This is a genomic window from Bradyrhizobium sp. CCBAU 51627 (assembly GCF_028128765.1).
In the GTDB taxonomy this organism is placed as follows: domain Bacteria; phylum Pseudomonadota; class Alphaproteobacteria; order Rhizobiales; family Xanthobacteraceae; genus Bradyrhizobium.
In genome coordinates this window covers 1-56937 of sequence record NZ_LBJG01000018.1, presented here as the reverse complement: position 1 = coordinate 56937, position 56937 = coordinate 1, and the positions used below count along the sequence as shown (strand labels likewise).

The 56937-nt window shown below is 64.1% G+C and carries 53 protein-coding genes and 1 pseudogene (1 of these 54 only partly in view); 17 read left to right on the top strand and 37 right to left on the bottom strand.

The window, feature by feature from the left end; all coding sequences use genetic code 11:
* The 7 genes from XH88_RS09395 to XH88_RS09365 form a co-directional block, all read right to left on the bottom strand.
* Window positions 1–1042 carry the 5' portion of an acetyl-CoA C-acetyltransferase gene (locus tag XH88_RS09395; RefSeq protein WP_271615109.1) on the bottom strand. 242 nt of this gene lie to the left of the window's left edge, so the window shows 1042 of its 1284 coding nt (coding positions 1–1042); its start codon is at window positions 1040–1042; the stop codon falls past the left edge of the window.
* The gene (locus XH88_RS09390; RefSeq protein WP_271615108.1) at window positions 1042–3309 is read right to left on the bottom strand and encodes an acyl-CoA dehydrogenase; all 2268 of its coding nucleotides are present in this window, start codon (window positions 3307–3309) and stop codon (window positions 1042–1044) included. Before XH88_RS09390 ends, XH88_RS09395 begins: the two co-directional genes overlap by 1 nt.
* A gap of 229 nt (window positions 3310–3538) precedes the next feature.
* A complete protein-coding gene (locus XH88_RS09385) occupies window positions 3539–4162 on the bottom strand; it encodes a flavin reductase family protein (RefSeq protein ID WP_271615107.1) in 624 nt (207 codons plus the stop codon).
* Between the two features lie 181 nt (window positions 4163–4343).
* Entirely contained in the window at window positions 4344–4943 is a 600-nt protein-coding gene (locus XH88_RS09380; RefSeq protein ID WP_271615106.1) for a TetR/AcrR family transcriptional regulator, read from the bottom strand.
* Between the two features lie 34 nt (window positions 4944–4977).
* On the bottom strand, window positions 4978–8115 hold the full coding sequence (locus XH88_RS09375) for an efflux RND transporter permease subunit (RefSeq protein ID WP_271615105.1): 3138 nt from the start codon (window positions 8113–8115) through the stop codon (window positions 4978–4980).
* A 175-nt stretch (window positions 8116–8290) separates the two neighbouring features.
* Entirely contained in the window at window positions 8291–9397 is a 1107-nt protein-coding gene (locus XH88_RS09370; RefSeq protein WP_271615104.1) for an efflux RND transporter periplasmic adaptor subunit, read from the bottom strand.
* Between the two features lie 216 nt (window positions 9398–9613).
* Entirely contained in the window at window positions 9614–10942 is a 1329-nt protein-coding gene (locus tag XH88_RS09365) for an MFS transporter (protein WP_271615103.1), read from the bottom strand.
* 76 nt (window positions 10943–11018) lie between these two features.
* On the opposite strand from XH88_RS09365, the gene XH88_RS09360 reads away from it, so the two are divergent.
* The gene (locus XH88_RS09360; RefSeq protein WP_271615102.1) at window positions 11019–11498 is read left to right on the top strand and encodes a ribosomal maturation YjgA family protein; all 480 of its coding nucleotides are present in this window, start codon (window positions 11019–11021) and stop codon (window positions 11496–11498) included.
* Here the strand turns inward: XH88_RS09360 and XH88_RS09355 are convergent.
* Together XH88_RS09355 and XH88_RS09350 are read right to left on the bottom strand one after the other, a co-directional pair.
* On the bottom strand, window positions 11440–12600 hold the full coding sequence (locus XH88_RS09355) for a winged helix-turn-helix domain-containing protein (RefSeq protein ID WP_271615101.1): 1161 nt from the start codon (window positions 12598–12600) through the stop codon (window positions 11440–11442). The two genes, XH88_RS09360 and XH88_RS09355, sit on opposite strands and share 59 nt — an antisense overlap.
* 112 nt (window positions 12601–12712) lie before the next feature.
* A complete protein-coding gene (locus XH88_RS09350) occupies window positions 12713–12961 on the bottom strand; it encodes a hypothetical protein (protein ID WP_271615100.1) in 249 nt (82 codons plus the stop codon).
* Window positions 12962–13212: 251 nt separating this feature from the next.
* On the opposite strand from XH88_RS09350, the gene XH88_RS09345 reads away from it, so the two are divergent.
* Together XH88_RS09345 and XH88_RS09340 are read left to right on the top strand one after the other, a co-directional pair.
* Window positions 13213–13680: a MarR family winged helix-turn-helix transcriptional regulator gene (locus tag XH88_RS09345; RefSeq protein ID WP_271615099.1), complete on the top strand. Its 468-nt coding sequence runs from the start codon at window positions 13213–13215 to the stop codon at window positions 13678–13680.
* Between the two features lie 46 nt (window positions 13681–13726).
* Window positions 13727–15436 (top strand): FAD-dependent oxidoreductase, encoded by a 1710-nt coding sequence (locus tag XH88_RS09340; RefSeq protein WP_442868429.1) that lies wholly within the window; start codon window positions 13727–13729, stop codon window positions 15434–15436.
* Between the two features lie 45 nt (window positions 15437–15481).
* Here the strand turns inward: XH88_RS09340 and XH88_RS09335 are convergent, their stop codons facing one another.
* Window positions 15482–15727, bottom strand: a complete 246-nt coding sequence (locus XH88_RS09335) for a hypothetical protein (RefSeq protein ID WP_271615190.1) — start codon at window positions 15725–15727, stop codon at window positions 15482–15484.
* A gap of 379 nt (window positions 15728–16106) precedes the next feature.
* Here XH88_RS09335 and XH88_RS09330 point away from each other — a divergent pair, with 379 nt between their 5' ends.
* Window positions 16107–16748 (top strand): OmpA family protein, encoded by a 642-nt coding sequence (locus XH88_RS09330; RefSeq protein WP_271615098.1) that lies wholly within the window; start codon window positions 16107–16109, stop codon window positions 16746–16748.
* 52 nt (window positions 16749–16800) lie between these two features.
* Here XH88_RS09330 and XH88_RS09325 read toward each other — a convergent pair whose 3' ends face one another.
* Entirely contained in the window at window positions 16801–18063 is a 1263-nt protein-coding gene (locus XH88_RS09325; RefSeq protein WP_271615097.1) for a phospholipid carrier-dependent glycosyltransferase, read from the bottom strand.
* A gap of 205 nt (window positions 18064–18268) precedes the next feature.
* Here XH88_RS09325 and XH88_RS09320 point away from each other — a divergent pair, with 205 nt between their 5' ends.
* Entirely contained in the window at window positions 18269–18970 is a 702-nt protein-coding gene (locus XH88_RS09320; RefSeq protein WP_271615096.1) for a FecR family protein, read from the top strand.
* Between the two features lie 2 nt (window positions 18971–18972).
* Entirely contained in the window at window positions 18973–20091 is a 1119-nt protein-coding gene (locus tag XH88_RS09315; protein ID WP_271615095.1) for a hypothetical protein, read from the top strand.
* A gap of 235 nt (window positions 20092–20326) precedes the next feature.
* On the opposite strand, the gene XH88_RS09310 is transcribed toward XH88_RS09315, so the two are convergent.
* The 3 genes and pseudogenes from XH88_RS09310 to XH88_RS09300 form a co-directional block, all read right to left on the bottom strand.
* The gene (locus XH88_RS09310) at window positions 20327–20815 is read right to left on the bottom strand and encodes a VOC family protein (protein WP_271615094.1); all 489 of its coding nucleotides are present in this window, start codon (window positions 20813–20815) and stop codon (window positions 20327–20329) included.
* Window positions 20816–20841: 26 nt separating this feature from the next.
* Window positions 20842–21270: pseudogene (locus tag XH88_RS09305) on the bottom strand (VOC family protein).
* Between the two features lie 125 nt (window positions 21271–21395).
* Window positions 21396–21908: a cupin domain-containing protein gene (locus XH88_RS09300; RefSeq protein ID WP_106951232.1), complete on the bottom strand. Its 513-nt coding sequence runs from the start codon at window positions 21906–21908 to the stop codon at window positions 21396–21398.
* Between the two features lie 133 nt (window positions 21909–22041).
* Between XH88_RS09300 and XH88_RS09295 the strand changes: the two genes are divergently transcribed.
* On the top strand, window positions 22042–22260 hold the full coding sequence (locus XH88_RS09295; RefSeq protein ID WP_271615093.1) for a CsbD family protein: 219 nt from the start codon (window positions 22042–22044) through the stop codon (window positions 22258–22260).
* Between the two features lie 58 nt (window positions 22261–22318).
* On the opposite strand, the gene XH88_RS09290 is transcribed toward XH88_RS09295, so the two are convergent.
* From XH88_RS09290 to ggt, 5 genes are all read right to left on the bottom strand, one after another.
* Entirely contained in the window at window positions 22319–22783 is a 465-nt protein-coding gene (locus tag XH88_RS09290) for an FKBP-type peptidyl-prolyl cis-trans isomerase (RefSeq protein ID WP_271615092.1), read from the bottom strand.
* 62 nt (window positions 22784–22845) lie between these two features.
* Window positions 22846–25137, bottom strand: coding sequence for a xanthine dehydrogenase family protein molybdopterin-binding subunit (locus XH88_RS09285; protein ID WP_271615091.1), 2292 nt, complete (start codon window positions 25135–25137; stop codon window positions 22846–22848).
* A 2-nt stretch (window positions 25138–25139) separates the two neighbouring features.
* Window positions 25140–26156: an FAD binding domain-containing protein gene (locus XH88_RS09280; RefSeq protein ID WP_271615090.1), complete on the bottom strand. Its 1017-nt coding sequence runs from the start codon at window positions 26154–26156 to the stop codon at window positions 25140–25142.
* Window positions 26157–26160: 4 nt separating this feature from the next.
* On the bottom strand, window positions 26161–26775 hold the full coding sequence (locus tag XH88_RS09275) for a (2Fe-2S)-binding protein (protein WP_271615089.1): 615 nt from the start codon (window positions 26773–26775) through the stop codon (window positions 26161–26163).
* A 165-nt stretch (window positions 26776–26940) separates the two neighbouring features.
* The gene (gene ggt / locus XH88_RS09270) at window positions 26941–28527 is read right to left on the bottom strand and encodes a gamma-glutamyltransferase (protein ID WP_271615088.1); all 1587 of its coding nucleotides are present in this window, start codon (window positions 28525–28527) and stop codon (window positions 26941–26943) included.
* Between the two features lie 177 nt (window positions 28528–28704).
* Between ggt and trhO the strand changes: the two genes are divergently transcribed.
* Together trhO and XH88_RS09260 are read left to right on the top strand one after the other, a co-directional pair.
* Entirely contained in the window at window positions 28705–29457 is a 753-nt protein-coding gene (gene trhO / locus XH88_RS09265; RefSeq protein ID WP_271615087.1) for an oxygen-dependent tRNA uridine(34) hydroxylase TrhO, read from the top strand.
* Window positions 29447–29665 carry a SlyX family protein gene (locus XH88_RS09260; protein ID WP_271615086.1) on the top strand — a complete coding sequence of 73 codons (219 nt, stop codon included), beginning with the start codon at window positions 29447–29449 and terminating at the stop codon, window positions 29663–29665. The genes trhO and XH88_RS09260 overlap by 11 nt, the downstream gene beginning before the upstream one ends.
* Window positions 29666–29668: 3 nt before the next feature.
* Here XH88_RS09260 and XH88_RS09255 read toward each other — a convergent pair whose 3' ends face one another.
* Both XH88_RS09255 and XH88_RS09250 read right to left on the bottom strand, forming a co-directional pair.
* Window positions 29669–31570 carry a diguanylate cyclase gene (locus tag XH88_RS09255; RefSeq protein ID WP_271615085.1) on the bottom strand — a complete coding sequence of 634 codons (1902 nt, stop codon included), beginning with the start codon at window positions 31568–31570 and terminating at the stop codon, window positions 29669–29671.
* A gap of 174 nt (window positions 31571–31744) precedes the next feature.
* Complete coding sequence (locus XH88_RS09250) at window positions 31745–31960, bottom strand: hypothetical protein (protein WP_271615084.1); 216 nt, start codon at window positions 31958–31960, stop codon at window positions 31745–31747.
* A gap of 111 nt (window positions 31961–32071) precedes the next feature.
* Here XH88_RS09250 and hemE point away from each other — a divergent pair, with 111 nt between their 5' ends.
* Complete coding sequence (hemE, locus tag XH88_RS09245; protein WP_271615083.1) at window positions 32072–33106, top strand: uroporphyrinogen decarboxylase; 1035 nt, start codon at window positions 32072–32074, stop codon at window positions 33104–33106.
* Window positions 33107–33340: 234 nt separating this feature from the next.
* On the opposite strand, the gene ccoG is transcribed toward hemE, so the two are convergent.
* From ccoG to XH88_RS09220, 5 genes are all read right to left on the bottom strand, one after another.
* Window positions 33341–34765, bottom strand: coding sequence for a cytochrome c oxidase accessory protein CcoG (gene ccoG / locus XH88_RS09240; protein WP_271615082.1), 1425 nt, complete (start codon window positions 34763–34765; stop codon window positions 33341–33343).
* Between the two features lie 9 nt (window positions 34766–34774).
* Window positions 34775–35089 (bottom strand): metal-sulfur cluster assembly factor, encoded by a 315-nt coding sequence (locus XH88_RS09235; protein WP_271615081.1) that lies wholly within the window; start codon window positions 35087–35089, stop codon window positions 34775–34777.
* Window positions 35086–35595, bottom strand: a complete 510-nt coding sequence (locus XH88_RS09230; protein ID WP_271615080.1) for a DUF2249 domain-containing protein — start codon at window positions 35593–35595, stop codon at window positions 35086–35088. The genes XH88_RS09235 and XH88_RS09230 overlap by 4 nt, the downstream gene beginning before the upstream one ends.
* 10 nt (window positions 35596–35605) lie before the next feature.
* The gene (locus XH88_RS09225; RefSeq protein WP_271615079.1) at window positions 35606–36943 is read right to left on the bottom strand and encodes a hypothetical protein; all 1338 of its coding nucleotides are present in this window, start codon (window positions 36941–36943) and stop codon (window positions 35606–35608) included.
* A gap of 304 nt (window positions 36944–37247) precedes the next feature.
* A complete protein-coding gene (locus XH88_RS09220; protein ID WP_271615078.1) occupies window positions 37248–38009 on the bottom strand; it encodes an FCD domain-containing protein in 762 nt (253 codons plus the stop codon).
* Window positions 38010–38232: 223 nt separating this feature from the next.
* Between XH88_RS09220 and XH88_RS09215 the strand changes: the two genes are divergently transcribed.
* Both XH88_RS09215 and XH88_RS09210 read left to right on the top strand, forming a co-directional pair.
* A complete protein-coding gene (locus XH88_RS09215) occupies window positions 38233–39879 on the top strand; it encodes an L-lactate permease (protein WP_271615077.1) in 1647 nt (548 codons plus the stop codon).
* A 13-nt stretch (window positions 39880–39892) separates the two neighbouring features.
* Window positions 39893–41047 (top strand): alpha-hydroxy acid oxidase, encoded by a 1155-nt coding sequence (locus XH88_RS09210; RefSeq protein WP_271615076.1) that lies wholly within the window; start codon window positions 39893–39895, stop codon window positions 41045–41047.
* A 97-nt stretch (window positions 41048–41144) separates the two neighbouring features.
* On the opposite strand, the gene hemC is transcribed toward XH88_RS09210, so the two are convergent.
* From hemC to XH88_RS09195, 3 genes are read right to left on the bottom strand one after another with little or no spacing between them, the layout of a single operon-like run.
* Window positions 41145–42125 carry a hydroxymethylbilane synthase gene (gene hemC, locus XH88_RS09205; RefSeq protein ID WP_271615075.1) on the bottom strand — a complete coding sequence of 327 codons (981 nt, stop codon included), beginning with the start codon at window positions 42123–42125 and terminating at the stop codon, window positions 41145–41147.
* A 25-nt stretch (window positions 42126–42150) separates the two neighbouring features.
* The gene (locus XH88_RS09200) at window positions 42151–43776 is read right to left on the bottom strand and encodes a GMC family oxidoreductase (protein WP_271615074.1); all 1626 of its coding nucleotides are present in this window, start codon (window positions 43774–43776) and stop codon (window positions 42151–42153) included.
* 45 nt (window positions 43777–43821) lie between these two features.
* Window positions 43822–44412, bottom strand: coding sequence for a TetR/AcrR family transcriptional regulator (locus XH88_RS09195; RefSeq protein WP_271615073.1), 591 nt, complete (start codon window positions 44410–44412; stop codon window positions 43822–43824).
* 99 nt (window positions 44413–44511) lie between these two features.
* Here XH88_RS09195 and XH88_RS09190 point away from each other — a divergent pair, with 99 nt between their 5' ends.
* A complete protein-coding gene (locus XH88_RS09190) occupies window positions 44512–44877 on the top strand; it encodes a nuclear transport factor 2 family protein (protein WP_271615072.1) in 366 nt (121 codons plus the stop codon).
* Between the two features lie 6 nt (window positions 44878–44883).
* Here XH88_RS09190 and XH88_RS09185 read toward each other — a convergent pair whose 3' ends face one another.
* Together XH88_RS09185 and XH88_RS09180 are read right to left on the bottom strand one after the other, a co-directional pair.
* A complete protein-coding gene (locus tag XH88_RS09185; RefSeq protein ID WP_271615071.1) occupies window positions 44884–45123 on the bottom strand; it encodes a hypothetical protein in 240 nt (79 codons plus the stop codon).
* The gene (locus tag XH88_RS09180; protein WP_271615070.1) at window positions 45117–45434 is read right to left on the bottom strand and encodes a hypothetical protein; all 318 of its coding nucleotides are present in this window, start codon (window positions 45432–45434) and stop codon (window positions 45117–45119) included. Before XH88_RS09180 ends, XH88_RS09185 begins: the two co-directional genes overlap by 7 nt.
* Window positions 45435–45709: 275 nt before the next feature.
* Here XH88_RS09180 and XH88_RS09175 point away from each other — a divergent pair, with 275 nt between their 5' ends.
* Window positions 45710–47671 carry a putative bifunctional diguanylate cyclase/phosphodiesterase gene (locus XH88_RS09175; RefSeq protein ID WP_271615069.1) on the top strand — a complete coding sequence of 654 codons (1962 nt, stop codon included), beginning with the start codon at window positions 45710–45712 and terminating at the stop codon, window positions 47669–47671.
* A gap of 13 nt (window positions 47672–47684) precedes the next feature.
* On the opposite strand, the gene XH88_RS09170 is transcribed toward XH88_RS09175, so the two are convergent.
* The 4 genes from XH88_RS09170 to pgm form a co-directional block, all read right to left on the bottom strand.
* Window positions 47685–48665, bottom strand: coding sequence for a PDR/VanB family oxidoreductase (locus tag XH88_RS09170; RefSeq protein ID WP_271615068.1), 981 nt, complete (start codon window positions 48663–48665; stop codon window positions 47685–47687).
* 10 nt (window positions 48666–48675) lie between these two features.
* Window positions 48676–49428 carry a GntR family transcriptional regulator gene (locus XH88_RS09165; RefSeq protein WP_271615067.1) on the bottom strand — a complete coding sequence of 251 codons (753 nt, stop codon included), beginning with the start codon at window positions 49426–49428 and terminating at the stop codon, window positions 48676–48678.
* 3 nt (window positions 49429–49431) lie between these two features.
* Entirely contained in the window at window positions 49432–50481 is a 1050-nt protein-coding gene (locus XH88_RS09160) for an aromatic ring-hydroxylating dioxygenase subunit alpha (protein WP_271615066.1), read from the bottom strand.
* 292 nt (window positions 50482–50773) lie between these two features.
* Entirely contained in the window at window positions 50774–52420 is a 1647-nt protein-coding gene (pgm, locus tag XH88_RS09155; protein WP_271615065.1) for a phosphoglucomutase (alpha-D-glucose-1,6-bisphosphate-dependent), read from the bottom strand.
* A gap of 277 nt (window positions 52421–52697) precedes the next feature.
* Between pgm and XH88_RS09150 the strand changes: the two genes are divergently transcribed.
* The 3 genes from XH88_RS09150 to XH88_RS09140 all read left to right on the top strand — a co-directional run bounded on the left by XH88_RS09150 (window position 52698) and on the right by XH88_RS09140 (window position 55384).
* A complete protein-coding gene (locus tag XH88_RS09150) occupies window positions 52698–53084 on the top strand; it encodes a c-type cytochrome (RefSeq protein ID WP_271615064.1) in 387 nt (128 codons plus the stop codon).
* 200 nt (window positions 53085–53284) lie between these two features.
* Window positions 53285–54442, top strand: a complete 1158-nt coding sequence (locus XH88_RS09145; protein ID WP_271615063.1) for an acyltransferase family protein — start codon at window positions 53285–53287, stop codon at window positions 54440–54442.
* 93 nt (window positions 54443–54535) lie between these two features.
* Complete coding sequence (locus XH88_RS09140) at window positions 54536–55384, top strand: MBL fold metallo-hydrolase (RefSeq protein ID WP_271615062.1); 849 nt, start codon at window positions 54536–54538, stop codon at window positions 55382–55384.
* Between the two features lie 13 nt (window positions 55385–55397).
* On the opposite strand, the gene XH88_RS09135 is transcribed toward XH88_RS09140, so the two are convergent.
* Window positions 55398–56288 carry an aldose 1-epimerase family protein gene (locus tag XH88_RS09135; RefSeq protein ID WP_271615061.1) on the bottom strand — a complete coding sequence of 297 codons (891 nt, stop codon included), beginning with the start codon at window positions 56286–56288 and terminating at the stop codon, window positions 55398–55400.
* Between the two features lie 102 nt (window positions 56289–56390).
* On the bottom strand, window positions 56391–56937 hold a 547-nt coding region (locus XH88_RS09130), incomplete at its 5' end, for a UDP binding domain-containing protein (RefSeq protein ID WP_271615060.1).

The window sequence follows — 56937 nt, the reverse complement described above, 5'->3', positions numbered from 1 at the left end:
AGGCGGCGAGGCAGCCAAGCACCTGGGTGGCAAAGGCCTCGTTCAGCTCCCAGGTCTCGACGTCCCTAATGGTGAGGTCGTTGCGCCGAAGCAGCGGCGTGACTGACATCACGGGGCCGAGCCCCATGATGCTGGGATCGAGCGCAGCCCAATTGCTGTCGACGATCGCGGCCTTCGGCGTCAACCTGTGCTTTGCCACCGCGGCATCGGAGGCGAGGATCACCCAGGAGGCACCGTCGGTGATCTGCGATGAATTGCCGGCCGTGACCTGGCCCCAGGGGCGCTCGAACACCGGCCGGAGTTTTGCCAGCGACTCGGCTGTCGAGTCCGGCCGTACGCCGTCGTCATGGTCGAAGAATTTTCCTTGGCGGGAGAACGCCGTTTCGACCTCGCCTTTCAGAAAGCCCTCGGCTTGCGCGTGCGCGAGCCTGCGATGGCTCTCGGCGGCGTAAGCGTCCGATTGCGCGCGGGTGATGCCGAAGAGATGGCCGACCACCTCGGCGGTCTGGCCCATGTTCAATTCAGTGACGGGATCGGTTAGACCGCGCTCGAGGCCTATGATCGGCTTGAGATCGCGCGGCCGCAGCCTGAACGCAGCGGCGAGCCTCGCGGCTACGCCCTTGGCGGTGGCGAGGCCGGCGAACCAGCGCACGCCGGAATTGGGCCAGACCAGCGGCGCGTGGCTCAGCGCCTCGGTGCCACCGGCCAGGATCATGTCGGCATGGCCCTCGCGGATGTAGCGATAGGCGGTGTCGATCGACTGCATGCCGGAGCCGCAATTGATCTGCACGGTGAAGGCGACCATGTCCTCGCCCATGCCGAGCCGGAGCGCGGCGACGCGGGCCGGGTTCATCTCGTCGGCGATGACATTGACGCAGCCGAGGATGACCTGGTCGAAATCTGCAGGCGAAAATGGCTGACGCGCCAGCAGCGGCCGTCCGCACTGCACCGCTAGATCGACGGGCGTGAACGGCCCCGGCCCGGAGCGCGCCTTCAGAAACGGCGTTCGGCTGCCGTCGACGATGAAAACCGGTCGTGCCATCAGCTCGCCGCCCTCTGCCCACCGAGTTCCTGGAAGAACTGATGCACATCGCCGGCTTTCTTGTAAATCGGCGACAGCGCTTCCGGCGGAAAAACGTCGACCTCGATGACCTGCGCGACGGCTTCGTGGGCGGCTGCCAGCTGCTCACCTTCGGCCTGGGTAATCACGCCCTTGATGACGGCGTCCTTCCAATTGCGAATATGTGCGGCACGCATGCGCTTGGCGATGGCGTCGGTCGCGGCGACCAGCTTGAACGCGCGCTCCAGCCGGGCGAAGCCGCTATCGTCATCGACATAGGCAAGATCCGGCGTCAGGCGCTCGCGCGCTGCCGATGGCTCGAGCACAAGGCTTGCGCATTGGTGCACCACGCGGTCGGACGGGCCGAGCACGCGCGCGCCGAAGGGTTGGACCACGAGCTTGAGGAAGCCGGCAACAAATCGATTGGTCAGATTGGCGAGGATTTCAGCCAGTCGATTCTCGATGGTTTTGAATCCGGTCGCCATGCACCATTCCAGCGCGGCAAAATCCTCCTTCTGCCGCCCCTCGTCCTGCCAGCGCTTCAGCGCGGCAGAGAGCAAATACAGTTCGGAGAGGATATCGCCGAAGCGCGCCGACAGCATCTCCTTGCGCTTGAGCGCGCCGCCGAGCGTCAGCAGCGCCATGTCGGCGCAGAGCGCAAACGCCGCGGAATAGCGCGACAGCTGGCGATAGAATGGCGTGGCATCGCCCGCCTCAGGCGCCGGCGCGAAGGCGCCAAAGGTCCAGCTCCGGCCGAAGGCCCGGAACAAGGTCCGGAAGCTATGGCCGACATGCTTCCAGAATGCCTTGTCGAAGGCGGAGAGCCCGCGCTCGCGGTCGGTATCCGCCAGCGCATTCATCTCGTCGAGCAGATAGGGGTGGGCGCGGATCGCGCCCTGCCCGAACACGATGAGGTTGCGGGTCAGGATGTTGGCGCCCTCGACCGTGATGCCGACCGGCACGGCGCGGTGCAGATTGCCGAGATAGTTTTGCGGACCGTCGATCACGGCCTTGCCGCCATGGATATCCATGGCGTCGTCAACCGCGATGCGCATCCGCTCGGTCGCTTGCAGCTTCATGATGCCGGAGATCACAGCCGGATGAACGCCGGCGTTGAGCGCCCCGCAGGTCAACCTTCGGGCGGCGTCGAGCTGATAGGCGGTAGCGACGATGCGCGCGAGCGGCTCCTCGACGCCCTCGAATTTCGAGATCGAGATGCCGAACTGCTCGCGGATGCGGGCATAGGCGCCGGTGGTGCGCGCGGCATAGGCGGCACCGGCCGCGGAGAGCGATGGCAGCGAGATGCCGCGGCCGGCGGCAAGCGCGGTCATCAGCATCTTCCAGCCTTGGCCGAGGCGCTCCTTGCCGCCGATCACGTAGTCGAGCGGGATGAAAACGTCGCGGCCCCGGTTCGGGCCATTCTGGAACACCTGCATCGACGGCAGGTGCCGATGGCCGATCTCGACGCCTGCCAGGTTGGTCGGGATCAATGCGACCGTGATGCCGAGCTCTTCCCGATCGCCGACCAGATGCTCAGGATCATAAGCCTTGAAGGCAAGGCCGAGCAGCGTCGCGACGGGACCGAGCGTGATGTAGCGCTTGTGCCAGTTGAGCCTGAGGCCTGTGACCTCGTGCCCGTCGAATATGCCCCTGCAGATGATGCCGGTGTCGACCATCGAGGCGGCATCGGAGCCCGCCTCCGGGCTGGTGAGGCCGAAACAAGGAATGTCACGACCATCGGCAAGCCGCGGCAACCAGCGTGCCTGCTGCTCTTTCGTTCCAAACCGCATCAGTAGCTCGCCGGGCCCGAGCGAGTTCGGCACCATCACGGTGACGGCCGCGGCGATCGAGCGGGTCGAGATTTTTCGCACCACTTCCGAATGCGCATAGGGCGAGAAGCCGAGACCGCCAAATTCCTTCGGGATGATCATGCCGAAGAACTTTTCGCGCTTGATGAAGTGCCAGACATCCGGCGGCAGGTCGCGCCATTCCCAAAAGATCCTCCACTCGTCGAGCATGGCGCAGAGCTCGTTGACGGGGCCGTTGAGGAAGGCGTGCTCCTCGTCGGTCAGCTTGGCCTGCGGCACCTTCAGCAGCCTTGACCAATCGGGATCGCCAGTGAAGAGATCGGCATCCCACCAGACGTCACCGGCCTCCAGGGCCTCGCGCTCGGTGTCGGACATCGCCGGCAGCGCACCGCGTGCCCACGAGAAGATCGGCTTGGTGATGGTGTCGCGGCGGAAGCTCATGGCGGACCTCATGCAACAGCGCGGGTAGCGGGCATTTTAGCTGAAAGTGGCCGGGGTCGGTGAAGGGTTCGGCTGCAAAATTGACGCGGCCAGGCGGCCCCGGACCATAACGGCCAGGGTGCGGGAGCAGTTCCGGGAGGGGGAGTGGAGCTCAATGTCTCCCCGCGTCATTGCGGGACGACGCGCAAGCGGCGCGCCCGCAATGACGGCGTTGGGGAGAGCGGCGAGCCTAATCCGGCCGCACCATCTCAAACATGTTTTCCGGCTTGATCTCGAAATAGTCGCCGCGGCGGCCGGCGCGGACGATCGGGCGGGCGGCGGCGGTCTGGTAGACGCCGTCCTTGATCATGGCCTTGTCGATATGGACGGCGACGACCTCGCCGAGCGTCAGCCAGGCGTCGGCCTCCCTGCCGTCGGCGCCCTTGAGGCGAATGATGTCGGACACCCTGCACTCGAAGGCGACGGGGCTCTCAGCCACGCGCGGCACGTTGACGAGCTTGCCGGGCGCGGCGGTCAGGCCTGCGATCTCGAACTCGTCGACCTCGGGCGCAACATGCGCAGCGGTTGCATTCATCTGTTTGGCGAGATCCATGGTGGCGAGATTCCAGACGAACTCGCCGGTCTGCTGGATGTTCGAGACCGTATCCTTCCAGTTGGTGGAGGAGAAGCCGATGATCGGCGGCACATAAGCGAACGCGTTGAAGAAGCTGTAGGGCGCCAGATTGACGTGACCCTTGATGTCGCGCGAGGAGATCCATCCGATCGGCCGCGGCGCAATGATGGCGTTGAAGGGATCGTGCTTGAGGCCGTGGCCCTTGGCGGGCTCGTAGAAGTACAGGTCTTTGTCGGTCACGCTGGCTTTCCCCTGCTCGTCATTGCGAGCGCGGCGAAGCAACCCAGAATCCCTCCGCGGAAACAGTCTGGATGGCTTCGTTACGCTCGCAATGACGGAGATTGTTGATCCGTCCTGACCGGCCACTGGCCGGTCAGTCCAGGGCGGTCGGCCTGCTTATAGGGGCAAATGCCCTATCCCGTCAGCGGCGCGGCGACAGACCCGCGATGACGAAATCGATCATCTGGTCGATGGTCGGGCCCGGCTTGGTGGCGCACTGGGCGATCATCTGGGGGTGGAAGAAACGCATCATGGCCGTGCAGGCGCACATCGAAGCCAGCTGAAGGTCGGGTGCCTCGAACTCGCCAGAGGCCACGCCTTGGGCGATCATCTGGCCGACCACACCGGCGATGCACTCCATGTGATTGACGCAGACCGCCCAGTCCTCCTGCATCGCGATCTCGACCATCTCGTGCAGCTTGTTGTCGCCGACATAGCGCTCGGTATTCATGCGATGGACGGTGGTGAGCAGCTCGCGGAAGCGCTCCTTGACCGGACCGGGCTTGGCCACGATCCGCTGCGCCTCGAGCTCGACCTCTCCCATCAGGCCCCGCGCCACCGCCTGGTGAATCGCCTTCTTCGATTCGAAGAAGCGGTAGACGTTGGCGGGGCTCATCCTCAGCTCTTTGGCGATGTCTCCGACCGTGGTCTTCTGATAGCCGATCTGGCGGAACAGCCGCTCGGCCACCTCGAGGATACGATCCCGGGTGTCGCCTTCGATATGTTCCGAAATCAGGGCCATCAATCAGGACTCGCTCATCAGCACTTCATCTCACTTATTCAGCCGCCTCAGCAAGCGGAATTGCGTGCTCGTCATCGCTCCCATGCTGCGGCGCGGCAGGCTGTTCGGGGGTGCCAGCCTCATCCAAGCTCTTGCGGAACCAGAGGGCGTAGAGGCCCGGCAGGTAAAGCAGCGTCAGGAAGGTCGCCACGAACAAGCCGCCCATGATGGTGATCGCCATCGGGCCCCAGAACGCAGAGCGCGACAGCGGGATCATGGCAAGGATCGCGGCCAGCGCCGTCAGCACGACCGGACGGGCGCGACGGACAGTCGCCTCCACGATCGCCTCCCGGCGCGTCAGGCCATGAGACACGTCGCTCTCGATCTGGTCGACCAGGATGACCGTGTTGCGCATGATCATACCGGCGAGCGCGATCAGGCCGAGCAGCGCCACGAAGCCGAACGGGGCGTTGGCGACGTTGAGGCCGAGCGAGGCGCCGACGATGCCGAGTGGCGCGGTCAGGAACACCAGGAACAGGCGCGAAAAGCTCTGCAGCTGGATCATCAGCAGCGTCAGCATCACCATGACCATCACCGGGAAGAGGACGAAGATCGAGGCGTTGCCCTTGGCAGACTCTTCGAACGCACCACCCGGCTCGATGCGGTAGGCCGGCTCGAGGTAGTCCTTGATCTGCTGGAGCTGCGGCGTGATCTGGTTGGTGACGTCGGGCGCCTGCACGCCGTCGATAACGTCGGAGCGCACGGTGATGGCCATGTCGCGGTTACGCCGCCACATGATCGGCTCCTCGTGGGAATATTCGATTCTGGCGATCTGCTGCAGCGGCACGGCGACGCCGTTCTTCGAGGTGATGGTGAGATCGCCGACGCCGCCGAGATCGAGCCGCTCCGACGGAATCGCGCGGGCGATGACGGCGACCTTCTCGATGCCGTCACGCACGGTCGTCACCTGCGCGCCGGAGATCAGCATCGACAGCGCCTGCGAGACGTCCTGGGGCGTGAGACCCATGGCGCGGGCACGATCCTGGTCGACGACAAGCTTGAGGTACGGCGACTGCTCGTTCCAGTCGAGCTGGACGTCCTTGACGTTCTTGTTCTGCCGCATGACGTCGCGGACCTGGTAGGCGATCTCGCGCACCTTGTTGGCGTCCGGACCGATCACGCGGAACTGGACGGGGAAGCCGACCGGCGGGCCGAAATTGAAGCGGTCGACGCGCACGCGCGCCTCCGTCAGCATGCCGTCCGCAACCGCGCCCTCGATCTTGGCCTTGACCCGCTCGCGCGCCTCGACGCCCTTGGCGACGATCACGATCTCGGCAAAAGCCTCGTTCGGAAGTTGCGGATTGAGGCCGAGCCAGAAGCGCGGCGAGCCCTGACCGACATAGGACGTGTAGGTCTCGATATCCTTGTCGTCCTTCAGCAGCGTCTCGGCCTGCTTCACCGCCTTTTCGGTGACGTTGAAGGCGGTGCCCTCGGGCAGACGCAGCTGGAGAAACAGTTCGGGCCGCTCAGACAGCGGGAAGAACTGCTGCTGGACATGACCGAAGCCGACGACGGAGGCGACGAAGACGCCGACAGTCGCGACCACCACCGTGATGCGGTGATTGACGCACCATTGCACGATGGCGCGCAGGCCCCTGTACATGCGCGTCTCGTAGACCGCGTGGGGATCGTGATTGTGATGCACCTTCATCTCGGGAAGCAGCTTGACGCCGATATAGGGCGTGAAGATCACCGCCACGAACCAGGAGGCGACCAGCGCGATCGCCACGATCCAGAAGATGCTGCCGGCATATTCGCCGACCGCGGAATTGGCAAAGCCGATGGGGAGGAAGCCGGCGGCCGTGACCAGCGTTCCCGTGAGCATCGGAAACGCAGTCGATTCCCAGGCAAAGGACGCCGCGCGCACGCGGTCCCAGCCCTGTTCCATCTTCACCACCATCATCTCGACCGCGATGATGGCGTCGTCGACGAGCAGGCCGAGCGCGATGATCAGCGCTCCGAGCGTGATGCGATGCAGGTCGAGCGACATCGTGTTCATGACGATGAAGACGATGCCGAGAACCAGCGGCACCGACAGTGCGACCACGATACCGGTGCGCCAGCCCAGCGCCAGGAACGAGACGAACAGCACGATGACCAGCGCTTCCATGAAGGAGTGCACGAACTCGCCGACGGCGTGCTCGACCACCTTGGGCTGATCGGCGATCATTTTGAAGTCGATGCCTTGCGGCACGGCTTTCATGAAGTCGGCCGTAGCCTTCTCGACGTCCTTGCCGAGTTCGAGGATGTTGGCGCCCTTGGCGGTGACGACGCCGATGCCGATCGCGGCCTTGCCTTCCTGCCGGACCACGAAGCTCGGCGGATCGACATAGCCGTGGGTCACGGTGGCGATGTCGCCGAGGCGGAACACGCGGCCGTTGCTCTCGACCGGGGTTTCGGCGACAGCCTTGGCGCCGTCGAGCGCACCGGTAACGCGCAGCGGCACCCGCTGCGACGAGGTCTCGACCGTGCCGGCGGGGGTCACATTGTTCTGCTTGGCGAGCGAATCGAACAGCGCCTGCGGCGTGATGCCGAGCGTGGCGAGCTTGGCGTGGCTGAATTCGACGAAGATGCGCTCGTCCTGGTTGCCGTACATATCGACCTTGGTCACACCAGGCACCTTGAGAAGGCGCTGACGGAATCCTTCGGCGACCTTCTTGAGCTGGGCGTAATCGGCGCCGTCGCCGGTCACCATGTAAAGGATGGAATCGACGTCGGAGAACTCGTCATTGACGACCGGTCCCAGGATCCCCGAGGGCAACTGGCCCTGCACGTCGACCAGCTTCTTGCGGAGCAGATAGAAAAGATAGGGCACGTCCTTCGGCGGCGTGGAGTCGCGGAAGGTCACCTGAAGCGCGGTGAAGCCGGGCTTGGAATAGGTCTGCACCTTCTCGAAATAAGGCAGCTCCTGGATCTTCTTCTCGATGGGATCGGCGACCTGCTCCTGCATTTCCTGTGCGGTCGCGCCGGGCCACATCACCGAGACGTTGACCACCTTCACCGTGAAGAACGGATCCTCGGCGCGGCCGAGCTTCTGATAGGAGAAGAAGCCGGCGACGCCGAGCACGAGCATCAGGAAGAGAACCAGCGTCGGATGACTGACGGCCCAGGCCGAAAGGTTGAAGCGCTTCATCGCACTCTCCGAAAAACGATCCAGTTGCAAATACGACAGCCGCTCTGTTCAAGGCGTCGTCGGGAGGCAGCGAAGCAATCCAGGGGGCTGGGCAGGTTCTGGATCGCTTCGCCGCTTCAGCCTTTGCGTAGGGGCAAAGGCCGAAACTCACCTCACACGACGTAACTCGTAAACTCTAGAAAGACAGCGACGACACGACCCGGACCTTCTGGCTTGGATCGAGCTTCTGCACGCCGAGCGCGACGATCTTTGCGCCCTCCTCGACACCGCCGGTAATGATGACGTCGTTGCTGTCGTAGGCCTTCACCGCGACCGGCTTGAGCGTGACCTTGCCGTTGTCGTCCACGACGAAGAAGGACGGCTTGCCGCCTTCATTGAACAGCGCCGACAGCGGCAGACGCGCGACGCGCTCGGTGGCGGCATCCGACAGCGTCAGCGTTGCGGTCATGCCGAGCGCGACCTTGTCGTCGGCCTCGGGAAGCGAAAATTTTGCGAGATAGGTCCGCGTCGCCGGATCGGCCGCCGGCGCGATCTCGCGCAGCTTCGCCGTATATTTCTTGTCCGGCTCGGACCAAAGGGTGACGCTGGCGACGCCCGACCTGGCGCGTCCGACCAGCGTCTCAGGGATCGCGACGACCGCTTCCTTTTCGGCAAAGCGGGCGACACGGATCGAAGCCTGGCCCGCGGCGACCACCTGGCCGGGTTCGATCAGCGTTGCGGTGACGACGCCACGGGCGTCGGCAACGAGCGTCGCGTAGGAAAGGGAATTCCTGGTCAGTTCGACCGAGCGGACCGCGCGGTCGAGGCGCGCGCGGGCCTCGTCGGCGGCGGCGCGGCTCGAGTCCATCGCAGCGTCGGTGGTCCAGCCCTTGGCCTTCAGGTCCTTGGCACGCTGCTCGGCTGCGGCGGCCTGCGCCAGTACGCCGGTGGCAGCAGTCTGCTCGGCAACGGCCTGCTCGGCCTGGAGCTTCAGGTCAACTTCGTCGAGGGTGGCGAGCGGCTGGCCGACTTCGACGGTCTGACCGACCTCCACGAGGCGTTTTGCAACTTTACCGGCGACGCGGAAGCCCAAATCACTCTCGATCCGAGGCCTGATCGTGCCGACGAAACTGCGCTCCGGAGTCTCGGCATCATAATGCGCAGTCGCAACCAGAACCGGCCGCGGCGGCTCGGCTTTTTGCGCTACGGTATCATTACACCCGGCCAGCGCAGCGGCCATCAAAGCCAGCGACACGCCCGCCAAGAGCCTGGAATAGCTGGACAAAACGGACCGAACGAACATCGGAGGACACTCCTGCGTCTGTAATGAGAGGAATGTCGACTAATCACTGATAAAAGTCAATAATCGTCAGTCATCAGGAATGCGTGATCGGCAAGGAACAGCAGGACCGTTGTCGGGATGGTGCTATCGTAGGGTGGGCAAAAGGCGCGCAAGCGCCTTTCCCACGCACAGGGGGCATGCTGCGCTTTGCCCATCCTCGGGCCGTTCACTTGGCCCTCACCGGTCCTGTTCGGCAAACTCATGCTTGCTGTCGTGACCGCCGATGAAGGCCAGGATGCCGGCAATCAGGGGCAGGATGGCGAGGACGAGAAGGCCGGTCGAGGTCTGGCCTGTCGCTTCCTTGACCCAGCCGATCAGATAGGGACCGCCGAATCCGGCGAGGTTGCCGATCGAGTTGATCAGGGCGATCGCGCCGGCCGCGGCCGTACCAGAGAGCCAGGCGGTCGGCAGGGTCCAGAACACGCCGAAGCAGCAGAACACGCCGATCGCAGCCACCGTCAGCACCACGATCGTCAGAGTGGGGTCGGTGAGATAGGAGGATACGCCTAGCGCCACGGCCGTGAGCAGCAGCGGCGCGCCGACATGCATCACGCGCTCGCGCGTCGCATCGGAATGCCGCGCCCACAGGATCATCGCAACGGTGCCGAACAGATAGGGGATCGCGGTGACGAAGCCGGTCTGGGCATTGGTGAGGCCGAACGCCTTGACGATCTGCGGCAGCCAGAACTGCATGCCATAGAGCGCGCCGACGAAGCCGAAATAGATCAGGCTGAGCGCGATCACCTTCGGCGAGGACAGCGCCTCGCCGAGCGAGGGATGTTTCACGGCCTGCTTGATAGCGAGTTCTGCATCGAGCTTCGCCTTGAGCCAGGCCTTCTGCTCGGCCGAGAGCCAGTCCGCCTTCTCCGGCTTGTCGGTGAGATAGAACCAGGTGACGATGCCGAGCAGCACCGAGGGGACGCCCTCGAGAATGAACAGCCACTGCCAGCCCTTCAGACCTATGGCGCCGTCGAGCCCGAGCAGGAGGCCAGAGATCGGCGCGCCGATGACGGTCGAGACCGGGACCGCAATCGCGAAGGCTGCGAGGAAGCGGGCGCGATATTCGGCCGGGTACCAATAGGTGAGATAGAGGATGATGCCCGGGAAGAAGCCGGCTTCTGCGACGCCGAGCAGGAAGCGCAGCAGGTAGAAGCTCGCAACACCGCTGGTGAGCGCCATCAGCGCCGAGATGATGCCCCAGGTCACCATGATGCGGGCGATCCAGCGGCTGGCGCCGAACTTTTCCAGCGCCAAATTGCTCGGCACCTCGAAGATGAAATAGCCGATGAAAAAGATGCCGGCGCCCCAGGAGAAGATCAGCGGCGTGAACTTCAGCTCGGCATTCATGGTGAGCGCGGCGAAGCCGAGATTGACGCGGTCGAGATAGGAGAAGAAGTAGGCCAGCACCAGGAACGGGATCAGGCGCCAGGAGATGGCGCGGATGGTCGAAGTTTCGACGGCACTTTTCGCGCCGGCGGAACCGGTATAGGTCGTGGTCTGGCTCATCGCTTCCCCCAGGGTTGTTGCTTTTATGGGCTGATTGGCGGTTTTCAGCATCAGGGACGAAGAGTCAATGGAAGCCATGCAGATCACCCAGCCGGTCAACATCATTGCGCTGCGACGGAGGATGCTGATCCGTGCCGGACTGGCACTGCTTGTGATCGTCTGCGGGCTCAGCTTGCGCTGGTGCGGCTTTCCGCTCGGCCTTCCCGCCTTCGTGGTGAAGTACGGCGGTTCGCTGCTATGGGCGACGATGGTGTTTCTGCTGGTCGGAGTGTTGCTGCCGCGGCTGACCGGGCGTCAGCTCGCGGCCCTCGCGATGGGAATCGCCGTCGTGACCGAATTATCCCGGTTGGTGCACATGCCATGGCTCGATGCGTTCCGGCTCAGCACGGCCGGCGCGTTGCTGCTCGGGCGTATCTTCTCGCTATGGAATCTGGCGGCGTATGCAGTCGGAATTGCGTTCGGCGTTTGGATCGATCAAATCGCCGCAACGCGTCGTCTCACTCCGCCAATTGAAACCGCTCGAACCGATCGAGCTCATCCTCGATCTTCTGCTTGAGCTCCTTGCGCCCGGCCGTCTTCCTGCCCTGCCCGATCCAGGTCCATTTCTGCATCAAGAGCTTCCGGGCCTGCCGGTCGGTCTTGAGGTCGAGCGCGGCGACGATCTCGTCGCCAACGAGCACGGGCAGCGCAAAGTAACCGAGCTTGCGCTTGGCCTTCGGCACATAGGCCTCGAACAGATGGTTGTAGCCGAAGATGAGATTGGTGCGCTTGCGCTGGATGATCAGCGGATCGAACGGCGATAGGATGTGGACGAGCTCGGGTGAGACCTCGGCAGGCTCGAGCATCGCAAGGCTCACCCAATGCTCCTGCTTGCCGGCTCCCTCGATCGCGACGGGCACGAGCTCGCCGCGACGCACGCGCGCGGCGATCAGCGCGGCGATCGCCTTCTTGCGTGGTGCATCGAGATGACAGACCGAATCCAGGCTGACAACGCCCTGCGCGCGCAACGCGCGGTCGAGCAGATAGGCCGCGATCTCCTTGGGCGAGGCCGGCTTCGGCAGCTTGTCCCAGCCGAAATGCCGCGTCATCAGATCATAGGTCTTGAGCATGCCCTGCCGCGCGCTGATGGTGGCGACGCCGGTGTAGAAGGCAAGCTGAAGCGCACGCTTCGAGGGTTTGCGGCTCTGCCACAGATGCTCCTTCTCGGTGAGCACGTCGTCCTCGATGTCGCGGATCGTCAGCGGGCCGGCTCGCAACAGCCGCATCACCTTGCGCGTATCGGCCGGGGTTACCGAGGCGTACCATTTGTGTCCCTCGCGCTTGTGTTCCCGCATGGCCGGCAGGAAGAAGCGAAAATCGTCCGACGGCACATAGGACAGCGCATGGGTCCAGTACTCGAACACGCTTTTGTCGATGCTCTGGGCGTGACGCAGATCGGCGCGGCGATAGGACGGGATGCGGCTGAAAAGGATGTGATGATGGCAGCGCTCGATGACGTTGATGGTGTCGATCTGCACATAGCCGAGATGAGCGATCGCTTCCGCCACAGCCTGCGCGCCTTCTCCGAATGGCGCACGCGTGTCGAGCCGCTGGGCGCGCAGCCAGATCTGCCGGGCCTGTTTCGTGGGGAGTGGAAAGGGTTTGGGTGCGCGGGACATTGCGGAAGGCAATGTAGCGAGATTCGCGCAAGGAGATAGGTCGGGACTGCAAAAGAAAAGGCCGCGCTGCCATCTGCTGACAGCGCGGCCCGGATAATGGCGCGCGTTGCGCCTACTTCATCATCATCGCCTTCTGCGACTTCATATAGTGCATGCAGGCGCTCTTCATCTTGCCGTTGCTCATGTCGGTGTTGGCCATGGCCATTTCCTTGTTGGCAGCCATCTTGGCGGGCGTGTCGGCGGTACCGGTCATCATGGCCGTCGTTTTCATCATGTTGTCGCTGGTGCACGCCATCATCGCGGCGGATGCGGGAGAGAAGGCGAACGCGACAAAGGCTGCGGCGGTGAGCAAGGTCTTCATCGAGAAGTCTCCTTAAGTAAAATGAAACCGGCGTCATGCCGGCATTCGCAGTTACGTATTCTCCACCGACAACGTTTCGCGGAGAAGACATTTTTTTTGCGGCCGGCGCGATCATGGGACCGGCCGACCACTTGACTGACCGGCAAGACCGTTTCCGTTCGCGCCTCCGCAGCCGGGCATTTGGATGGACACAAAGACGCCGGCGACGCACACTCCGGCAACCATCCAGGCTCGATTCGAAAGCACATCACTTGGGGAGCAAGAAGGCCGGAACAGCGTGGCGGCATGCCAATATCGGCCGCCTGCTCAACAACGCGGTGCGACGCTTCGAGGCGCGCGTGCTCGAGCTGATGAGCGACAGGGGGCACGACGAAACGCGCATCGCGCATGTCAGCCTGACCCGCAATCTCGATGTGGAGGGGACACGCCTGACGGAGCTCGCTCGCCGCGCCTCGATGAGCAAGCAGGCGATGGGCGAGCTGGTCGACCAATGCGCCGAGCTTGGCCTCGTCGACCGCATGGCCGATCCAACCGACAAGCGCGCGCGCATCGTCAAGTTTACGCCCTCCGGACTGGAATGGCTCGATGCGTTCCGCGAAGCCGTCGACATCGCCGAACAGGAGATGCGAGGTGAGCTCGGCAAGTCTGCCATGGATGCGATCCTGAAGGGCCTGGCGCTCTACGGCGCAAAGTTCGACACCCTCGATGACGAGAATTAGTCAGGTTACTTGACGAGATCGTCAGGCTTCCTTACCATGCAGGATGATGCTGGGAGAGGGAAGCGTGTTGGAGATGTGTCATACCGCCTCGGTACTCATCGTGGGCGGGGGACCATGCGGGCTGATGCTGGCCAACGAGCTGGGCCGGCGCGGCGTATCCGCGATCCTGGTCGACGAAAAGCCGGGCACTGCCTTCAATCCGCAAGCCAATGCGACCCAGGCGCGCTCGATGGAGCATTATCGGCGGCTGGGCTTTGCCGACGAGATCAGGCGCGAAGGATTGCCCGCCGATTATCCGACCGATGTTGCGTATTTCACCCGCTACACCGGTTACGAACTCGCGCGCTTTGCCTTGCCGTCCTCGTCACGCGCGAGCGAACTCATCAAGGGCCTGTCCGGCTCCTGGAGCGCGGCGGAGCTGCCGCACCGGGTCTCGCAGAAATATGTCGAGGCCGTGCTGCGCCGCCATGCCGAACGGCTTCCCGGCATCGCGCTGAACTATGGCCACCGGCTGGTCAGCTACATCGAAAACGACGACGGCATCGTCGGCGAGATCGAACGTCTCGATGATGGCAACCGCTTTCACGTGCAGGCCCGCTTCCTCGTCGGAGCCGACGGGCCGCGCTCGATGATCCGGCAATCGCTCGGGATCGTCTATGGCGGCGAGACCGGGACGCAGCGTGATTTCATGGGCGGCCGCATGCTGGCGGTCTATCTCCGTTCGCCCGAGTTTTACGCCAGCGTCCCGCACGCCAAAGCCTGGATGTACAACTGTTTCAACGGCGACCGCCGGGCTTTCATGGCCTCCGTGAACGGGCGCGACGAGTTCGCGTTTCACACCCAGCTTCAACGGGGCGAAGACGAGAATGCGATCACGACGAACGAGGCCAGGGCCGCCTTCCAGCGCGCCTGCGGTGCGCCGATCGCATGCGAGGTGCTGTCCTTCCTGACCTGGACCGCAGGTCACGCCCTGGTCGCGAACGGGATGCAGCGGGGCAAGGTCTTCCTCGGCGGCGACGCCGCGCATCTGTTCACGCCGACCGGGGGGCTCGGCTACAACACCGCGATCGAGGATGCGGTCAACCTCGGCTGGAAGCTCGCAAGCGTCATCAAGGGCTTGAGCCCGGCAACGCTGCTCGACAGCTACGAGGTCGAACGGCGTCCGGTGGCGCTCCGCAACACCGACTATGCGCGGCGCTTTGCCGACTCTCTTGGTCTGTTCGCACCCGCACCTGAGATCGAGCTCGAAACGGAGGAAGGCCGCGAGGCCCGGCGGATTGCGGGCGCCTATCTCGAGCAGCACGCCCGAGCCGAATTCAACATCCCAGGCGTGACCTTCGGCGGCCGCTACGACGGCTCGCCGATCATTGTCTCGGATGGCAGCCAACCGCCGCCCGATGCGGCGAACCTCTACGTGCCCACCGCCTGTCCCGGCGGTCGTGCGCCGCACGCCTGGCTGGAAGACGGCGCATCCTTGTACGATCTGTTCGGGTTCGAGTGGACGCTGCTGCAGTTCGGCGAAGCTGCCTCGGCTCAAACGGCGGTCGCCGATGCCGTCCGTCAGCTTGGCGTCGACGTGAAGCTGGTCACGCTGCCGCCAGCCTTGGGCGATCTCTATGACGCCGACCTCGCTTTGATACGTCCCGACCAGATAGTGGCCTGGCGCGGGGCCGCGTCAGAGGTCGGAGCGATCGGGCGCGTCTTTGCGCGCGCGCTCGGACATGATGCGAGCGATGCGAGCCGATTGGCAAGCTGACCAATTCGCGTGCGGCACCAGGGTTGCGGCCAAAACCAGGAGCGCTCAGCGGCCGTCCCTTGACGCCTTGGGCTGGCCACTGACGCTGCCGGTGGCGATGTCGGGCTCGCAATTGGCCTTGCCGCGCCCCTCCGACTGACAGCGATAGACAGTTCCAGTGAGGCGGTCGACCAGCCACATGTTCTCGTCGGTCGGAGCTTCGAAGCCGACATAGCGGCTGGTCAGCCCCGTGATCAGGGTCGAGAGCAGGATCGCCACCGCGATCATCGCCGCACCGATATAGATGGGCATGGAATTCAGAGACACAGTCCGATCCGGCGGGCCGCTGCGATAGAATTGATAGTCACTTGGCCTCGGCACTGGATGGAACTCGGCTCCCCTCGTCTGCAATGTCGGATGAAGCTGCTTGCTAGGCGCGCATCTGGCCGAAAGCTTGTCCGTGAGCGGACCATGCCGCGACCGCTTTGCGACGAACGGTGTACACAGGTTTCAACTATGCCCACGGCGCGCCTGCGGCAGACCGGAAGCGCAGCTGCCGGTTCCCCAAAGGGCATAGCGTAACCTGGAAGCGCCCGGCCATGAACGTGACGAGGATCACATCTGAGCCGTTGAACCTTCCTTATGCTCGCAGCATCAAATCGGCATCAGGCGTGACAGCGAGGATACGACAATGACCCATTTCAGGAAGACTTTCGGACTGAAGGCGATCACGTTCACGGCTGTGCTGTCGATGACGGCGGGTCTGGCTTGCGCCGGCGACACCAACGTCTCCGCCAGCCAAATCCTGGATGCGTTGAAACCCAAGCCGATCACCCGCGGCCTCTCCGCCGGTCCGCAGGCCGATCCGACGGCCCAAGCCAAGGAAGCGGCCTTCCTGAACACCGTGCGCAACCGGCCGACCCGTTCGCTCTCGCTGGGTGAGCGCGATCAGATCGCGGAGCTCGCGGCGACCAAGCCGAAAATCGATCTGGAGATCCAGTTCGACTATAACTCGGCCGAGATTGCCAGGACCTCGGTGGCCTCGGTGCAGGCGCTCGGCAAGGCGCTGTCCGATTCGTCGCTGAAGGGCTCGACCTTCGTGGTCGCCGGCCATACCGACGCGATCGGCTCGGAAGAGTACAATCAGGGTCTCTCCGAGCGCCGCGCCGACACCATCAAGAAGTACCTGGTGCAGAATTACGGACTCGACGGCAACGATCTCGTCACCGTCGGCTATGGCAAGACCAGGCTGAAGGACGCCGCCAACGGCGCCGATCCGATCAACCGCCGCGTCCAGGTCGTGAACATGGACACCAAGACGGCTTCGAAGTGATTGCAGCCATTGACAACCGCCTGCCGCGACAGCGGCGGGCGGTTTTCTGTTGTCAGATCCAGCTCTGAAACAGCATGAGCCTGTTGAACATCTGCATCGACGTGCCGACGAAGGCGGCTGAAATCGGCAGCATCACCGCAAAGCCGATCGCGGCAACGCCGACATACACCCACAACAGCCAGCGCGGCAGGCCCTCTTTGCGCAGCACATAGACCAGCGCGAGCGAGGCCGCGGTGGCGGCCGGCAGATAATAGTAGATGAAGCCCAGCGTGCGCGGCAGCAGCGCCCAGGCAAGCCAGGGCCCGAAATAGAATGCCGCAATCAAGAACGCATCCCAGCGGCGCGCGACGACGAAGTCGCGCAGCACCACGACGAGCGCGAGCAGCGCCGGCCACAGCACCAAGGGATTGCCAAGGAAGACGATCGCCGCCACGTTGTCTTCCGTCGTCTTGTCGAACAGAAACCACACCGGCCGCGCCAGCAGCGGCCAGGACGGCCACGAGCTCATATAGGTGTGGCCGGCGATCGCAGTGGTGGTGTTGTCGGTGAAGATCCGACGTTGCGCCTCGAGCAGATCCGGCAACGACAAACCGCAAAGCGGAACGAAAGCGGGCAGGTACGTCACGGCCGGCAACAGCGCGAAGCAGAGCGCGGCATGATGGCCCCTGAATTCCGGCCAGAGACCGGGCCGGTACCAGTCGCCTGGCTTGGCATCGGCAAATAGCGTGTGCCAGCCCTGCATCAGGCGCATCACCGCAACGATGCCGATGCAGACACCAAGTGGAAACAGCCCGCTCCATTTGCACGCGGCAGCGAGACCAAACAGGCTGCCTGCGAGCGCAAACAGCGCCTGCGGCCGCTCGCGCCGGAAGCCGTGCATGAAGGCGGCGATGGCGAGCAGGCCGAAGCCGAGCGCAAAGATGTCCAGCATGGCGATGCGCGCCTGTACGTAGATCATCTGGTTGAACGCCGCGATCAGTGCCGCCGCGATCGCGGGTCCCTGTGCGGAGAACAGCGCGAGGCCGCAGAGATAGATCGCAACGATCGCGAGCGCGCCGAACAGCGTCGCCGGATAACGCCAGCCCAATGCATTGTCGCCGAATGCTGCGATTGACATCGCGATCAGCTCCTTCGCCAGCGGCGGATGCATCGGATTGAGCATCGGCTGCGACGCAGTGGAGCCGAGCATCTGCCGCGCCGCCGGCACGTAATGCACCTCGTCGAAGACGAATTTTTCCGGTGTCACCAGTCCGATCAGCAGCGCGAAATGAGTGGCTAGGAAGATCGCGACAGCAATCACTGTGCTTCGCGACACCTTCGGAACCGCATGTGCTTCGCGCGACTGCTGTAGGGCTATTTTACGTGGCAAATCTACGTCACCGCGAATAAAAAACAACTCAGCCGATCCATTGAACGCATTCTGCCGTAACTGTCACTAAGCTAACGCTCGTCCCGCGTCGTTTGTGATAATTCTGCCACAACGCAAGCGTGCGCGATCAGGGACCTCGATCGGTTACGAAATGAATTTGCGTTTTCTGCTTTTCCCCGCTCTGCTGTCGGCCGCGTTGTGCGCGGCGCCTGGTGCGCAGGCCCAGACTCGCGTCGGCGAAGCCGTCCTTGTCCAGAACGAGGTGGTTCGCGTCGCCGCGACCACGACGCCCATCAGTGTCGGCGACAGCATGCTGCGCGACGAGACCGTGCGCACCGGTGCCGACAGCGCAGCGCGCTTCGTGATGGCCGACAGCACCAATCTGTCGCTTGGGCCCAGCGCGACGCTGAAGCTCGACCGCACCGTTTTCAACGACGAGCACAGCTATCGCGACGTCGCGATCCGCATGGCCACTGGCGCCTTCCGCTTCGTCACAGGCCATTCGCAGAAGACCGCCTACAAGATCACGACTCCGCTCGCGACCATCGGTGTGCGCGGCACCACGCTCGACATCCTGTCGCAGCGCGGCCGCTCGGTCGTGGTGCTTCAGGAGGGCGCGGCCAGCGTCTGCACACTGAACTTTCAGTGCGTTCAGCTTACCCAGCCGGGTGACACCGCGGTCATCACCTCGACCGGCGGCAAGGTCTCCATCACCAAAACCAACACGCCGCCCTGGACCTTCGCGGCCAACTGCGCCGCCAATGCCGGGCTTTGCTCCGTCAACCAATATGCCGACGCCTCACCGACCATCAGCCCCGCCGTCCATGACGACGACACGCTGTGCGGGCGCTGACAATGGCCAGGCTCGGCTTCAAAAGGCTTGTCCTGGCGGGCGCATGGGCCGCAACCGCCGCGCTTGCGCTGTTCACGCTCAACATCCGTCCGGCCGCAGCCGCGAGCTTCTGTGAATCCGAATGCGGCGGGCCGGTGCCTTATCCCTCGCCAACTCCGTCGCCCACTCCGACCCCGACCCCATCCCCAACCCCAACCCCACCCCCGGCGCCACCCCCGGCGCCGACTGGCGCCGATTCCAGCGGCAACTCGGTCGGCAGCCTCGCGGGCCAGCGCTTCAACCAGATGATCACCAACCGGGTGCTCGGAACAGTGTTGCTCGGCGTCAACGAACAGGTCAATTGCAGCGACTGCGTCAGCGCGTTCGGCTCGGCCGGCTCGTTCTCGGCCGGCATCCACGGCCGCAAGGAGCTGACGCCCAATCTGTCGCTGTTGGCCGGCCTCGCCTACACGCACTACAGCGAGGGCGGCTATCATGTCACCAGCGCACCGATCGGCGCCTTCGCGCTGCGCTATGATTTCACCGACTGGGGCTCGTCGCGTCCGTTCTTCGACGTCGGCACGATCCTGACTCCGTGGGAGAAGGCGCGCTATACCCGCAATTACAACACCAGCCTAGGTCCGGTGAGCGTGACGAGCTCAACCAACGCCGCGAATTACGCAGTCTATGGTCGCGCCGGCTGGATGAGCCGCCTGTCACCGCGCGACGAGGTCGCGGCCTTCGTCGAGCTCTGGCAGCTCTGGCAGCGCGTGTCGGGTTACGCGGACAACACGACCGCATTCAATCCTTTCGACGCCAACATTGCTGATGGCACCGACCGCACCAGCCTGGTCAAGATCGGCGGCCAATGGACCCATCTCTTCGCCGGCAACATCGAAACCAATATTAACGGCGGCTGGGTGCAGTCGTTCGCGAGCCATAGCGGCATCGTCGCCACTGTGACCGGCGACGGCACCGTAGTGCCGACCATGGGCAACCAGGGCTGGTTCGAGTATGGTGGCCGCCTCGGCTTCCGCGTGCAGAAGGGCTGGATCGTGGACCTCTTCGCCAACGGCACGCTCGGGCCGCAGCCAGTGGGCAACACCATCCACGGCGGCGTGGGGCTGCGGATAAATTATTAGAGGACGGGCGTCTCGACTTCCGCTGTCATGCCCCCGGCTTGCTGTCTTCGCTAAAGCTTCGCCGGACGAGCACCGTTGTGGGTCCGGCGTAGCCTAGCGGAGCCGGGACCGAGGCATCCAGTACGCCGCGGCGGACGTTGCAGAAGCGAGCTCCCCGATGAAAGCCTCTGGAATACTGGATCGCCCGGTCAAGGCCGGGCGATGACACCGAGTGTGTGGAGAGACTACAGCAAGGTTACGCCGCCGACTTGCCCTCGAACGCGCGGCGCAAAGTCGCCACGTCAAGCTTCACCATCTTCATCATCGCCTGCATCGCGCGGCCCGCGGCGGCCTTGTCCGGGCTCGAGAGAAAGTCGAACATCACCTTTGGCACCACCTGCCAGGACACGCCGTAACGGTCGTAGATCCAGCCGCACTGCTGCTCTCTGCCGCCATTGGCGAGGAATGCATTCCACACGCTGTCGACCTGGGCCTGATCGTCACAATGGATCATCAACGACAGCGCGTGGGTATAGTCCACCTTCATGCCGCCGTTGAGCGCGACCAACGGCTGGCCGGCCACCGTGAATTCGACGACGAGCACCGAGCCCTCCTTGCCGGACGGCCCATCGGATACGTTGCGCTGAACGTGCGTGATCGCCGAATTCGGAACCAGCGAGACGTAGAACTTTGCGGCTTCCTCGGCATCGCCGTTGAACCACATGCAGGGCACCAGCTTGGACATGTTGAATGCTCCTCTTCAGATTACGATCAGGCTGTCGCCATAACGGGCTTCGCAGGGACGGCTGCCATGTCCAGCCAGTTCACTCCCCACATATGGCCGTCCGGATCCTCAAAGCTGCGGCCATACATGAAGCTGTATTCGTCCTTCGGGCTCGGATCGGCGACCCCGCCTGCAACCTCGGCCCTGCCCACGATCTCGTCGACCTCGTTCCGGCTGTCGGCGGACAGGCAGAACAGCGCCTAGTTCGAGGTCCGTGCATCTGCGATCGGCTTCGGCGTGAACTGGCGGAATTTCTCGTGAGTTGTCAGCATCGCGTAGATGGTCTCGGAAAGGACCATGCAGCTCGCCGTCTCGTCGCTGAATTGCGGGTTTCTGGTCGCCCCGATCGCCTCGTAGAAAGCGGTCGCACGCTTCAGGTCGGTCACCGGCAGATTAAGGAAAATCATCCTGGGCATCGAAAGCTCCTTGGGCGGGTTCTGCCCAAGGACGGACGGCCGGGCTGCCACCCGACACGGCTTCAGAATATTTTTGCGCGCTATCTGCGGGGTCGGTCGTACCGAACCCCGCACGGCTTGCCAGCCTACTTCTTTTCGTTCGGATCGCGATGAACAGGGTCGATCCACAGCACCGTCTCGGGCTTCTCGACCGGTTCGATGTCGAGGTTGATCGCCACCGCCTCGCCGTCGCTACGCACCAACACGCATTCCAGCACCTCGTCGGGGCTGGCGTTGATCTCCTGGTGCGGCACGTAGGGCGGCACGAAGATGAAATCCCCCGGGCCGGCCTCGGCGGTGAATTGCAGGCTCTCGCCCCAACGCATCCGCGCCCTGCCCTTCACCACATAGATGACGCTTTCGAGATGGCCGTGGTGATGTGCGCCGGTCTTGGCGTCCGGCTTGATGCTGACCGTGCCCGCCCACAGTTTCTGGGCTCCGACACGGGCGAAATTGATCGCCGCGGCTCGGTCCATGCCTGCGGTCGAGGGCACGTTGGTATCGAGCTGATTGCCGGGAATGACGCGCACGCCGTCATGTTTCCAGCGATCGTCGTGATCGTGGTCATGGTGAGAATGCGAGTGGTCATGGCCGGTCATATCTCTTGCTTTCTGTTTCTATTGGTTCCGTGCGCGGCAAGCTAGCCCAAAGCCGCGCGCGCAAGCCATACCAAAATAGGAACCCTCATAGCTGCCAGACGTAATCTTACGATCAAACTGCAAGGAGAGTTTCATGGGTAGCACGAGCGACAAAATCAAAGGCAGCGCCAACGAAGCCATCGGCAAGGCCAAGCAGGGTATCGGTGAAGCCACTGGCTCCGAACGCATGAAGGGCGAAGGTGCGGTCCAGGAGGTTAAGGGCAAGGGCCAGCAGGCCATGGGCGATGCCAAGGACGCGGCCAAGGATGCGATTGATCGCGCTGCTGCGTCAGCACGTCGCGCCACCGAGTAAAGTCTTAGACAGAACATGAAAAGACCGGCCGAACGGCCGGTCTTTTTTGTTTGTGCGCTCACTTCACCGCGAGCAGTTCGACATCGAACATCAGGGTCGCGTTCGGCGGGATCACGCCGCCGGCACCGCGCGCCCCATAGCCGAGCTGCGGCGGGATGATCAGCGTGCGCTTGCCGCCGACCTTCATCGTGGCAACCCCCTCGTCCCAGCCAGCGATCACGCGGCCCTTGCCGATCGGGAATTCGAACGGCTCGTTGCGATCGACCGACGAGTCGAATTTCTTGCCCTTCTGGCCGTTCTCGTAGAGCCAGCCGGTGTAGTGCATCACGCAGATCTGGCCGGCCTTCGGCGAGGCGCCGGTGCCGACGACGCTATCGGTGATCTGTAATCCTGAAGCTGTGGTCATGGTCTTTCCTGCGGTCTGGGCCGAGGCCGTGGTGGAAACGAATGTCGACACCCCGCTCAGGGTCATGATCGCGAGTGCCGACATGATGGCGAGGAGCATGCGCCGGAAACGCTGCATAGAACACCCTTCGTTTGAGGCGGGAGGTGTCTAGCGCAACGGGCCTACGGTTTCCACCCCCTTTAGACCTCGATATTTTCCAGCCGGACCGGCAGCTTGCGGATGCGCTGGCCGGTGGCGTGATAGATCGCGTTGCAGACCGCCGCGTTGGTGCCGACATTGGCGAGCTCGCCGAGCCCCTTTGCGCCGGCCGGGTTGATGTGATCGTCCTGCTCGGAGAGCAGGATCACCTCGACGCCAGGCACATCCGCATTCACGGGCACGAGATAGTCGGCGAAATTGTCGTTGACGTAACGCGCGGTGCGTTCGTCGATCTCGGTGGCTTCGAGCAGCGCCGAGGACATGCCCCAGATCAGCCCGCCCATGAGCTGACTCCGCGCCGTGCGCGGATTCATGATGCGGCCGGCCGCGAAGGCGCCGACCAGCCGGGGGCAGCGGATCTCATGGGTGAAGCGATTGACGCGGACCTCGACGAACTCGGCGCCGAAGGCATAGGCGATCTTGTCCTTCATGGCGGCGCCACCGACCAGCCGCACGTGGCCGCTATGCATGGCCTTGAAGGAATCCAGCGGCGCGCCTTCCGGCTTCCACTCGCCATATTCCTCGACCACACCGGCGCCAAGCGCGTCAAAGGCCTTCTCCAGATCAAGTGGACGATCACTCTTTGCCGCTTGGGTCGTCGGCGTCTGACCGATGCCGACCGTTTCCTTGGCCTTGTCGGTGAGACTTTCGTTCGGCATCAGCGCCTTGAACAATCTTTGGCGGACCCGGTCACACACCATCATCACCGCCGAGCAGGTGCTCGCCGTGGAATTGGATCCGCCCGCGACCGGAGCAGGCGGCAGATCGCTGTCGCCGATGAAGACGGAGACCTTCTCCAGGGGAACACCGAGCCGCTCGGACGCGGTCTGGGCGATGATGGTGTAGGCGCCGGTGCCGATCTCATGGCCGGCGATCTCGACACGCGTGCGGCCATCACGCTGGAGCCGTATGCGGGCGGCCGACGGCCCCATCTGTGTCGGATAGCAAGTCGCCGCGCAGCCGTAGCCGATCAGCCAGTCGCCGTCGGACATCGATTTCGGCGTCACCGAGCGCTGCGCCCAGCCGAAGGCTTTCGCAGCTTCGTCGAAACACGGCATCAGCGAGCGCGACGTATAAGGCTTGCCGGCGATCGGCTCACTGGTGGTGTCGTTGACGCGGCGGAGCTCGACCGGATCCATGCTGAGCTTCACCGCCAGCTCATCCATCGCGCTCTCCAGCGCGAACAGATACGGCACTTCCGGCGGCGAGCGCATGAAGCCCGGCGTATTGCGATCCGCCCGCACAATCGAGACCAGGCTGTCGACATTCCGACAGGCATAGAGCCGCGTCGTGGTCTTGGTGCCGCCGACGCAATAGGGATCGGGACGCGAGGACACCTCGACGCCCTCGTGCCTGAGCGCGACGAGCTTCCCGTCGCGCCTGGCGCCGAGCTTGATCTCGTGCCGCGTCTCGGCACGATAGGTTGCGATGGTGAAGCCCTGGTCGCGGGTCGGGACCAGCTTGACCGGTCGGTTCAACCGCCTGGCGATGCCGGCGATGATGGCGGTGCGCGGCGTCATCGAGCCGCGTGATCCAAAACCACCGCCGACATAGGGATTGACCACCCTCACCTTGTCGGCGTCGATGCCGAGCTGCTCGGCGACACCGTTCTTCAAGCCGTAGACGTACTGGCTGGGCTCATAGATGACGAGATCGTCGCCCATCCAGGCACAGCTCGTTGAAAACAGCTCCATCGGATTGTGATGCTGTGTCGGCGTCTCGTACGAAGCGGTAAGCTTCACCTCCGCCTCGTCGAATGCCTTGGCAAAATCGCCAACTTTCGGATCTTCCTTGAATTGCGAATTCTGACCTTTCGCGGCGGCTTTCGTGGTTCCCGGCGAGTCGAAGCTCGCGCTCGGCGTTACGGTCGTGTAGCTGACCTTGACGCGATTGGCGGCCTCGCGCGCCGCCTCGTAGCTTTCCGCGACGACGACCGCGATGATCTGGCCGTCATGGGCGACGTCGGCGGATTTCAGCGGCTGGATGGTCGTGCCGGCATAGCCGCCATTGCTGAAGAGTTTCGACTCCTTCAGTTTTGGCGCGTTCTCGTGCGTGACGATGTCGATCACGCCGCGGACACGCTTGGCGTCGTCGAGACCGAAGCTGTTGATGCGGCCTTTGGAAATTGCGCTGGTGACCAGGAACGCATAGGCCGGATTGTCCAGCGGCATGTCCGACCCATAGGTCGCCCGCCCTGTGACCTTTGCAACCGCATCATAGCGCGGCGCGGGCTGGCCCATATTCGCCTTCGGCTCGGGAGCAGCAGCTGTCATGATCAGATCTCCATCGTTACGGCCTGCTGGAGCGCGCGGACCACCACGCGCTTGCCGAGCGCAATCTTGAAGCTGTTGTGCTGGCGTCCCTTGGCCTCAGCGAATGCAGCATCAGCGGCACGCTGCGCCAGACGGTCATCGAATCTCTGCCCCTTGAGCTGCGCCTCCGCTTCACGGGCGCGCCAGGGCACGGTAGCGACACCGCCGAGGGCCACGCGCGCATCCCGAATCGTCCCATCCTGCACGTCCAGCGCAACCGCAGCCGAGGACAGCGCGAATTCATAGGATTGCCGATCGCGCGCCTTCAGATAAACCGAGCGGGGCCAGCGGCCGGGAACGACGAAGGCCGAGATCAACTCGCCCGGCTGAAGCGTGGTCTCGATTTCAGGCGTGTTGCCGGGCGCCTTGTGCAGCTCCGCAAACGGCATGCTGCGGGTCCCGGATCTGCCGGTAACCTCGACCGTGGCATCCAGCGCGATCAGCGCCTGGGCGAAATCGCCGGGGTAGGTCGCGATGCACTGATCGGAAGTGCCGAGCACCGCATGCATGCGGTTGACGCCGTCCATCGCGGCACAGCCGGAGCCCGGATTACGCTTGTTGCAATTCTCGTAGGAGACATCGCGAAAATAGCTGCAACGCGTCCGCTGCATCACGTTGCCGCCGAGCGTTGCCATGTTGCGGAGCTGGGCGCTGGCGGCGAGCTTCAGGGAATTGGCGATGACCGGATAGTTGCGCAGGATCTCGTCATGCGCGGCGACATCGGACATCTTTGCGAGTGCGCCGAGCCGCAGTCTCTCGCTGCCCGGTTCGATCGCCGACCAGCCTTGCGCAAGCGGATTGATATCGACGATCGCGGCTGGCCGCATCACGTCGAGCTTCATCAGGTCGATCAGCGTGGTGCCGCCGGCGAGCGGCTGTGCGGTCGCCCGGGTCAGCGGGTGGTTGGCGGTCGCGGCGGCGCTAAGCACCTGCACGGCCGTATCGGGGTCTGTCGCCCTCTGATACACAAACGGTCGCATGCGCCTAGCCTTTCATGATCTCGGGAGCGGCCTGCTTCACGGCAGCGACGATGTTGGGATAGGCGGCGCAGCGGCAGATGTTACCGCTCATGTACTCGCGGATGTCGGCATCGCTGCCGGCATGCCCCTCCTTCACGCAGGCAATCGCCGACATGATCTGGCCCGGCGTGCAATAACCGCATTGGAAGGCATCGTTGTCGACGAAGGCCTGCTGCATCGGATGCAGATGGTCGTCGGTCGCGAGTCCTTCGATGGTCGTGATCTCCAGCCCTTCAACCGCAAGCGCCAGCGTCAGGCACGACACCACGCGGCGGTCGCCGATCAGCACGGTACAGGCGCCGCACTGTCCGTGGTCGCATCCCTTCTTGCTGCCGGTGAGCTTGAGATGCTCGCGCAATGCATCCAGCACCGTGGTGCGTGCGTCGAGACTCAGGCGCTTGTCCTGGCCGTTGACCCGCAGCGTGACGTCGACCGGAAGCGATGGATCTTGTCTGGACGATGAACTCGGATCCTGCGCGGCCGCGCGCGCTGTCATCGGAACAAGGGCGCTGCCGGCGGCGCCCGCCATGAAGGTGCGCCGATCGAATCCGGATGGTCGGGAACCTGGTTTTTCGGACATGGACGGCCTCACCGCTCTCAACCAAGCAGCGCACGCCTGCGCCGCTCATCGCCCCATAACCTGAAGCAATGAGCTCCGTTCCGAACGAGAAAGGGCGACGCAGCAAGATGCCGCGTCGCCCGTCGTCAATTTTTCCTGATCCCGTGCGAAGGAACCTCGCGGCGATCAATAACCGAGCGCGCAGCCGTCCTTGCGCGGGTCGGAACCGCCGGTCAACGTTCCCTTGTCCCAGTCGATCCAGATCGCCTGGGCGCCGCCGAGCGGGCCGACCACGCTGGTGGTCTTGTGGCCGAGCTTCTTGAGGCCCTCGACGACAGCGACCGGCACGCTGTCCTCGAGCTGGTACTGGCCCTCATAGTGCAGGCCGCGCGGCATATCGATCGCCTCCTGCACGTCACAGCCGTAGTCGATAAGATTAGACAGGAGATGGGTCTGGCCGGTCGGCTGGTACTGTCCGCCCATCACCGCGAACGACATCGTGGAACGGCCGCCCTTGGTGAGCAGGCCCGGCATGATCGTGTGCAGCGGACGCTTGCCGCCTTCGATGCAGTTGGGATGGCCCGGCTGGATGCGGAATCCGCCGGCGCGGTTCTGGAACAGCACGCCTGTCTTGTTGGACACGATGGCCGAGCCGAAGGAATGCGCGACCGAGTTGATGAACGAGCAGACGTTGCGGTCTTTGTCCACGACCGTGATGTAAATGGTCGAGGGATTCATCGGCGGTGCGACATTGGGCAGGTCGAGCAAACCGTCCGTGCGGATCTTGCTGATATACTCGTCCGCAAAGCCCTTCTCGAGCATCTCGGCGACGTTGATCTTCATGTGATCGGGAGAGGCGACGTGCATCTCGCGATTCATGTAGGCGATGCGTGCGGCCTCCGCCTCGATATGGAAGCGCTCGACGCTGACCGGCGCGTACTTGGTCAGGTCGAAGCGCGACAGGATGTTGAGCATCAACAGCGCGGTGACGCCAGGGCCGTTCGGCGGACACTGCCAGACGTCGTAACCCTTGTATATCGTGCCGATCGGCGTCGTGACTTCCGTAGTGTGCGCGGCGAAATCGTCGAGCGTGTGCAGGCCGCCGATGCCGCGCAGGGTCTCGACCATGTCCTCCGCGATCGGCCCCTTGTAGAAAGCATCGCGGCCGTCCTTGGCGAGCGCGCGCAGCGTCTTGCCGAGCTCGGCCTGGCGGATGACGTCGCCGGCGACCGGCGGCTTGCCGCCCGGCAAGAGGTAGCGCACGGTGTTGGTGCCGCCCTTCAGTTTCTCGAACTGGTTCTTCCAGTCGAAGGCGATGCGGGGGGCGACGACATAGCCCTCCTCGGCCGCCTTAATCGCCGGCTGGAGCAGGCGGTCGAAACCGAATTTGCCGTGGTCGCGCAGCACGGTCGCGAAGGCGTCGATCACGCCGGGGATCGAAACCGCATGGGCCGAGGTCAGCGGCACCGAATTGATCTTGCGCTCGAGATACCAGTCGGCGTTCGCCGCCATCGGCGCGCGGCCCGAACCGTTATAGGCGATGATCTTGCCCTCGCCACGCGGCTGGATCAACGCAAAGCAGTCGCCGCCGATGCCGGTCGATTGCGGTTCGATCACACCGAGCAAGGCGGAACCTGCCACTGCCGCGTCCACCGCCGTGCCGCCCTCGCGCAGCACCTCGATCGCGGCCAGCGACGCCTGCGGATGCGAGGTCGCCACCATCGCGTTGGTGGCATGGACCGTGGACCTGCCGGGAAAATGGAAGTTTCTCATCGAATTCTTGCTCTTTCTCAGACCGGGGGCGCGGATAGTCCGCCATCCCTGAAAACAAGGCTTACATGACACATTCCAGTCCGTCGGGGCAACGTTGGCATACCAGGAAGATGGCTGCCATCCGCTGGGAATAGAGCTATCGGTAGCGGGTTTTCGGACCGCCTGCTAAACGGACGCATGATTTACAAGGTCTGCGCCTTCTACCAATTCGCCGCCCTGCCCGATTACCGCGCGCTGCGCGAGCCGCTACGCGCGTTCTGTGCCGGCCTCTCCCTCAAGGGTAGCGTGCTGTTGGCCCAGGAGGGCATCAACGGTACCATCGCCGGGGCACCCGACGCGATTGACGCCTTCGCACACGAGCTCGCACATGGCGACATGTTTGGCGGCAGGCTGAACAATCTCGAATTGAAATACTCGACCGCGGAAGCGATGCCGTTCGGCCGGCTCAAGGTGCGGCTGAAGAAGGAGATCGTCACGCTTGGCGATGCGGAAGCCGATCCGACCCGGCAGGTCGGCGTCTATGTCGATGCGAACGAATGGAATGCGCTGATCGCCTCACCCGACACGCTTGTGCTCGACACCCGCAATGCCTTCGAGGTGGCTATGGGGACGTTCGAGGGTGCGGTCGATCCCGACATCAAGAGCTTTGGCCAGTTCAAGGAATTTGCCGCGGAAAAGCTCGATCCGGCGAGGCACCGGCGGATCGCGATGTTCTGCACCGGCGGCATCCGCTGCGAGAAGGCGAGCGCGCATCTGCTGGCCCGCGGCTTTGCCGAGGTCTATCACCTCAAGGGCGGTATCCTGAAATACCTCGAACAGATCCCTGAGGCGCAGAGCCGCTGGCGCGGCGAATGCTTCGTGTTCGACGAGCGCGTCGCGCTCGGTCACGGATTGCGCGAACGGGATAAGGGGCACCCACGTGACGAATGAGATCAAGGCACTGGCTGAGCGTCTCGACACGCTCGAGACCCGCCTCGCCTACCAGGACGACACGATCGAGACGTTGAACCAGACCATCACCGCGCAGTGGAAGCAGATCGACACGCTGACGCGGCAACTCGCGCAGCTCAGCGAGCGCCTGCAGGAGACCGAAGCCAATGCGCCGGGCCCCGCCAACGAGCGGCCGCCGCACTATTGATGACTACTGACCAGACGCCTTGGGCAGCAGGTTCGTGACCTCACCGGACATGACCAGCTGGTCGCGGCCGGCATTCTTGGCAGCGTAAAGCGCCCTGTCCGCAGCCTCCACCAGCGATCCCGTGCCCGCGGTGCGCTCGAACGCCGGCCGGCAGGCCGCGCCGCCGACCGAAACGGTGACGCAGGACGCCGGACTGCAAGCATGGATCAGACCTGCATCGTGGACAGCGCTGCGGATCCGCTCGCCGACCCTGGCGCAGCCGGCGGCATCGGTGTTCGGCAGCAGCATGGCGAATTCCTCACCGCCATAACGCGCCGCGAGATCGCCGACCCGCTGGATCTCGGCCGCGATGATCTTTGCGACCACGCGCAAGCAGGCATCGCCCGCGGGATGGCCATATTCGTCGTTGTAGGCCTTGAAATGATCGACGTCGATCATCAAGAGGCCCAAGCTGGAACGGTCGCGGTAAGCACGCGCCCATTCTTCGTCGAGCCGCTCGTCGAAACGGCGGCGGTTGGCAAGCCCGGTGAGGCTGTCCTCGATCGCGAGCGTCTCGAGCCTGGTCTCCAACTGCTTCTGCTCGGTGATGTCGCGCGAGATTGCGACCACGCCGTCGACGCTGCCGTTGTCCTTGCGCGTGACGCGCATGGTCGATTCCAGCCAGACCTCGGACTTCTGCCGATGCACGTTGCGGTAAGTGACCCGAGCTTCGTCCGTTTCGCCGCGCTTCATGGCGTCGACGACGGCCTGGACGTGCGGCCGGTCCTCCGGATGGATGCCGGCGAGCGCGTCCGTGCCGATCAGCTGATTGGGGCGCCAGCCGACGACGCGATTGGACGAGGGCGAGACGTAGCGCAGCCGCTCGTCGAGGCCGATACGGGTGACCATGTCGCTGGAGCCTTCCGCGAGCAGGCGGAAATGCGCCTCCTTCTCGACCAAGGCCGCGGCCATGCGCTGGCCGCGATGCAACTGCCGCACCAGCACCGCGCCGATGATCGCGATCAGCATCACCAGCGCCATCACGTACAGCATGCGTGAAATCGCCGCTGCGCGCCACGGCGCGAGCAACTCTTCCTGATCGACGGTGGCGAGCACAAGGAGCGGGTAACGGCTGCTGCGCTTGAAGAAACTGACCCGCTGGGCGCCATCCAGCCGCGATTTGAAATGATAGGCGCCACTCGGCCGTTGCAGGCTCGGGTCGCGGAACAGCGGTGCGTCGGCGACGCTGCGTCCGACGAACCGCTCGTTGTTCGGATTGCGGGCGATGATCAGGCCGTCGCCGTGCACGAGCGCGACCGAGCTGTTGCGGCCGATCTCGAACTGCTCGTAGAAGTGCGAGAGATAGCCGGCGCTGATCGTTGCGAGCACGACGCCGCCGAAGCTGCCATCCGGCTTGTTGAATCGGCGCGACAGGGTGACGACCGATTGCCCATCGAGCACGCTCTTCACGGGATGACCGACATAGGCCTCGCGCTTCGGCGAGAGCTGATGGTGACGGAAGAACGTGTCGTCGCTGAGCGTCGATTCGATGGTACCAGGCGAGGTCAGCCAGTTGCCCTTGTCGTCGATGATGGCAAGGCTGTGGATGCGCGCGACCGCCGCCTTGCGGGCTTCGAGAACTTTGCCGAGCTTAGCAATCGTGGACGGCCCGGTGCCGTCCATCTCCAGCCGGCTGACGACGCCGACCACGCCGGAATCCAGCAGGTCGAGGCTGTCTTCGGCATGCTGCGTCAACGAGCGCGCGACGTTCGCCATCTCGGTCTCGGCGCCCTTGAGCACCGCGTCCCGCGCGGCCCATTCACGCCAGCCGCTGACGCCGAGGATCGCCACGCAGGTGAGCACGACGAAAGCCGCCGCGCGCAACGGCAGGCGGCTCCATCCGGTTCTCTGTGAGGCGACGTTCACGCGGCAGAAATCTCCAATGGCCGGAAACTCTGCCGCTTCTCTTATTGAACCCTGAAGCGCCCATTGCGATTCGCAATCATCTACGGGTTTTTCCGTACTCCTACGGACCGGGCTCTCCGCAGATCACTAACAAGGTCCTATCAAGGCTATCGGAAACTGGCGGCGGTCCGTCCGCTAGCTGAAGATCGACTTGACCTTGTCCCAAAGCGAGGGATGGTCGGCCTCCGCGTCGGCCTTCGACGGCGTCGGCTGCGCGGCGCTGACGGGATCGGATGCAGGGAAGGTATCTTCCAACCCGGTATCGAGCTTGGCGTGACGGTCGGCCGCGAGCGCCTCGCGCAGATCCTGGGCGTGCTTGTCGTGCGGCGCGGGATTGAATGTCTGAGCCATGGAATTCCTCCTTCATTGGCAGGGGCAACGCGGCGTATTTGCGCTGGTTCCCCTGTTCCGCTCGGGCCTCCCACGGTGTATCAGGAACCTGAATCTGCATCAGGATCACTCGTGCCCCAGTCTGCGACAAAGCCCTTCATCGACGTGCTCACCGGCCAGCGGCAAACCGTCCCGCCCATGTGGATGATGCGGCAGGCCGGCCGCTATCTGCCTGAGTATCGCGAGGTGCGCGCCAAGGCCGGCAGCTTCCTCGATCTCTGCTTCAATCCGGAGCTCGCCGCCGAAGTCACGCTGCAGCCGATCCGCCGGTTCGGATTCGACGCGGCGATCATCTTCTCCGACATCCTGGTGATGCCCTACGCGCTCGGCCGTGAGGTGCGGTTCGAGGTCGGCGAAGGTCCACGGCTCGAGCCGCTGGACGATCCGGCGAAGGTCGGAACGCTCGCCAGGCAGGCCGACTTCGGCAAGCTCCAACCGGTGTTCGATGCGCTCAAGATCGTGCGCGGCGCGCTCGATCCTAATGTCGCGCTGATCGGCTTCTGCGGCGCGCCGTGGACGGTTGCGACCTACATGGTCGCGGGCCAGGGCACGCCGGACCAGGCGCCGGCGCGGATGATGGCCTACCGGCATCCGGAGGCATTTTCCAAGATCATCGACGTGCTGGTGGAGAATTCGATTCACTATCTGCTGGCGCAGCTCGAGGCCGGCGCCAATGCCTTGCAGATCTTCGACACCTGGGCCGGCGTGCTGCCACCGGCCGAGTTCGCGCGCTGGTCGACCGAGCCGATGCGCCGCATCGTCGAAGGCGTGCGCGCCAAGGTGCCGGACGCCAGGATCATCGGTTTCCCCCGCGGGGCCGGCGCACAATTGCCCGGTTATGTCGAGGCAACCGGCGTCGATGCTGTCAGCATCGACTGGACCGCGGAGCCCGCCTTCATCCGCGAGCGTGTGCAAAGCCGCGTCGCCGTGCAGGGCAATCTCGATCCGCTGGTGCTGATCACGGGCGGCGCAGCGCTCGACCGCGCGGTGGATGACGTGCTCGCGAACTTTGCGAAGGGGCGCTTCATCTTCAATCTCGGCCATGGCATCCAGCCGGAGACGCCGATCGCCCATGTCGAGCAGATGCTCAAACGCGTGCGGGGGTGATTTGTCACGCCCTCGGCGTGGGGCAGACACAAAACCGCGAAAACAACCCCATGCACCGTACAAATTGTTGAAGAATTTCGCGTGATGCGGCTATGCGCCTTTTCCGAATATTGTTTGACCCGTCGGGCAAAACAGGCGCATATTGCCATCATCACCCGAGTGCCCGTTGGCGTTCGGCCGCGCGGCTCAACGCAGCGAATCTCGAGATGACCTCGGGGACCTTCATCGATCGCGTCACCGCTCGATGAAGCGATCCGCGGCAGAGAGCGCGCGACCGGTCTCGTCGCGGGCCGTGAACACAACGTCCCGCTGCTCGGTGTCCGCTGCCGTCAAGGTCACGCGCAGGGATTCCGAGGCGTCGGCGGCGATCTCGATCGGAGCGAGGCCCTCGTTGCCAACGATGGAAAGCCTTCCGTCGATGCCGCTGACGGACAGCGTGTAACGATGAGGGCTCGACGACTTGTTGAGGAGCTTTACCGTGTAGGCATTGCGCAGGGAACCGTCCGACAGGCGAACGGCGACGGGATCGCGATCGTGCTGGACCGACAGGGTCGCGGTGGTCTTCATCGCGAACGCAACGCCGATCGTTCCAGCCAGCGCAAGGCAGGCCGCCGTAAGGCCGAGCGTCTTCGGCCGCAGCAGACGGTTGCGAGGAGGCTCCTTGCTGCGCCCCCGTTCGATATTGGCCCAGCTTTCGTAATCAATCAGACCCCGCGGGCGCCCGAGCTTCGCCATCACGCCGTCGCATGCATCGACACAGAGGCCGCAATTGATGCATGCGAAATTCGGACCCTCCCGGATGTCGATGCCGATCGGACAGACCGCGACGCACTGGCCACAGTCCACGCAATCGCCGGCCGTCTCACCCCGCAGGCGCAATTCGGCGGCCTTCTTCGCGGACGTCCGCTGCTCGCCGCGGTAGTCGCGATAATTGACGGTATAGGCCTCGGGATCCCAGATCGCGCCCTGCAGGCGCGGCCAGGGGCACATGAAGGTGCAGACCTGCTCGCGCGCAAAACCCGCAAGCCCATATGTCGTACCCGTGAACACCACGATCCAGGTCAGGGCGTTGGCTGACAGATTGCCGGCAGCCAAGCCCCGCAGCAGGTCCGGCGCGTCGGCGAAGTAGAAGATCAGCGTGCCGCCTGTCGCCAGCGAGATCAGAAGCCACGCCGCGTGCTTGGCGACGGTCTGGACGAACCGCTTGGGCGTGAGGGGCGCTCCGATGTTCTTGAGACGCTGGCGCCTGTCGCCTTCGATCAGGCGCTCGACCAATAGGAACAGATCGGTCCAGACCGTCTGGGGACATGCGAAGCCACACCAGAGACGCCCCGCCAGCGCGTTGGTGAGGATCAGGATCGTCGAGGCGAGCACCAGGAGGCCCGTGACCAGATAGAGATCCTGAGGCCATATCTCGACGAAGAACGCGTAGAGGCGCCCGTTGGCGAAGTCGAGCAGCACGGCCTGGTCGGGCGCGTTCGGTCCGCGATCCCATCGGATGAACGGGGCGACGTAGTAGATCGACAGGGTCAGCAGCAAGATGGCCCATTTGATCCTTCGGATGGGACCTTTGGCGGCCTGCGGAACGACGGGCGAACCGGCTGCAGCAGCTGCCTTGGCCCGCGTCTTCGCGTGATTGATCTCGATGGTGATGGCCATAACGCACGGTCAATTCACGGCGGCGAAGCCGAGCGAGGCGCGGACCCCGGCCTCTATGAGATCGGGGGTCCAGGCCGGTTCGAAGGTCATTGCCACGTCGACGGAAGCGACCCCTGGAACGATCAACGCCGCCGCCTGCACTCCTTCCTTCAGGAAGGACGTCGCGGGACACCCGGGCGTCGTCGCCGTCATCGTGATGCGGACCGCCCCATCCGCGACTGCAATGTCGTAAACGAAGCCGAGATCGACGATGTTTTTGCCGAGTTCGGGATCGATCACGACGCGCAGCGCGCCGCGGATGTCCTCGACCAACTGGTCCGTCATGATGGCGCCCTCACGGTCAGTTCGTAGGTGGCACCGTCAGGGCGAAATCCACCGAGCCAGCGAAAGCCCCGCTTCTCGAGCTGAGGAAACAGGAACACCGGCTCTCGCCGCAGAAGAGACGACAGCGTCTCGCCAGGCCCGAGCTTTTCAGCCGCAGCGAGGATCCGGACCATGGGCTCGGGCGGATCGAGATCGCGGTTGTCGAGCTCCACGACAGGCTCGGGCCAGGCGGCGAAGGGCGAATTGCTTGCGGCGATCGGTGTGGTTTCCGGCTTGGCTCCAACAGGCGTGAACAGCACCTCCCATTCACCGCCTCCGAGTTCGCTTGCCGAATGAGCGAAGCCCTTGTCGGCCATGACGGTGAACAAAGGGACCGGCTTGAACGGCGCGTAGAGGCGGAGACCCTGCCCTTCTTGGAGGCGACCGACCGCGGCCATGATGGCCGAGAACGGCTCGCCTCCGGCACGCAGGATCGGACGGGCATCGACGTCCAAATAATCGGCCATTGCGATCTCCTCAGGTTTTGGCGAACAGCAGGTGCGGCGCGACGGCGCCCGCCGGCAGGCGCAACGTCGAGGCGACATCTTCCAGCCGCCGGATTCGGATGATTTCGTGGACGATCCCGACGACCCCGATCATCATCGCGGCCGCGGCGATCCGGAACGCGCCTGGCTCCGCCGCCAGCAGAGCAAGCGTCCCCATCCAGACGGAGACGTAGTAGATTGCAAACCACTTGGTCGCCCTGCTTTCCGCGACCAGGTCCTGGACGCGGGGTGTCGGCGCGCGTCCCATCACGGGTCCGTAGGTCTCAAGCCAGGTGAGAAACGCGACGATCTTGTAGAGCTTGGCCAGGACCAGCCCCGACAACCAGCCGAACGCCGCCAGGAAGGCAAAGGCGCCCAAATGCAGCGGCAGCGTTCGCGTCGATACGAGCGCGGTTCCCATCAGCCCCGTTGCTGCCAGGCTCGCGAATGACAGCATCGCCATTCGCATGTTGAGTTCGAGATGACGCCGCTTGCGGGTGCGGAAGATGGCGGCAATGTCCCGCCCGTAGAGAGCGGCGCAAGCCAAGCCGAAAAGTGCGGCGATCGAGAGCACAATATTCAGCCCCAGCTCGAGCCCTATAGCGATGGCTCCGCCGCCGACGGTCGCCGCGACCGCAAGCGCGCCAGCGGCGAGCGTGAGACGGCTCTTCCGGTCCTCGACGTCAGGCGCCAGCATGAACATGGAAAGCAATCGGTAGCTGACGCCCATAGCCGTCAACGTCAGCCAGCCGCCGAGCCCGACGATTGCATGCAGCGGGATGCCCCGCGCCAGGACAGCATCGCCCATCCGCCCCGCCCATCCGGCCAGCGCGAACGCGAACACCGCGCCGAATGCGGCCGTTGCGCAAAGAGAGGCCAGGCCAACCAGCACGAATCGTGCCGGTCCCGTCGGCCGCCGCCAAGCCGTTAAACCGAGATCGACCACGACGAGACCGAAGCCGGCGACCAGCAGCAGGGCGCCGAGCGGCAGAAGCCACGGCGCGGAAGGCAGGCGGGCGCCCAAAGCCATGAACCCGGCGAGCAGCGAAACCAGTCCCGCCGTCAACAAGACCAGGGCGGGCAGGACCCATCGTTCGCCGAACAGGGGTTGTGCCACCAGGACAGGCACGAATTGGAACAGCGCTCCGCACATCGCGACGCTCAGCCAACCGATGCAGACCACATGCACCAAGACGAGCGTATCGGGCGCTGCCAGGTCCGCTGCGGGGTGTCCGATGCCCGCGACCATCAGTGCGAGCGCGGCCAGCAACCAGGTCAGCGCCGCCGCGAAGTAGGTCATTGTCCATCGGGAAATGCTGCCGCCGATCATGATCGTCTCGTCATCCCAGCCCGAATGGCGGCGCGATAGGTCGCGCCCTTGCAGAACGTGAGCTTTCCGGGTTCCATGAAGGGAAGCCTACCCGGGTGGGCTGCTGAGATCTTTGTGATGTCGCAAAGAGGGCAATATATCGCAGCGCGATATGGCCGAAGCACCTATCCGGAGTACGGAAGACGAGGGTTTTCGAACGGTTTCGTGGAGCGCGCCCGGATTTCACCAGCAGTGAGTACGGTGGAATGCAGCGCGTCGACGATCCTCTGGACGCTGCATCGCCATTCGAAACCCATGGAACTCATCAGGCGAGGAAGTCGCTGCGATTCACCCGGCTGAGCGACGTTTCGAGCCGGAGATCGTCGCGCCTGATCTCTTCGACCGTCTCGAAGGTGAAACGGATGTGCTCGGCCGCAGCCGCTTCGGCCTCCTTGGTCTTGCCTGCGATCACCGCGTCCGCAAGCGCCAGATGTTGCTCCAGCAGCTGGTCGCGGACGCCCTCGCGCAAATAGAGCTGTGCACGGCTATAGAAGATGTTGTTGCGCAAGAGGTCGGCAAGCGCGCGCATGACGTGGAGCAACACCACATTGTGGCTCGCCTCGTAGATCAGGAGATGAAGGTCCACGTCGGCGTCACCCTCCTGGCTCGGATCTTCAAGCTTGTGGGCCTTTCGCATCCGATCGGCGCAATCCCGGATCGCCTGACGATCGAGATCGGTGGCACGCAGCGCGGCGAAGCGGGCGGCGTGCGCTTCCTGAATCCTGCGAAATTCGAAATAGTCGGCCGTGACACGCGGCTTGTCCTGCAACAGCGTCGCCAGCGGCCGCAACAGCGGCGATAGGAACTGGGCGACGAACGTCCCCGAGCGGGTGGTGGCAAGCAGCCCGCGCTTTTCGAGGATCTGCAGCGCCTCACGCAGTGAAGGCCGCGAAATTTCCAGCTTCTCGGCGAGATCCCGCTCGGCCGCGAGCTTTTCTCCGGGCCGCAGCACGCCTTCGAGGATTAGCTTCTCGATGTGATCGGCCATCGCTTCCGCGATTTTCGGGGTCCGGACGATGTTGCTCAAGGTGGCACCTATCCCTTTGGCCGAGCGCGCAGATTCGCCATCCGAGTATGGGGCTTTCGCGCCCTCGGTCAAGCACGCTCCCCATCATCGATATTTGATGAATAATATTTCCCAATTGACATTTCTGGTAAATTATTTTTACCAATGTTGATATCGGACAATATCGATGCCCAAGACCGCGAACCAGCGCGGCGGCGGATGAGGACAACGCGAGGAGATTTTCGTGGCGTGGACCCAGGCTTACGACCCCTTCAACAATCCATGGCTCTCGACCGCCGCGGCGGCGCTGCCGGTTATCGTGCTGTTGAGCGCGATTGCGATCTTCGAGATCAAGGCGCATTGGGCGGCGGCCATTGGCCTCGTCACAGCCCTCGGCGTTGCGGTGTTCGCGTTCGGCATGCCGGCGGGCATGGCCGGAATGGCCGCGATCTACGGCGCGGGCTTCGGGCTCCTGCCGATCGGCTGGATCATCATCAACATCATCTTCCTCTATCAGCTTCTGAACGAGAAGGGTGAGTTCGCGGTCCTGCAGCGTTCGGTCTCCACGATCAGTGACGATCGCCGCCTGCAGCTGCTCTTCATCGCGTTTTCGCTGGGCGCGTTCTTCGAGGGCGCCGCAGGATTCGGCACGCCGGTTGCGGTCACCGCCGCGATGCTGATCGGGCTTGGCTTCTCGCCGCTCGCCGCGTCCGGCCTGTCGCTGGTCGCCAATACCGCGCCGGTCGCCTATGGCGCGCTCGGCACGCCCGTGATCGCGCTCAGCGCGGTGACCGGGCTCGATCTCCAGGAGCTAAGCGGGATGATCGGGCGGCAGCTGCCGTTCTTCTCGCTGCTCGTGCCGTTCTGGCTGATCTGGGCCTTCGTCGGCTTCCGCCGGATGATCGAGATCTGGCCGGCGATTCTGGTGGCCGGCGTCTCGTTCGCCGTTCCGCAATATCTGGTCTCGAACTTCCATGGCCCGTGGCTGGTCGACGTGATTGCCGCAGTGGTCTCCATGGCGAGCCTCGCGCTGTTCCTGCGCGTCTGGCGGCCGGTGCATGCGATGAAGGAGATGCCGGCGCGCTATGGAGCCCCGCTCTCGGCCGAGACTCCCGCCGGCAAGGCCACGAAGGCGGCGGTTGCCAAGGCATGGACACCCTGGCTGATCTTCTCGGCCTTCGTCTTCGCCTGGGGCACGCCGCAGGTGAAGAGCTGGCTCGACAGCATCTGGGTCGCGAAGTTTCCCGTCCTCGGGCTGCACAACCTCGTGCAGAAGGCGCCGCCGGTCGTGGCCAAGCCTGTCGCAGAGGGCGCGGTTTACGTGCTCAATCTGCTCTCGGCCGCCGGCACCGGCATTCTCCTGTCGGCGATCATCTCGGGCCTGCTGGTCGGCTACGGTCCGTCCGGTCTGATCCGGATGTATGCGCGCACGCTCTATTTGACGCGCTATTCGCTCGCGACCATTGCCTGCATGCTGGCGCTGGGTTTCGTCACCCGCTACTCCGGCACGGATGCCACGCTCGGGCTCGCCTTCGCCAAGACCGGGGCGCTCTACCCGTTCTTCGGCGCGCTGATCGGCTGGCTCGGCGTCGCCCTGACGGGGTCGGATACATCCTCGAACGTGCTGTTCGGGGGCTTGCAGCGCATCAGCGCCGAACAGATCGGCATCAGCCCGGTGCTGATGGCGGCCGCCAACAGCTCCGGCGGCGTGATGGGCAAGATGATCGATGCGCAGAGCATCGTGGTCGCGTCCACGGCCACCAAATGGTACGGTCACGAGGGCACGATCCTGCGCTTCGTCTTCTTCCACAGCTTCGCGCTCGTCGTGCTCGTCGGCGTCCTGGTGCTGGGCCAGGCCTATATCTGGCCGCTCAGGCTGCTCGTGCCCTGATCGGAGGCTGGCGATGCGCTTGTCACAGTGTCACAATTTTCACGACTTCCGGCGGCTGGCGCGTAGCCGGCTGCCCGGGCCGATTTTCGATTACATCGACGGTGGGGCGGACGATGAGGTGACCCTCCGGCACAACACGGCGAGCTTCGAGCAATGCGACCTCGTGCCCAATGTTCTGCGCGGCGTGCAAGAGGTCGACCTCTCGGTCACCGTGATGGGTCAGAAGCTTGCGCTTCCGTTCTATTGCTCGCCGACGGCCTTGCAGCGGCTGTTTCACCATCGGGGCGAGCGCGCCGTCGCTGCGGCCGCGGCGCGCTACGGCACGATGTTCGGCGTCTCCTCGCTCGGCACGGTCAGTCTCGAGGAGCTGCGCAAGGCCCATGATACGCCGCAGATCTACCAGTTCTATTTCCACAGGGATCGCGGCCTCAACCGTGCGATGATGCAGCGCGCCAAGGACGCCGGGGTCGAAGTGATGATGCTGACGGTCGACAGCATCACCGGCGGAAATCGCGAGCGCGACCTGCGCACGGGATTCAGCATTCCCTTCCGTCTGACGCTCGCCGGAATGCTCCAGTTCGTGATCAAGCCGCAATGGGGCATCCAGTATGTCACCCACGAGAGATTCCGGCTGCCGCAACTGGAGGAGCATGTCGACATGAGTGGTGGCGCGGTGTCGATCGGCCGCTATTTCACCGAGATGCTGGATCCGTCGATGAACTGGGATGATGTCGCCGAGATGGTGCGAAGCTGGAACGGGCCGTTCTGTCTGAAGGGGATCATGTCGCCGGCTGATGCGCGCCGCGCGGTCGAGATCGGCTGCGCCGGAATCGTCCTGTCGAACCATGGTGGTCGGCAGCTCGACGGTTCTCGCTCCGCTTTCGACCAACTCGCCGAAATCGTCGACGCCGTCGGCGATCGCATCGACGTGATGATGGATGGCGGCATCCAGCGCGGGACCCACATCCTCAAGGCGCTCTCGCTCGGTGCCAAGGCGGTCGGCCTCGGCCGATCCTATCTCTATCCGCTGGCAGCGGCCGGCCAGCCCGGGGTCGAGCGGGCCCTCGGCCTGATGCGGGCCGAGCTCGAGCGCGACATGAAGCTGATGGGATGCACCTCGCTCGGCCAGCTCTCGCGCGCCAACCTGCGCTTCAAGTCAGCGGCATGAAATGCCGGCGCAACGGCGCATCAATAGGAGGCGGTCATCGATTTGAGCGGCGCGCGCGGGCCCTGACCGTTCGTCTCGGTGGCAGACAGCTCCTGGCCTACCGCGGCCGACTGCGCTCGATGATCTCGGCTGCGCCCTTCCCCAGCAGATCCAGTCCGACGCTACGGCCGAGCTCACGCGGCCGGTTCGCGGGGCCTGTGCCTGAGGCTTCGATGATGGTGTTGCCGGAAAGATCCAGCACCGAAGCGGTCAGCGACATCTGATCGCCCGAGATGGTCGAGAAACCAGCCACCGGCGAATTGCAGTGGCCGTTCAGCACCCACAGCACCTCGCGCTCGGCATCGGCGCAGGCGTGCGCAGCGGCATCATCGATCGACGACAGGATTTGTCGCGTCTGCCAGTCCCGCGCGGCGCATTCGACCGCGACGATGCCCTGCCCTGCGGCCGGCAACATCTCCGCCGCGGTGAACTCGTAGGCGATACGGTCGGCAAGACCGACGCGATCGAGGCCCGAACGCGCCATGATCAGCGCATCCGCCGGCCCGGCCGCGCCGCCGTCCGGCAGCTTCTGCTTTTCGCCACGATCGAGCTTTCGCACGCGGGTGTCGGCGGCGCCGCGGAAGTGGATCACCTCGACGCCGGGAAACAACCGCCGCGCATAGGCGGCGCGGCGCACGGCGTTGGTCCCGATCTTGAAACCCTTGCCCTTCGACTGGCGCAACATCTCCAGCGTGACGCCTTCGCGCAGCACCAGCGCGTCGCTGGGGGGATCGCGCGACAGCGTGGCGCCGATGACGAGGCCTGGCGTGTCTTCATTGCCAGGCATGTCCTTCAGCGAATGCATCGCGGCCTGCAATTCACCCGCGAGCACGGCGGCACGGATCTGCGCGACGAAGGCGCCGCCCTTGCCGCCATGGGGCAGCAGCTTGCTGGTCTGGTCGAGATCTCCCGTGGTGTCGAACTTGACGATCTCGACGTCGAGACCGGGCACGGCCGCAGTCAGGCGGCGCGCAATCTCTTCCGTCTGCGCCAGCGCCATCGCGCTCTTGCGGGTGCCGATCTTGAATCGCGTAGCCAAGCCGAGTGTCCTTTCGAGCCGCGAATTACCGCGCATCCTGCAATATCATATCGGAGGCCTTCTCCGCGATCATGATGATCGGCGCGTTGGTGTTCCCCGAGACGAGGTCCGGCATGATCGAGCCGTCGACGACGCGAAGGTCGTCGAGCCCCCTCACCTTCAGCCGCTGGTCCACCACCGCGAGCGCATCATTGCCCATACGACAGGTCGAGGTCGGATGATAGATGGTGCTGCCGCGCTCGCGACAATAATCCAGGATCTCGGCGTCCGTCGATACCTTCGCGCCGGGGTCGTATTCGTTGATCACGAACGGCTTCATCGCCGGCGCATTCAGGATCTTGCGAAGGATCTTGATGCCTTCGACGTTGGTGGTGCGGTCCGTCTCTGTGGACATGTAGTTGATACGGATTTCCGGCGGCACGGTCGGGTCCGCGCTCCTGATGCGCAGGGAGCCGCGGCTCTCGGGGCGGAGCTGGCACACCGAGGCGGTGAAGCCGGAGAAATCATGGAGCCGCTCGCCCATCTTGTCGGTCGAGAACGGCAGGAAGTGCACCTGGATGTCGGGCGTAGCCAGCCGCGGATTGGTCTTGAAGAACGCGCCCGCGGTGCCGGCCGCGATCGTCAGCCAGCCCTTCCGGAACAGCGCATAGCGCGCGCCGGCCAACGTTCGGCGCAGCGGGTGGTTGACAGTGTCGTTCAGCGTGATCTTTTGCGAGCAGCGCATCACGATGCGGACCTGCATGTGATCCTGAAGATCGTGGCCGACGCCTTGCGCATCCAGCACCACGTCAATGCCGTGCTTGCGCAGGAGGTCGGCGGGGCCAACGCCGGAGAGTTGCAACAGCTGTGGCGAGTTGTAGGCGCCGCTCGACAGCACAACCTCCTTCCGCGCCCGCGCGCGGCGCACAGTTGCACCCTGTCGGTACTCGACGCCAACGGCGCGGCGGCCCTCGAACAGCACGCGCTGGCCGAGCGCCTCGGTTTCGATCTTGAGATTGCTGCGCGTCTTCGCAGGACCGAGATAGGCGACCGCCGTCGAGGCACGGCGGCCGTTGCGCGTGGTGGTCTGGAACAGGCCGACGCCCTCCTGCGTGGCGCCGTTGAAATCGGGATTGTACGGCAGACCGGTTTCGACCGCAGCGTCGATGAACGCCTTCGACAGCGGATCGGTCACGACCATGTTGGATACCGGCAGCGGCCCGCCGCTGCCGTGATACTGATCGGCCCCGCGCGACTGGTTCTCGGCCTTCTTGAAATAGGGCAGCACGTCGTCGTAGCCCCAGCCCGTATTGCCGTGCTGGCGCCAGCGATCGTAATCCTCATGCTGACCGCGCACGTAAAGAAGGCCGTTGATCGAGCTCGACCCGCCCAGCGTCTTCCCGCGCGGCTGGAACACTTGCCGGCCCTTCAACTCGGGCTCCGGCTCGGTCTGGTACATCCAGTTGACGGATTTTTCCTTGAATAGCTTGCCGTAGCCGAGCGGCACGTGGATCCAGATATTGGAGTCCTTCGGGCCAGCCTCGAGCAGCAGCACGCTGTGCTTGCCATTGGCCGAAAGGCGGTTGGCGAGCACGCAGCCGGCGGAGCCGGCGCCGACGATGATGTAGTCGAACTCGGGATCAGATGGGGCGAGAGAGGAAGTTGCGTTCATGCGCTGCTGTTCTTGTTGGTGGGCGTTTCGGTTTTGATAGCACAATCATGCGCGCAGGCGCAGCGCCTCGACCAGCGACTTGAACGCACGGGCATATTCCGCACCTGCCCTTGCGATATCGGTGCGCCCGGCGCAGGCGACTGCGGCCTCCGTCACCGCGCCGAGCAGCAAGCGCGCCAGTGGCTCGACCGGCTGCTTTGCGATCAGACCTGCCCCCATCGCCATCGAAAGCGCGCGCGGCATCTTGCCGCCGAAATGCCTGGCATCGATCTCGCGCCAGCGTTCCCAGCCGAGCACGGCCGGCCCGTCGCGCAGGATGATCTGGCCCGTCGGGCCCTTGGCGGTCGCGGCAAAGTAATGCTGCGTGCCGGCGACCATCGCAGCCAACACATCCTTCTCGGTGCGCGCGGCACTGTCGATCTCGGCAACGAGGTCGCGCGAGACGGAATCGAAAACAGCCTCGAACACCGCCTCCTTGGTCTCGAAGTGATGATAGACCGCGCCCTTGGCGGTGCCGGCCGCGTCCGCGATCGCGTCCATGGTGGTGGCAGCGAAGCCCTGCGTCCCGAACAGCCGGCGCGCCGCCGTCAGGATCGCCTCAGATGTCGCCGCCCGCCGTTCCGCCTGCTTCGCCATGAATTTGGTCTAAGCGAATTCGCAAGGCGGCGCCAGTTGACTTTTCGACCACCGGTCGGTATTTACCGACTGATAGTCGGTTTTATCGTGAGGTCTGCCATGCCGAGCCGGGACGTTGTCGAAGCCTTTGCCAATCACCTGGAGGACGGAGATTTCGTCGGCGCGATCGAACACTTCTATGCGCCCGACGCCGTCACCTATGAGAACAACGCCGACCCGACGGTTGGTCGGGAGAAGCTGGCAGCAAAGGAGCGCGGCGTGCTGGCCGCGTTCAAACAGGTCAAGGCTGTCCGCGTCGGGCCGAGCATGATGGAGGGCGACCATGTTGCCACGCGGTGGAGATTCAGCTTCACCAATGCTGAAGGCGTCACCCGCACGCTGGATGAAATCGCCTGGCAGACCTGGCGGGGTGATCAGCTAATCGAGGAGCGGTTCTACTACGACCCGAAGCAACTCGGACGCTGACGCAAATTACGCGGCGCGTTCCTGATCTGGCCGTTCCTCAGGCTGTTCCGCCGAGGTCGCGGCTTCCTCCAATCCCCTGTCGTAATTGCTTGCCAACCTCTCGATGCTGTCCGCCCACATCCTCAGCATCGAGATCTGAAATTTCATGATTGGCCTCAAGGCGTTCATGCCGAGTGCAGTCGCCGCGGCCATGCCGCTTTGGGGATTGCGCGCGAAACGATTTGTGTTGGTGGGCTTGTCTACCATGTCGTTCGCTCCTTCGATTTGGCGTCATGACCAAGTGTCTGCCGCGAACTGCGGGATGCCAGACATTCGGCCAGAACCTGATCTGCCGCGAGTCTCGCGCATCGCTCGTCATGCAGTTCGTCGAGTTTTTTCAAGTAAGCGACAGCCGCTATTTGCAGGAGATCGAAACTGTCTTCGCCGGTACCACGAAGATGGGTGATGTAGCGATGGAGAGCAGAACGTCTGTTGTCATTCTCGCTGATGCCGCTATGGAGCAACAGGTAGTTCCGCCAGGCAAATGCACACGCGCCTTCGATAGCCTGAGAAGTCATGGGCACCTCCCAAAGGCCGAGAAAGACTGACGACACGTTTCGTTCCGCAGATTCCCGCAAATGTAACGTTGTTCCGTAGCTGCGCTGCAGCGCGTTTGCACCGCCGTCCGGGCGGCGGGCATTTGTATCGATTTGTTAGCGATATACCGACTTGAACACGCAGAAGTGGCCGCAGTCACCGCCGCAAAGGGGGATAATTCATAGTTCGTCAAAGGTTTGCGGCGGATTCTCCTGAAGGAGCCGGACAAACGGCCCACGCTGCTGCAGGCTCTCGAATGCGGACTCGACTGACCAACTATGTCGCACGGTTGTTCGCCGGCGATCTGTCGGCCTTTGGCGGTCCCTCAACCGACGAAACCGTCGCCGGGCATATCCGCGCCGAACAGATGTCGCTGCTGCTCGGCTATTCGGTCGGCATCATGCTGGCCAATGCCTGCAATGCCACCGTGCTCGCGATTGCGCTGTGGCAATCGCCGGACCGGACCTTCGCATTGATCTGGGCCGTCATCGTGGCAGGCGCCGCGATCGCGTTCGGTCTGCAATCCCACGCTTCGCGCCGGATCACCAAGCCGCAGTTCGTCTCCCGCCGCGCCATCCATCGGCTGGTGCGCAACGCCTTCGTTCTCGGCGTCGCCTGGGGCATCGTCCCGGTCGCCTTCTTCGCAGACGCGTCCACCGGCGGCCAGCTCGTCATCACCTGCCTGTGCTCGGGCATGCTGGCCGGCGGCGCGCTGGCCTTTGCCACCATCCCGATCGCGGCCATCGCGTTCACGGCGCCCATCTTCGTCGGCATCGCCATCTGTCTCAGCCGAAACGGCGACCTCGCCTTCGTGCTGATCGCCTTCCTCGTCGTGGTCTATGGCAGCGTGCTGCTGCGCGGCGTGTTCGTCAATTCGTTTGCCTTCGCGCGGCGCGTGATGCGCCAGATCGAGGCAGAGCGTACGGTCAGGCGGGACCCGCTGACGCAATTGCCCAACCGCGTCGCCTTCAACGAGACGCTCGATGCCGCGCTGAAGCGGCTTGCGCTGTCGGGCGAGGAGTTCGCGGTGCTGCTGCTCGACCTCGATCGCTTCAAGGAGGTCAACGACCGCTTCGGCCATCCCGCCGGCGACGAATTTCTGGTCCAGGTCGCAAGCCGCCTGCAACGCTGCACCCGCGCGGCCGAGCACGTGGCGCGGATCGGTGGGGATGAGTTCGCCCTTGTCATGGCCAATCTGACGCGGCCTGAGGATGCGCTCGACATCGCCGAGCGTTTCGTCGCGGCCTTCGACGAACCGTTCCTGCTCGAAGGCCGCGAGATCTTCGGTGCGACCAGCGTCGGCATCGTGCTGGCACCGCGCGACGGCAACACGCCGCTCGACCTCATGAAGAATGCGGATGCCGCGCTCTATCGCGCCAAGAAGGCCGGTCCCGGCACCGTCTGCTTCTTCGAGGAGGCCGACGACAAAGCCTCCCGCGACCGCAAGGCGCTGCAATCAGATCTCGCAGGCGCGATCGCGCGCGACGAGCTGTTTCTGCTGTTCCAGCCGTTCCTCGGTCTCGGCGAAAACCGCATCACCGGCTTCGAGGCGCTGCTGCGCTGGCAGCATCCCAGGCGCGGACTGGTGCCGCCGAGCGAGTTCATCCCGATCGCCGAGGAGACCGGGCTGATCCACGAGATCGGCGAATGGGTCGTTCGCCGCGCCTGCGCGACGCTCAAGGACTGGCCGGACGACATCCGGGTTGCGGTGAACTTCTCTGCGGCGCAGTTTCACAACGCCGGCATTCTCCAGACCATCGTGCAGGCGCTGGCCGACGCCAAGGTCGCGCCCGACAGGCTCGAGATCGAGATCACGGAATCCATGCTGCTGGCGAAATACGGCTCGGCCGCCTCGATCCTGAACGCGCTGCTGGAGCTGGGTGCCACCGTGGCGCTGGATGATTTCGGCACCGGCTTTTCGTCGCTGACCTATTTGCGCAAGCTGCCGTTCAGCCGCATCAAGATCGACCAGTCCTTCATCCGCGACATGCTGGTGCAGCCGGATTGCGCGGCGATCGTGAAATCGGTGATCTCGCTGGCACGCGACCTCAACATCGGGGTGGTCGCCGAAGGCGTCGAGACCGCCGACCAGCTCGACTATCTCAGGCAGATCGGTTGCGACGAGATACAGGGCTACGTCATCAGCCGCCCGGTGTCCGCCGATGGCGTGCAGGCGCTGCTGGAGACGAAGAAGCCGAGGGCGATTTTCGCGGCGTAGGCACGGTAGGGCCTCAAACCGCATCCGCCCGCAGCAGCGTATCGACCGTGATCGTGCCCCGCGCGCGCGAGACGCAGGCGCAGATCTTCTGGTTGCTCCCTTTCTGGTGATCGCTGAAGAAGACGTCGCGATGGTCGATCTCGCCGTCGACAGTGACGACATCGATGGCGCAGAGGCCGCATTCGCCGCGCTTGCAGTCGGAAATAACCTCAAAGCCGCTGGCGTTGAGCACGTCGAGCATCGAGCGCTCGCGCGGAACCTCGAGCTCGACGTCGGAATCCTTCAGACGCACGCGGAAGGCTTCGGTGGGCAGCGTGCCGCTGGAGCCGAAAGTCTCGTAGCGCAGGTCAGTCAGCGGGTGGCCGGCGCCGATCCAGGCGTGGCGCGCGCCATCGAGCATCCGCATCGGGCCGCAGAACAGCGTCAAGGTGCCCTTGGCCAACGAGGCGAACAATGCGTCGAGATCGAGCCGCTCGCCTTCATCGCTGGCGTGCACAACCATCCGTTCGCCGAGCACCTCATTGAGATCATCGAGATAGGCGGCATCGCCACGCGAACGCACCGCATAGTGCAGCGAGACATTTGCGCCGCGGCGCGCCAGCGTCTGCGCGGCGCCGAGAATCGGGGTGATGCCGATGCCGCCGGCGATCAGGCAATAATTGTCGCGCGCCCAGTCCACCGCGAGAAGCGAGGCTGGCCGGGTGATGTCGAGCCGCGCGCCCGGCTGCAAAGACCACATGTAACGCGAGCCGCCGCGGGAGTCCTCGGCGCGACGGACCGCGATTCTGTAGCCTTGCGGCGAGGCTTCGCCAACCAGCGAATACGACCGCGTCTCCGGCAGGCCGTCGATAGTGACGCTGACATTGATGTGGCTGCCGACCGGATAGGCGGCGCCATCGAACTGGTCGGGCAGAATCAGGAATTCGCGGATGCCGGGCGAGAGATCGCGGATCGAGACCAGCGTTGCCGGAATCCAGGTTTCGATGAAGCGCATGGCGCGGCCCTCAATCGGTTGCGGTCTTGATCAGCGCGAGCGCCGGCAAGAGGTCGAGATGGGTCCGGTTGCGCAACGCCAACCGCAGGTTTCGGACCGCGAGCCGCGCATGCTCGCGCATGACGGCTTCGGCGCGCGCACCCTCGCGGTTCTCGATCGCGTCGATCACGACACGATGGTGCTCCTGCCCGATGATCAGGATCTGCTGCGCCTCGGGCAATGCCGACTGCGCCATCACGAATCCACTTGGCGAGGCGAACGGCAGCGCGGAGGCGCGGTCGATCTGCCGGATCAAAGGCGGACTGCGCGACAGTTCCGTGAGCTGCGCATGGAAGCGCGCATTCAGCGTGACATAGGACGAGAAGGCCTCGATCGAGATCGGCACCTGCCGCAGCAGTTCGTCGATGGCCGCGAGGCACTCCTTCAACGGCTCGAGCTCGCGCGCGGAAACGCCGCGCTCGGCAGCGAAGCGCGCGGCGAGGCCTTCCAGCGTGCCGCGCAGCTCGATGGAATCGGAGATGTCGCGCTCGGAGAACGCCTTCACCATGAAGCCGCCGGAGGGGATCGCTTCCAGCAGCCCCTCCTCCTCCAGCCGCACCAGTGCCATGCGCACCGGCGTGCGCGAGGCGCCCGTGGTTTCCACGGCCTGGAGCTCGGAGATGCGCTCGCCGGGACGCAGACTGCCATCCAGGATCTGGTCGCGCAGCGCCAGCTGGGCCTTCACCGTCTGCGAGACGGAGCGGTCGACCTCACGCTCGGCCATGGTCTACTCCGCCGCCTGGAGGTGCGTCGGCGGGTTTTCCTTCGCCACCATCTTGTCGATCAGCTTGCGCGACCACATCGCGCCGGCGTCGATGTTGAGATTGTAGAAGATGCGATCGGGGTTCTCATCCATCGCGCGCTGCTGCGCCTCGAGGATCAGCTCGTCCTCGCGAAAGATACCGGAGACGCCCTCGCGGATCTCGGTGGTGAGGCGCTGCTCACTGATGCGGTAGTTGCGCGCGAAGGCCCAGAAATAGTGGCAGGTCTTCTCGGTCTCCGGCGTGATGGTGTTGAGCACGAAACCGTTGACGCCCTGCGAGCGGTCGCCTTCCGGCGCGCCGGTGCCTGCCGGTGCGACGCCGACGTCGATGGTCACGGTGCACGGCGCCTCGAAGCGGATGATCTGCCAACGATCGACGAGGCCGGGCTTGCCGAGCTGCTTGGCCCAGAACGGCGGCGGCTCGATGTTGCGCATCCAGCGCGTCACCGTGACCGTCTTCTCGCCATGGGTCACGTCGAACGGCGCTTCGGCGACCGCGTCATTCCCGATCGAAGAGCCGTGCACGAAGGTCTCGTGCGTGAGGTCCATGAGATTGTCGAGCACGAGACGGTAGTCGCAATTGACGTGAATGGTCTTGCCGTCGCCAGCCCAGGCCGGATCGTGGTTCCAGTGCATGTCGGGGACGAGCGCGGGATCGGCCAATGCAGGATCGCCCATCCAGAGCCAGATATAGCGGTGACGCTCGACCACGGGATAGGCGCGTACACAGGCCGACGGATTGATGGTCTCCTGCGAGGGCATGAAGGTGCAGCGCCCCTGCGGGTTGAATTTGAGACCGTGATAGCCGCAGACGACGGTATCGCCTTCGAGCCGGCCCTTGGACAGCGGCACCAGGCGATGCCAGCAGGCATCCTCCAGCGCGGCCACCGAGCCGTCGCTCTTGCGGTACATCACGATGTGCTTGCCGCAGATCGTCCGCGGCAACAGCACCGGCTTCACCTCCGCGTCCCATGCCGCGGCGTACCAGGCGTTCATGGGGAAGGGCTTTGTCATGAGCGGTTCTCCCGGAGATTATGTATGCGTTATGTATACAATAGCGGCAGGAGAGTAATAGCTCAAGCGCAAATATGGCATATCTAAATACCAATATCCATCTGAATGTATACAAACTGACCGCGAGTCATTCCCCGCGAAAGCGGGGAATCCAGTACTCCGCGGCGGACATTGGGTTCACACAACTGGGGCCACGGCGTACTGGATCACCCGCTTTCGTGGGTGATGACAGCGTGCGGTGCGGCTCGCCCCCCTGGGAAGGCGGAGCGCGAAGGCAGGTCGGCTTCGGTCGCTACGCGCCGAACACCTTCGCCAGCCCCGCCTGCGCTTCTTCCTGGATCCGCTTCAGGTGCTCAGGGCTGCGGAAACTCTCCGCATAAATCTTGTACACATCCTCCGTGCCCGACGGCCGTGCCGCGAACCAGCCGAAATCGGTTTCGACCTTGATGCCGCCGAAGGGCTGCCCGTTGCCGGGCGCCTTGCTGAGCGTTGAACGAACCGGGTCTCCGGCGAGGTCCTTCAAGCCGAGTTGCTCGGGCGTGACGGATTTCAAGATTGTCTTCTGCGGCCCGGTCGCGGCGACGTCGATGCGGGCGTAGTGCGGCACACCGAACTCGGCGGTGAGATCGCCAAACAGCTGGCTCGGATCACGGCCGGTCTTGGCCATGATCTCGGCGGCGAGGAGGCCGAGAATGATGCCGTCCTTGTCGGTGGTCCACACCTGACCGTCGCGGCGCAGGAACGAGGCCCCTGCACTCTCCTCGCCGCCGAAACCGAAGCTGCCCGTGAGGAGGCCATCGACGAACCATTTGAATCCGACCGGCGTCTCCACCAGCTTGCGGCCGAGCTTCCTGGCGACGCGATCGATGATCGAGCTCGACACCACGGTCTTGCCGATCGCGGCATCCTTGCTCCAGTTCGGGCGGTGCGCGAACAGATAGGAGATCGCGGTCGCCAGATAATGGTTGGGATTCATCAGCCCGCCGGTGCGCGTGACGATGCCGTGACGATCGGCATCGGTGTCGTTGGCAAAGGCGACGTCGAAACGATCACGCATCGCGATCAGGCTCGCCATCGCATAAGGAGAGGAGCAGTCCATGCGGATCTTGCCGTCCCAGTCCACGGTCATGAAGCGGAAGGTCGGATCGATCGCCTCGTTCACCACCGTGGCCTTGAGGTCATAACGCTCGATGATCGGGTGCCAGTAGTGCACGGCGGCGCCGCCAAGCGGATCGATGCCGATGTTGACGCCTGCGGATTTGACCAGATCGAGGTCGACGACACTGCCGAGATCGGCAACATACGGGGTGATGTAGTCGTAGGCACGGACGGTCGACGATTTCAGGGCCTTGGCATAGTCGACGCGCTTCACGCCCTTGAGGCCGTCGGCGAGATAGGCATTGGCGCGCTTCTCGACCACGCCGGTCACGTCGGTGTCGGCCGGGCCGCCATGCGGCGGATTGTATTTGTAGCCGCCATCTTCGGGGGGATTGTGCGAGGGCGTGACGACGACACCGTCAGCCAGCCCGGATGTGCGGCCCTTGTTGTAGGTAAGGATCGCGTGCGAGATCACGGGCGTCGGCGTGTAGCCGCCGTCCTTGTCGATCATGATGTCGACGCCGTTCGCCGCGAACACCTCCACCGCGCTGGCGAGCGCAGGCTCAGCCAGCGCGTGAGTGTCGATGCCGATGAAGAGCGGGCCGGTCAGCCCCTTCTCCTTCCTGTAATCACAGATGGCCTGTGTCGTCGCGAGGATGTGGCCTTCGTTGAAGCTGTTCTTGAGCGAGGTGCCGCGATGGCCCGACGTCCCGAACGCCACCCGCTGCGCCGGGTCCGCTGCGTCCGGCCTGCCAGCGAAATAGGCCGTCACCAGCCTTGGAACATTGGCAAGCGCGCTCGGTGCAACCGGCTTGCCCGCCGCGGGATCGACTTCTGCCACTTCAAATCTCCGTCTTCAAACGACAGTCTGGAGCACCATACCATCGGCCGGCCCGTCGCCAAGCGGCATGCCTGGCCGGGCCGATGTCACGCTCCGGTCAAGAATCAATGCCGATCCCGCACCGGATGATCCATGGCGCTCTCGTACTTTAGTCCCGGATATCGGTTGATGCAGGACAAAGACGCTGCCGCGCAGCGTGGGCACGCTGCTCACCGTTTGATCATGGAGGCCGGGACTTGCAGGAAAGTCCTGGGTCCAGCGATGGAGTCAATTTGAGATGACCGGACGTCTGATCTTCGTACTCATGCTGGCCTTCGCCAATGCGATGTTGGCCACCTCACCCAGCTTCGCCGCAGAGGGCGATCCGGTCGCGGGCAAGGCCGTCTTCCAGCGAACCTGCGAGAACTGCCACGCGGTGGTGATCGGACTGAACAAGGTCGGCCCAAGCCTCTGGAATGTCGTCGAGCGCAAGCCCGCCACCGTTCCCGACTTCGCCTATTCTGACGCCATGAAGGCCAACAAACAGCCCTGGACGGTGACGGCGCTGGACACCTACCTCGCCGACCCCCGCGGCGACGTCCACGGCGTCAAGATGTTCTTCAAAGGGCTGCCGAACGCGACCGATCGAGCCAACGTCATCGCCTATCTTCAGACGCTGAAGTGAGCTGTCGCGGCCTACGAACGGGCTCCTGACGGCGTCCGTTCGCCGGCCATGCGGTTCCGCAATGATCCGCATCGCCCGGAGAATCATCCGCCGTAAAGGCTGATTAACGTAAAGAAAGGCTTCCGCTTCGGTTTGGCCCGTGCCGCCTCTATTCTTTCGCATCGCAAGCGCGAGAGAAACGCGAGACACGGAGCGGCGTGATGCAGGGGCAGGCCCGGTTGGCTGCCGATCGAACCGATACGGGCGCCACGCCGTTCGGGCGTTCGCACAGCCTCGACTTTCTGCGCGGGCTCGCCATCGTCGGCGTGATGGCGATCCACGTTTCACAATCCTTTCCGTCGAACATCCACGCGGTCGATTACGCCTTCATGTGCGGCTGGACCGGCGTCAACGTGTTCTACTTCGTCAGCGCCATGACGATGTGCCTGATGTGGACTCAGCGCACCGAAACCAATCCGACGCGCAAGTTCTACATCCGCCGCTTCCTGCGCATCGCGCCACTGTTCTGGCTCGCGATCCCGGTGTATCTCGTCATCAACGGTACGGGCCCGGGCTACAATGCGCCCAACGGGATCGGCCCGCTCCAGGTGATCCTGACCGCGACATTCCTGCACGGCTTCTGGCCCGACAGCGTCAACAGCGTCGTGCCGGGCGACTGGTCGATCGCAGCCGAGATGATGTTCTATCTCGTCTTCCCGTTCGTGATCTCGGCATTCGGATCGCGCCGGCACCTGTATCTTGCGCTGGCGATCGTGCTGCATCTCGTCAATGTCTGCCTGTTCAAGCCGTTCGCATTCGCGCTGTTCTCGGCCTATTACGGCCCCGGCCACGAGGCGTTCGTCTGGAACGCGCTGCACATCAGCTTCCTGAACCAGCTGCCGGCCTTCCTGGTCGGCTGTGCGCTGTTCTTCGCCTTGCGCGACGGCTTTGCGAAGTCGGATGCTGCGATCCTCGCCGCCTTCATCGCGCTGTCCTTCATCGCCAATCGCGCAACCGGTGCACATGAGTTCAACTATCTCGTGATCAACCTCGTGCTTGGTACATTCGTATTCTGGTGCATCCGTCTTGCGGCTCGCTTCCAGCCGCTCGAGGCGCTCGGGCGCAATTCCTATTCGATGTATCTGTCGCATTTCGCGGTGATCTTTGGCCTGCACCAGGTCTGGCCATTTCCGGACGGCCTGTCTTCGCTGCTGCTTGCCTATGTAGTCACCGCCGCGCTGAGCTATCTCGTTGCGCGCGCGACCTGGCATCTGGTCGAGCGTCACGCGCAGGACCTGGCTCATCGCCTGACATCTCGCGGGGTGAGCCGCCCGCCCCTCCAGCCGACCATCGCAGCTCCCGCGACAGGCATGCGCTGAGCGCACGATGCGCGCAAGCGGATGCGGCTTGCCTCGCAGTCGCCTTCGAACCTAGTGTGACAAATCGACCGGCTTCACACGGGAGCACCCGCCATGGAGGTCATTCTGCTCGGCACCGGCGGCCCGCGCCCGGACCCGCGCCGCATGGCGACGACCACGCTGATCAGGCTGGGCGACGAGAACATCCTGTTCGATGCCGGCCGCGGCGTCATGTTGCAGCTCAGCAAGGCCGGCGTCCCGCTCGGCGCCATCGATACGGTCTTCCTCACCCATCACCATTTCGACCATATCGGCGACCTCTACGATGTGATGCTGAATTCATGGATGCATGGGCGCAAGGACGAGCTCTGCATCTTTGGGCCGCCCGATACCGAACGACTCGTCAACACGCTGGTCACGCAGGTTTACGACAAGGACATCGCCTGGCGCGATCAGGGCGAGCCGAGCTTCGGCGGCTGGAAACCGGTGGTCGCAACCGACATCATCCCCGGTCCGGTACTCGACACCGGCCGATGGAAGATCCGTGCCGAGCTCGTCTCCCATGGCGACGGCCTCGACATGTCGCCGGCATTTCTAGCGCGCTGGATGTGCCTCGGCTACCGCTTCGAGGCCGAAGGCAAAATCATTGCGATTTCCGGCGACACGGTCCCCTGCCCCGGCCTCGAGCGGCTGGCGGAGGGTGCCGACCTGCTCGTGCAGGTCTGCTTTCTGGCAACGCCGGAGATCAACAACGATCACTTCCGCCAGCTCGCGAAATTCACGATCGCATGCGGTGACACGGTCGGCAAGATCGCGGCCAAGGCCGGCGTGAAGAAACTTGCGCTGACCCACCACAGGCCGCGTACCGGCGATGCCATGCTGCACGCGCTGCTCGCCGATGTTCGGAAGGACTATTCGGGTCCTGTCATCATTGGCGAGGACCTGACGCGGATCGAGGTCTGAGAGCCGTCGACGGTCAGGACGATCCGACCTCGATCCGGAACGACAATTGCTCTTCTGCGCCGGGCGCGATGTGCATCAGGCCCGGCTTGTCGCTGAATTCGCCGTCGAAGCCGACGGGACTGGCATAGCCGCGCCAGGGCTCGATGCAGAGGAACGGCGCGCCTGACGGTTTCGACCAGACGCCGAGCTCGCGAAATCCCTGCCAGGACATCCTGAGCCAGGGACCGGTGGATTCATCCTGCTCCGCGGCGTAGCGAACCGAGTGGCTCTCGATCCGGTCGAAGATGATGGCATCGTCTACGAACAGGGATTCAGACAAGGGCAACACCGTGCCTTTGACCGGACTTGGCTCCGTTGCCGCGCGCAGCAGCCCGCCATCGAGACGCCGGACAGGGGCGGCCTCCGCGTTCGCAAAAGTCAGCGCATAGCTTTCCTTGGGAACGCCTGGCTGCGCCGGCCAGTTGAAAGCGGGATGACCGCCGAGCGACGCCGGCAATGTCTCCTCGCCGGTGTTGGCGAGCGTCAGGGTGAGGTCGAGACCGAATTCATCGAGCGCGTAGGTCGCTCTCAGCCGAAACGCGAACGGATACAGTGCGCGTGTCATGTCGCTGTCTTCGAGCACAAGCGAGCACCGGCTTCCGCCGCGCTCTGTCCAGACAAAGCGGCTGTCGCGCGCAAAGCCGTGCTGGGTCATCCGGTAGGTCTTGCCCCGATGCCGCAGTTCGTCGTTGGCAAGGCGCCCGACGATGGGAAACAGCAACGGCGCATGGCGCGGCCAGGCCGGGGCCGCTTGCCAGATGAACTCCGTGCCGTCCTTGTGCTTGAGCGAGCACATCTCGGCGCCTTGCGCCTTGATGGTCGCGGTGAGCCCGCCACTCCGGATCGTATGCATGTCGTCGGTCATGACAATCTCCACAGCGGCAGCTGCGACCGAACCATACCGCATCGGAAACGACTTCGCCCGCCTCGCGGATGAGGCGGGCGCTCACAAGCTCCGCATGCCTTGTCAGGCCTGAGACGACCGTCCCACGCTCTCATAGGTGAAACCGGCGGCCGCCATGTCTTCGGGGCGGTAGATGTTGCGCAAGTCGACGACGACGGGCTGGGCCATGGTGGCCTTCAGCCGGTCGAGATCGAGCGCGCGGAACTGGACCCATTCGGTGACGATGACGAGCGCATCGGCGCCTTGCGCGCAGGAATAGGCGTCCTCGCTATAGGTGATGTTCGGCAATTCGCCCCTGGCCTGCTCCATGCCGACGGGATCGAACGCCTTCACCTTGGCGCCCATGTCGAGCAAGCCCGTCACCAGCGGGATCGAGGGCGCATCGCGCATGTCGTCGGTGTCGGGCTTGAAGGTCAGGCCGAGCACGGCGATGGTCTTGCCGCGCAAGGAGCCGCCGAGCGCCTGGCTCACTTTCCGCGCCATCGCGCGCTTGCGGTTCTCGTTGACCGCCAGCACCGATTCCACGATGCGCAAGGACACGTCGTAGTCCTGCGCGATCTTGATCAGCGCCTTGGTGTCCTTCGGGAAGCAGGAGCCGCCGAAGCCGGGA

What these genes read in the sequence shown, in the direction of transcription:
- XH88_RS09390 (WP_271615108.1), bottom strand. Translation starts at nt 3,309, where the DNA reads ATGAGCTTCCGCCGCGACACCATCACCAAGCCGATCTTCTCGTGGGCA.
- XH88_RS09380 (WP_271615106.1), bottom strand. Translation starts at nt 4,943, where the DNA reads ATGGCCCTGATTTCGGAACATATCGAAGGCGACACCCGGGATCGTATC.
- XH88_RS09375 (WP_271615105.1), bottom strand. Translation starts at nt 8,115, where the DNA reads ATGAAGCGCTTCAACCTTTCGGCCTGGGCCGTCAGTCATCCGACGCTG.
- XH88_RS09370 (WP_271615104.1), bottom strand. Translation starts at nt 9,397, where the DNA reads ATGTTCGTTCGGTCCGTTTTGTCCAGCTATTCCAGGCTCTTGGCGGGC.
- XH88_RS09365 (WP_271615103.1), bottom strand. Translation starts at nt 10,942, where the DNA reads ATGAGCCAGACCACGACCTATACCGGTTCCGCCGGCGCGAAAAGTGCC.
- XH88_RS09360 (WP_271615102.1), top strand. Translation starts at nt 11,019, where the DNA reads ATGCAGATCACCCAGCCGGTCAACATCATTGCGCTGCGACGGAGGATG.
- XH88_RS09355 (WP_271615101.1), bottom strand. Translation starts at nt 12,600, where the DNA reads ATGTCCCGCGCACCCAAACCCTTTCCACTCCCCACGAAACAGGCCCGG.
- XH88_RS09350 (WP_271615100.1), bottom strand. Translation starts at nt 12,961, where the DNA reads ATGAAGACCTTGCTCACCGCCGCAGCCTTTGTCGCGTTCGCCTTCTCT.
- XH88_RS09340 (WP_442868429.1), top strand. Translation starts at nt 13,727, where the DNA reads ATGCTGGGAGAGGGAAGCGTGTTGGAGATGTGTCATACCGCCTCGGTA.
- XH88_RS09335 (WP_271615190.1), bottom strand. Translation starts at nt 15,727, where the DNA reads ATGCCCATCTATATCGGTGCGGCGATGATCGCGGTGGCGATCCTGCTC.
- XH88_RS09330 (WP_271615098.1), top strand. Translation starts at nt 16,107, where the DNA reads ATGACCCATTTCAGGAAGACTTTCGGACTGAAGGCGATCACGTTCACG.
- XH88_RS09320 (WP_271615096.1), top strand. Translation starts at nt 18,269, where the DNA reads ATGAATTTGCGTTTTCTGCTTTTCCCCGCTCTGCTGTCGGCCGCGTTG.
- XH88_RS09315 (WP_271615095.1), top strand. Translation starts at nt 18,973, where the DNA reads ATGGCCAGGCTCGGCTTCAAAAGGCTTGTCCTGGCGGGCGCATGGGCC.
- XH88_RS09310 (WP_271615094.1), bottom strand. Translation starts at nt 20,815, where the DNA reads ATGTCCAAGCTGGTGCCCTGCATGTGGTTCAACGGCGATGCCGAGGAA.
- XH88_RS09300 (WP_106951232.1), bottom strand. Translation starts at nt 21,908, where the DNA reads ATGACCGGCCATGACCACTCGCATTCTCACCATGACCACGATCACGAC.
- XH88_RS09295 (WP_271615093.1), top strand. Translation starts at nt 22,042, where the DNA reads ATGGGTAGCACGAGCGACAAAATCAAAGGCAGCGCCAACGAAGCCATC.
- XH88_RS09290 (WP_271615092.1), bottom strand. Translation starts at nt 22,783, where the DNA reads ATGCAGCGTTTCCGGCGCATGCTCCTCGCCATCATGTCGGCACTCGCG.
- XH88_RS09285 (WP_271615091.1), bottom strand. Translation starts at nt 25,137, where the DNA reads ATGACAGCTGCTGCTCCCGAGCCGAAGGCGAATATGGGCCAGCCCGCG.
- XH88_RS09280 (WP_271615090.1), bottom strand. Translation starts at nt 26,156, where the DNA reads ATGCGACCGTTTGTGTATCAGAGGGCGACAGACCCCGATACGGCCGTG.
- XH88_RS09275 (WP_271615089.1), bottom strand. Translation starts at nt 26,775, where the DNA reads ATGTCCGAAAAACCAGGTTCCCGACCATCCGGATTCGATCGGCGCACC.
- ggt (WP_271615088.1), bottom strand. Translation starts at nt 28,527, where the DNA reads ATGAGAAACTTCCATTTTCCCGGCAGGTCCACGGTCCATGCCACCAAC.
- trhO (WP_271615087.1), top strand. Translation starts at nt 28,705, where the DNA reads ATGATTTACAAGGTCTGCGCCTTCTACCAATTCGCCGCCCTGCCCGAT.
- XH88_RS09250 (WP_271615084.1), bottom strand. Translation starts at nt 31,960, where the DNA reads ATGGCTCAGACATTCAATCCCGCGCCGCACGACAAGCACGCCCAGGAT.
- ccoG (WP_271615082.1), bottom strand. Translation starts at nt 34,765, where the DNA reads ATGGCCATCACCATCGAGATCAATCACGCGAAGACGCGGGCCAAGGCA.
- XH88_RS09235 (WP_271615081.1), bottom strand. Translation starts at nt 35,089, where the DNA reads ATGACGGACCAGTTGGTCGAGGACATCCGCGGCGCGCTGCGCGTCGTG.
- XH88_RS09230 (WP_271615080.1), bottom strand. Translation starts at nt 35,595, where the DNA reads ATGGCCGATTATTTGGACGTCGATGCCCGTCCGATCCTGCGTGCCGGA.
- XH88_RS09225 (WP_271615079.1), bottom strand. Translation starts at nt 36,943, where the DNA reads ATGATCGGCGGCAGCATTTCCCGATGGACAATGACCTACTTCGCGGCG.
- XH88_RS09210 (WP_271615076.1), top strand. Translation starts at nt 39,893, where the DNA reads ATGCGCTTGTCACAGTGTCACAATTTTCACGACTTCCGGCGGCTGGCG.
- XH88_RS09200 (WP_271615074.1), bottom strand. Translation starts at nt 43,776, where the DNA reads ATGAACGCAACTTCCTCTCTCGCCCCATCTGATCCCGAGTTCGACTAC.
- XH88_RS09195 (WP_271615073.1), bottom strand. Translation starts at nt 44,412, where the DNA reads ATGGCGAAGCAGGCGGAACGGCGGGCGGCGACATCTGAGGCGATCCTG.
- XH88_RS09190 (WP_271615072.1), top strand. Translation starts at nt 44,512, where the DNA reads ATGCCGAGCCGGGACGTTGTCGAAGCCTTTGCCAATCACCTGGAGGAC.
- XH88_RS09185 (WP_271615071.1), bottom strand. Translation starts at nt 45,123, where the DNA reads ATGGTAGACAAGCCCACCAACACAAATCGTTTCGCGCGCAATCCCCAA.
- XH88_RS09180 (WP_271615070.1), bottom strand. Translation starts at nt 45,434, where the DNA reads ATGACTTCTCAGGCTATCGAAGGCGCGTGTGCATTTGCCTGGCGGAAC.
- XH88_RS09175 (WP_271615069.1), top strand. Translation starts at nt 45,710, where the DNA reads ATGCGGACTCGACTGACCAACTATGTCGCACGGTTGTTCGCCGGCGAT.
- XH88_RS09170 (WP_271615068.1), bottom strand. Translation starts at nt 48,665, where the DNA reads ATGCGCTTCATCGAAACCTGGATTCCGGCAACGCTGGTCTCGATCCGC.
- XH88_RS09165 (WP_271615067.1), bottom strand. Translation starts at nt 49,428, where the DNA reads ATGGCCGAGCGTGAGGTCGACCGCTCCGTCTCGCAGACGGTGAAGGCC.
- XH88_RS09160 (WP_271615066.1), bottom strand. Translation starts at nt 50,481, where the DNA reads ATGACAAAGCCCTTCCCCATGAACGCCTGGTACGCCGCGGCATGGGAC.
- XH88_RS09150 (WP_271615064.1), top strand. Translation starts at nt 52,698, where the DNA reads ATGACCGGACGTCTGATCTTCGTACTCATGCTGGCCTTCGCCAATGCG.
- XH88_RS09145 (WP_271615063.1), top strand. Translation starts at nt 53,285, where the DNA reads ATGCAGGGGCAGGCCCGGTTGGCTGCCGATCGAACCGATACGGGCGCC.
- XH88_RS09140 (WP_271615062.1), top strand. Translation starts at nt 54,536, where the DNA reads ATGGAGGTCATTCTGCTCGGCACCGGCGGCCCGCGCCCGGACCCGCGC.
- XH88_RS09135 (WP_271615061.1), bottom strand. Translation starts at nt 56,288, where the DNA reads ATGACCGACGACATGCATACGATCCGGAGTGGCGGGCTCACCGCGACC.